The 57,671-nt window shown below is 31.2% G+C and carries 58 protein-coding genes (1 of these 58 cut by a window edge); 12 read left to right on the forward strand and 46 right to left on the reverse strand.

The genetic code is table 11. From position 1 onward, the window contains the following. The 5 genes from QBK95_RS04820 to QBK95_RS04840 form a co-directional block, all read left to right on the forward strand. The coding region (locus QBK95_RS04820) for a response regulator transcription factor (protein WP_280931138.1) at positions 1-404 on the forward strand (404 nt) is incomplete at its 5' end. Between the two features lie 280 nt (positions 405-684). Then, positions 685-1,107 (forward strand): hypothetical protein, encoded by a 423-nt coding sequence (locus QBK95_RS04825; protein ID WP_280931140.1) that lies wholly within the window; start codon positions 685-687, stop codon positions 1,105-1,107. Between the two features lie 116 nt (positions 1,108-1,223). Continuing rightward, positions 1,224-1,568 carry a zinc-ribbon domain-containing protein gene (locus QBK95_RS04830; protein WP_280931141.1) on the forward strand — a complete coding sequence of 115 codons (345 nt, stop codon included), beginning with the start codon at positions 1,224-1,226 and terminating at the stop codon, positions 1,566-1,568. Between the two features lie 29 nt (positions 1,569-1,597). Then, the gene (locus QBK95_RS04835) at positions 1,598-2,281 is read left to right on the forward strand and encodes a LipL32 family surface lipoprotein (protein ID WP_280931143.1); all 684 of its coding nucleotides are present in this window, start codon (positions 1,598-1,600) and stop codon (positions 2,279-2,281) included. A 129-nt stretch (positions 2,282-2,410) separates the two neighbouring features. Beyond that, positions 2,411-3,061 (forward strand): hypothetical protein, encoded by a 651-nt coding sequence (locus tag QBK95_RS04840; protein WP_280931145.1) that lies wholly within the window; start codon positions 2,411-2,413, stop codon positions 3,059-3,061. Between the two features lie 6 nt (positions 3,062-3,067). On the opposite strand, the gene QBK95_RS04845 is transcribed toward QBK95_RS04840, so the two are convergent. Beyond that, positions 3,068-3,586: a YkgJ family cysteine cluster protein gene (locus QBK95_RS04845; RefSeq protein ID WP_280931147.1), complete on the reverse strand. Its 519-nt coding sequence runs from the start codon at positions 3,584-3,586 to the stop codon at positions 3,068-3,070. Between the two features lie 49 nt (positions 3,587-3,635). On the opposite strand from QBK95_RS04845, the gene QBK95_RS04850 reads away from it, so the two are divergent. Next, positions 3,636-4,346, forward strand: a complete 711-nt coding sequence (locus tag QBK95_RS04850) for a class I SAM-dependent methyltransferase (RefSeq protein WP_280931149.1) — start codon at positions 3,636-3,638, stop codon at positions 4,344-4,346. A 118-nt stretch (positions 4,347-4,464) separates the two neighbouring features. Then, positions 4,465-5,235: a hypothetical protein gene (locus QBK95_RS04855; protein WP_280931151.1), complete on the forward strand. Its 771-nt coding sequence runs from the start codon at positions 4,465-4,467 to the stop codon at positions 5,233-5,235. Between the two features lie 90 nt (positions 5,236-5,325). On the opposite strand, the gene QBK95_RS04860 is transcribed toward QBK95_RS04855, so the two are convergent. The 39 genes from QBK95_RS04860 to QBK95_RS05045 all read right to left on the reverse strand — a co-directional run bounded on the left by QBK95_RS04860 (position 5,326) and on the right by QBK95_RS05045 (position 46,761). Beyond that, complete coding sequence (locus QBK95_RS04860) at positions 5,326-6,951, reverse strand: amidohydrolase (RefSeq protein ID WP_280931153.1); 1,626 nt, start codon at positions 6,949-6,951, stop codon at positions 5,326-5,328. A 270-nt stretch (positions 6,952-7,221) separates the two neighbouring features. Beyond that, positions 7,222-7,701 carry a hypothetical protein gene (locus QBK95_RS04865; protein ID WP_280931155.1) on the reverse strand — a complete coding sequence of 160 codons (480 nt, stop codon included), beginning with the start codon at positions 7,699-7,701 and terminating at the stop codon, positions 7,222-7,224. Positions 7,702-7,870: 169 nt separating this feature from the next. Continuing rightward, positions 7,871-8,431 carry a hypothetical protein gene (locus QBK95_RS04870; protein WP_280931157.1) on the reverse strand — a complete coding sequence of 187 codons (561 nt, stop codon included), beginning with the start codon at positions 8,429-8,431 and terminating at the stop codon, positions 7,871-7,873. 269 nt (positions 8,432-8,700) lie between these two features. Continuing rightward, a complete protein-coding gene (locus tag QBK95_RS04875) occupies positions 8,701-9,192 on the reverse strand; it encodes a hypothetical protein (RefSeq protein WP_280931159.1) in 492 nt (163 codons plus the stop codon). Positions 9,193-9,194: 2 nt separating this feature from the next. Continuing rightward, positions 9,195-10,727 (reverse strand): hypothetical protein, encoded by a 1,533-nt coding sequence (locus QBK95_RS04880; protein WP_280931161.1) that lies wholly within the window; start codon positions 10,725-10,727, stop codon positions 9,195-9,197. A gap of 466 nt (positions 10,728-11,193) precedes the next feature. Further along, positions 11,194-11,859, reverse strand: coding sequence for a hypothetical protein (locus QBK95_RS04885; protein WP_280931163.1), 666 nt, complete (start codon positions 11,857-11,859; stop codon positions 11,194-11,196). A gap of 268 nt (positions 11,860-12,127) precedes the next feature. Next, positions 12,128-13,207, reverse strand: coding sequence for an HpaII family restriction endonuclease (locus QBK95_RS04890; RefSeq protein WP_280931165.1), 1,080 nt, complete (start codon positions 13,205-13,207; stop codon positions 12,128-12,130). Beyond that, the gene (locus QBK95_RS04895) at positions 13,204-14,466 is read right to left on the reverse strand and encodes a DNA cytosine methyltransferase (protein WP_280931167.1); all 1,263 of its coding nucleotides are present in this window, start codon (positions 14,464-14,466) and stop codon (positions 13,204-13,206) included. The genes QBK95_RS04890 and QBK95_RS04895 overlap by 4 nt, the downstream gene beginning before the upstream one ends. A gap of 248 nt (positions 14,467-14,714) precedes the next feature. Next, positions 14,715-15,629 (reverse strand): leucine-rich repeat domain-containing protein, encoded by a 915-nt coding sequence (locus QBK95_RS04900; protein WP_280931169.1) that lies wholly within the window; start codon positions 15,627-15,629, stop codon positions 14,715-14,717. Positions 15,630-15,823: 194 nt separating this feature from the next. Then, positions 15,824-16,957, reverse strand: coding sequence for a serine hydrolase domain-containing protein (locus QBK95_RS04905; protein WP_280931172.1), 1,134 nt, complete (start codon positions 16,955-16,957; stop codon positions 15,824-15,826). 41 nt (positions 16,958-16,998) lie between these two features. Next, positions 16,999-17,355, reverse strand: a complete 357-nt coding sequence (locus tag QBK95_RS04910) for a hypothetical protein (protein ID WP_280931174.1) — start codon at positions 17,353-17,355, stop codon at positions 16,999-17,001. A 59-nt stretch (positions 17,356-17,414) separates the two neighbouring features. Then, positions 17,415-17,717 (reverse strand): antibiotic biosynthesis monooxygenase family protein, encoded by a 303-nt coding sequence (locus tag QBK95_RS04915; RefSeq protein WP_280931176.1) that lies wholly within the window; start codon positions 17,715-17,717, stop codon positions 17,415-17,417. A gap of 56 nt (positions 17,718-17,773) precedes the next feature. Beyond that, the gene (locus QBK95_RS04920) at positions 17,774-18,382 is read right to left on the reverse strand and encodes an SMI1/KNR4 family protein (protein WP_280931178.1); all 609 of its coding nucleotides are present in this window, start codon (positions 18,380-18,382) and stop codon (positions 17,774-17,776) included. Between the two features lie 48 nt (positions 18,383-18,430). Further along, a complete protein-coding gene (locus QBK95_RS04925; RefSeq protein WP_280931180.1) occupies positions 18,431-18,961 on the reverse strand; it encodes an imm68 putative immunity domain-containing protein in 531 nt (176 codons plus the stop codon). A 140-nt stretch (positions 18,962-19,101) separates the two neighbouring features. Continuing rightward, the gene (locus QBK95_RS04930; RefSeq protein ID WP_280931181.1) at positions 19,102-19,746 is read right to left on the reverse strand and encodes an alpha/beta hydrolase; all 645 of its coding nucleotides are present in this window, start codon (positions 19,744-19,746) and stop codon (positions 19,102-19,104) included. 78 nt (positions 19,747-19,824) lie between these two features. Then, complete coding sequence (locus tag QBK95_RS22940) at positions 19,825-20,061, reverse strand: HNH endonuclease (RefSeq protein ID WP_445012619.1); 237 nt, start codon at positions 20,059-20,061, stop codon at positions 19,825-19,827. A 109-nt stretch (positions 20,062-20,170) separates the two neighbouring features. Continuing rightward, positions 20,171-20,629 carry a GNAT family N-acetyltransferase gene (locus QBK95_RS04935; protein WP_280931183.1) on the reverse strand — a complete coding sequence of 153 codons (459 nt, stop codon included), beginning with the start codon at positions 20,627-20,629 and terminating at the stop codon, positions 20,171-20,173. Positions 20,630-20,859: 230 nt separating this feature from the next. Further along, complete coding sequence (locus QBK95_RS04940) at positions 20,860-22,149, reverse strand: sulfatase-like hydrolase/transferase (RefSeq protein WP_280931185.1); 1,290 nt, start codon at positions 22,147-22,149, stop codon at positions 20,860-20,862. Between the two features lie 18 nt (positions 22,150-22,167). Then, entirely contained in the window at positions 22,168-23,388 is a 1,221-nt protein-coding gene (locus tag QBK95_RS04945) for a cytochrome-c peroxidase (RefSeq protein ID WP_280931187.1), read from the reverse strand. Positions 23,389-23,570: 182 nt separating this feature from the next. Continuing rightward, positions 23,571-24,416 carry a carboxypeptidase-like regulatory domain-containing protein gene (locus tag QBK95_RS04950; RefSeq protein ID WP_280931189.1) on the reverse strand — a complete coding sequence of 282 codons (846 nt, stop codon included), beginning with the start codon at positions 24,414-24,416 and terminating at the stop codon, positions 23,571-23,573. A gap of 264 nt (positions 24,417-24,680) precedes the next feature. After that, on the reverse strand, positions 24,681-25,298 hold the full coding sequence (locus QBK95_RS04955) for a hypothetical protein (RefSeq protein ID WP_280931190.1): 618 nt from the start codon (positions 25,296-25,298) through the stop codon (positions 24,681-24,683). A 169-nt stretch (positions 25,299-25,467) separates the two neighbouring features. Next, complete coding sequence (locus QBK95_RS04960; RefSeq protein WP_280931192.1) at positions 25,468-25,926, reverse strand: hypothetical protein; 459 nt, start codon at positions 25,924-25,926, stop codon at positions 25,468-25,470. Between the two features lie 117 nt (positions 25,927-26,043). Next, entirely contained in the window at positions 26,044-26,592 is a 549-nt protein-coding gene (locus QBK95_RS04965; protein ID WP_280931194.1) for a Swt1 family HEPN domain-containing protein, read from the reverse strand. A gap of 25 nt (positions 26,593-26,617) precedes the next feature. Further along, complete coding sequence (locus QBK95_RS04970) at positions 26,618-27,250, reverse strand: DUF5343 domain-containing protein (protein WP_280931196.1); 633 nt, start codon at positions 27,248-27,250, stop codon at positions 26,618-26,620. A gap of 201 nt (positions 27,251-27,451) precedes the next feature. After that, positions 27,452-27,793 (reverse strand): hypothetical protein, encoded by a 342-nt coding sequence (locus QBK95_RS04975; protein ID WP_280931198.1) that lies wholly within the window; start codon positions 27,791-27,793, stop codon positions 27,452-27,454. A 445-nt stretch (positions 27,794-28,238) separates the two neighbouring features. Further along, positions 28,239-29,459 carry an alpha/beta hydrolase-fold protein gene (locus QBK95_RS04980; protein ID WP_280931199.1) on the reverse strand — a complete coding sequence of 407 codons (1,221 nt, stop codon included), beginning with the start codon at positions 29,457-29,459 and terminating at the stop codon, positions 28,239-28,241. Then, positions 29,460-29,897, reverse strand: a complete 438-nt coding sequence (locus tag QBK95_RS04985) for a MarR family winged helix-turn-helix transcriptional regulator (RefSeq protein WP_280931201.1) — start codon at positions 29,895-29,897, stop codon at positions 29,460-29,462. A 164-nt stretch (positions 29,898-30,061) separates the two neighbouring features. After that, positions 30,062-30,769 (reverse strand): hypothetical protein, encoded by a 708-nt coding sequence (locus tag QBK95_RS04990; RefSeq protein ID WP_280931203.1) that lies wholly within the window; start codon positions 30,767-30,769, stop codon positions 30,062-30,064. Positions 30,770-31,082: 313 nt separating this feature from the next. Then, positions 31,083-31,952, reverse strand: coding sequence for an RluA family pseudouridine synthase (locus QBK95_RS04995; RefSeq protein WP_445012621.1), 870 nt, complete (start codon positions 31,950-31,952; stop codon positions 31,083-31,085). Between the two features lie 183 nt (positions 31,953-32,135). Beyond that, positions 32,136-33,857 (reverse strand): serine hydrolase domain-containing protein, encoded by a 1,722-nt coding sequence (locus tag QBK95_RS05000; protein WP_280931207.1) that lies wholly within the window; start codon positions 33,855-33,857, stop codon positions 32,136-32,138. A 70-nt stretch (positions 33,858-33,927) separates the two neighbouring features. Next, the gene (locus QBK95_RS05005) at positions 33,928-34,740 is read right to left on the reverse strand and encodes an AraC family transcriptional regulator (protein ID WP_280931209.1); all 813 of its coding nucleotides are present in this window, start codon (positions 34,738-34,740) and stop codon (positions 33,928-33,930) included. 235 nt (positions 34,741-34,975) lie between these two features. Beyond that, positions 34,976-35,548, reverse strand: a complete 573-nt coding sequence (locus QBK95_RS05010) for an SRPBCC family protein (protein WP_280931211.1) — start codon at positions 35,546-35,548, stop codon at positions 34,976-34,978. Between the two features lie 178 nt (positions 35,549-35,726). Then, complete coding sequence (locus QBK95_RS05015; protein ID WP_280931213.1) at positions 35,727-37,523, reverse strand: DUF885 domain-containing protein; 1,797 nt, start codon at positions 37,521-37,523, stop codon at positions 35,727-35,729. Between the two features lie 131 nt (positions 37,524-37,654). Next, the gene (locus QBK95_RS05020) at positions 37,655-38,467 is read right to left on the reverse strand and encodes a M23 family metallopeptidase (protein WP_280931215.1); all 813 of its coding nucleotides are present in this window, start codon (positions 38,465-38,467) and stop codon (positions 37,655-37,657) included. A 142-nt stretch (positions 38,468-38,609) separates the two neighbouring features. Then, complete coding sequence (locus QBK95_RS05025; RefSeq protein ID WP_280931216.1) at positions 38,610-39,413, reverse strand: thioredoxin family protein; 804 nt, start codon at positions 39,411-39,413, stop codon at positions 38,610-38,612. 192 nt (positions 39,414-39,605) lie between these two features. Continuing rightward, the gene (locus QBK95_RS05030) at positions 39,606-41,351 is read right to left on the reverse strand and encodes a TonB-dependent receptor (RefSeq protein WP_280931217.1); all 1,746 of its coding nucleotides are present in this window, start codon (positions 41,349-41,351) and stop codon (positions 39,606-39,608) included. Positions 41,352-41,377: 26 nt separating this feature from the next. Continuing rightward, the gene (locus QBK95_RS05035) at positions 41,378-44,395 is read right to left on the reverse strand and encodes a tetratricopeptide repeat protein (protein ID WP_280931218.1); all 3,018 of its coding nucleotides are present in this window, start codon (positions 44,393-44,395) and stop codon (positions 41,378-41,380) included. Positions 44,396-44,575: 180 nt separating this feature from the next. Further along, positions 44,576-45,508 (reverse strand): hypothetical protein, encoded by a 933-nt coding sequence (locus QBK95_RS05040; protein WP_280931219.1) that lies wholly within the window; start codon positions 45,506-45,508, stop codon positions 44,576-44,578. A gap of 2 nt (positions 45,509-45,510) precedes the next feature. After that, on the reverse strand, positions 45,511-46,761 hold the full coding sequence (locus QBK95_RS05045; RefSeq protein ID WP_348637321.1) for an MBOAT family O-acyltransferase: 1,251 nt from the start codon (positions 46,759-46,761) through the stop codon (positions 45,511-45,513). 302 nt (positions 46,762-47,063) lie between these two features. Here QBK95_RS05045 and QBK95_RS05050 point away from each other — a divergent pair, with 302 nt between their 5' ends. Further along, positions 47,064-47,747: a cell division ATP-binding protein FtsE gene (locus QBK95_RS05050; RefSeq protein WP_280931221.1), complete on the forward strand. Its 684-nt coding sequence runs from the start codon at positions 47,064-47,066 to the stop codon at positions 47,745-47,747. A 22-nt stretch (positions 47,748-47,769) separates the two neighbouring features. Continuing rightward, complete coding sequence (locus tag QBK95_RS05055) at positions 47,770-48,738, forward strand: class I SAM-dependent methyltransferase (RefSeq protein WP_280931223.1); 969 nt, start codon at positions 47,770-47,772, stop codon at positions 48,736-48,738. Here QBK95_RS05055 and QBK95_RS05060 read toward each other — a convergent pair. Next, entirely contained in the window at positions 48,735-50,033 is a 1,299-nt protein-coding gene (locus QBK95_RS05060) for a hypothetical protein (protein WP_280931225.1), read from the reverse strand. The genes QBK95_RS05055 and QBK95_RS05060 overlap by 4 nt on opposite strands. Positions 50,034-50,052: 19 nt before the next feature. Then, complete coding sequence (locus tag QBK95_RS05065) at positions 50,053-50,883, reverse strand: 2OG-Fe(II) oxygenase (protein WP_280931227.1); 831 nt, start codon at positions 50,881-50,883, stop codon at positions 50,053-50,055. 59 nt (positions 50,884-50,942) lie between these two features. Here QBK95_RS05065 and QBK95_RS05070 point away from each other — a divergent pair, with 59 nt between their 5' ends. Beyond that, positions 50,943-51,839 carry a glycosyltransferase family 2 protein gene (locus tag QBK95_RS05070; protein WP_280931229.1) on the forward strand — a complete coding sequence of 299 codons (897 nt, stop codon included), beginning with the start codon at positions 50,943-50,945 and terminating at the stop codon, positions 51,837-51,839. Further along, positions 51,829-52,788, forward strand: a complete 960-nt coding sequence (locus QBK95_RS05075; RefSeq protein WP_280931231.1) for a glycosyltransferase family 2 protein — start codon at positions 51,829-51,831, stop codon at positions 52,786-52,788. The genes QBK95_RS05070 and QBK95_RS05075 overlap by 11 nt, the downstream gene beginning before the upstream one ends. On the opposite strand, the gene QBK95_RS05080 is transcribed toward QBK95_RS05075, so the two are convergent. Genes QBK95_RS05080 through QBK95_RS05095 form a run of 4 tightly spaced genes read right to left on the reverse strand, consistent with a single transcriptional unit; the run spans position 52,771 to position 56,714 of the window. After that, positions 52,771-53,214, reverse strand: coding sequence for a sugar 3,4-ketoisomerase (locus QBK95_RS05080; protein ID WP_280931234.1), 444 nt, complete (start codon positions 53,212-53,214; stop codon positions 52,771-52,773). The genes QBK95_RS05075 and QBK95_RS05080 overlap by 18 nt on opposite strands. Next, the gene (locus QBK95_RS05085) at positions 53,184-54,257 is read right to left on the reverse strand and encodes a glycosyltransferase (protein ID WP_280931237.1); all 1,074 of its coding nucleotides are present in this window, start codon (positions 54,255-54,257) and stop codon (positions 53,184-53,186) included. The genes QBK95_RS05080 and QBK95_RS05085 overlap by 31 nt, the downstream gene beginning before the upstream one ends. 38 nt (positions 54,258-54,295) lie before the next feature. Further along, positions 54,296-55,591 carry an O-antigen translocase gene (locus QBK95_RS05090; protein ID WP_280931239.1) on the reverse strand — a complete coding sequence of 432 codons (1,296 nt, stop codon included), beginning with the start codon at positions 55,589-55,591 and terminating at the stop codon, positions 54,296-54,298. A 4-nt stretch (positions 55,592-55,595) separates the two neighbouring features. Continuing rightward, complete coding sequence (locus QBK95_RS05095) at positions 55,596-56,714, reverse strand: DegT/DnrJ/EryC1/StrS family aminotransferase (RefSeq protein WP_280931240.1); 1,119 nt, start codon at positions 56,712-56,714, stop codon at positions 55,596-55,598. Positions 56,715-56,894: 180 nt separating this feature from the next. On the opposite strand from QBK95_RS05095, the gene QBK95_RS05100 reads away from it, so the two are divergent. Continuing rightward, positions 56,895-57,671, forward strand: partial view of a glycosyltransferase gene (locus QBK95_RS05100; protein ID WP_280931242.1) — the 5' portion only. 369 nt of this gene lie beyond the right edge of the window; only the first 777 of its 1,146 coding nucleotides appear in the window; it begins with the start codon at positions 56,895-56,897; its stop codon lies beyond the right edge, outside the window.

Below are 57,671 nucleotides of genomic sequence, written 5' to 3' on the forward strand. Positions count from 1 at the left end.
AAACCTTGGTTGTAAGTATGCATAATAACCCAGATATGATCGACAACCTTATTGAACATGATGTTGATGGATATGTCCCAAAAAACGCAGAAAAAGAAGAGCTTCTTAGAGCTATCCAAACCATATTAGGAGGAGAAAAATATTTTTCACGAGAGATCAAAGATATTTATATGGAGAATAAATTCTCTAAAAAGCGAGAAGAAGAAATTAAACTTACACAAAGAGAAATAGATGTAATAACACTGATCGCTCAGGAATTTACAACACAAGAAATTGCTGACAAATTATTCTTAAGTAAGCATACTATAGAAAGTTATAGAAAAAACTTAATTGCAAAACTGAACGTAAGAAACCTCGCTGGATTGACCAAATACGCCTTAAAGATGAATTATCTGGAAAATTAATCTTTAAAATTTTTATTAAAAAAACTTGTTTTAGCCGTATACTTCCATTTACTGGTTATCTACCTTATATAACATTAGTTGTTCATTATAACTAATGCACTACTTATAGTATAAAAATTAATTCTTAAGACTTCTCTCCCTGTTTTCAGGGTGGTCATTTTCACCAAAAAGGGTGTTTCCTCCTGCATAGATATCCCTCATCTTTGTACTGTAGTTTTTGATAAACAATAATCAAACCACAGCATTAAACTAATTACTAACCCTTTTAAAACATATAGATATGATCTGGGGAATCTCATTAATTTTATTAAGCATTTTAGCAGTACCATCATTATTACTTTCAAAAAAACCTAATGCCAAAGAACTTTTAGAAAAAATCGAACCATACCAAGGATGGATCGGACTTATATTTTGTTTTTGGGGAGTTTGGGGAATCATTTCGGCAATCTTAAATCTAGGTTGGCTTACTACATATCCAATCTGGTGGGTAACCTTATTAGCAGGCAATATTATTTCTGCGGTCTTAGGATTTATGTTAGGATTCGGACTTATCAATAAATTCTTCTTATCCAAAAATGAAGCAGCAAAAGAAAAAGCAAACGAACTAAGAGCAAAATTAGCTCCGAAACAAGGAAAACTTGGAGTCTTTGGATTGATCGTTGGTGGATGGATGATCGTAGCATCATTCGTATTCTTTACATAATATGTTAGTTAGTTGAAGAATGGAGAGAGAAAAAACCTTCTTAAGAGATTGAATTCTCTCTCCTATTCTAACTATAATAGAATCTAAAAATAATAGTAGCTCTAACAATCAATATCATGATTATTTTCGGAACAAATTCTTCAACAATCCATCCCGAAAAACTTGATGGAGGAAGCTGTCCTTTCTGCAAAACAAAAAATCAGATGTGGATACAAGGCTATCGAAAGTACTTTCACGTATTCTGGATTCCTTGCTTTCCCTTATGGAGAAAAGTATACTCTGTATGTAGTCATTGTAAAGGCGTGTTTGAAAAACAAGAATTCCAAAGCAAGGAACTAATCACAAGTTTTGAATACTTTGAAAACAATAAGATTAAAATTCCGTGGTATCATTTTACTGGTATAATCCTATTCGTTGTACTCATTACTTTCATTTCTTTTTTACCAATATTAACCAAATAAAAATATAAAACCACACAAATCATTATATCATGAAAACAAAACTCTTACTCCTAACCATTCTGATAACCATTGTTAGTATTCATAACATTAAGGCTCAAAAATTAAAAAAGTTCAAAAGTACCATCGTAAAAAAAATCGGGCCTAAAGAAATTAATGTTCCTTATCTGCATATGACCTCATATTTGGAATATGTTGATGGAAGTAATGAAGATGCAGTGGTAGAAGGATTAAAAAATTACTACGTTTATATTTGGATTCCTGCAGCAACCACAGAAATAGGAGTTCGTATGAAATCTCCTGTTGGTAAAACGAAAATTAAAAACGCCATTGCTTCTGCTGATTACCAAAACAATAGCGGGTCAAAAGATCCTATTGATCAGTTCATTTCATTGCAACGTTCTGATATAAAAAACCCAGAAGCTATTGATGAAAATAGTATTCAAAATGCTAACTGGACAGAGATGTACCCTAACGCTATGGACACTAATATTACAGATGATGATGACACCACAGAAGAATCCAGATTTATTAGTAAAACTGATGATCCATTAAATGTACTATCAAGAGGTTTATACAGAATTAGTTTCCAGACGTATAATCACGAAGGTGTAAAAGGAACTTTTCTAGGACAAATCGGATTTCCGATAAAGTTACCAGGAGTAGTCATCTCCAGAAACATTGAAGATTTAAAAAGAGAATTGTTATTAAAATAATACCATGTAATGACCTGAAAGTAATCAATGGATTCCATGACATTTTAGATAACATATGATAAAATCAGGTCATTTACTATCTTTAAGATCATACTAGATGATCTAAGTTTTATATACAATACTAAAAATATGAAATCTATTGTTTTACTACTGCTATTATTTACACATATGACATATTCTCAACATACCGATCAGCAGAAAGAAGTTCAAAAATTAGTAGCACTAGGGCGTGCGCATATTATTAGCGTAGCTTTGGATCAGATACAGGAAGATGCTGGACATACTATAACAAAAGATGATTTCCATTTTATTACCGTAAAAGCAAGCGATAAAAGAATCTTAGTTAATTTTGGATATAACGTAATGTATCTTCCTAAAAACAGTAGTTATTATTCTGATTTTGTTGTAGAATTGCCCTCAAAATCTGTTTCCATGACCAGCGAAAGTAATGAAAGTGATCACACTGTTTTTTATCGCCCTACATCAGTACATCTTTCGGTCATTAATTTTATAATGGATTCTGACGGAAGAACTAGTAGAGATATTTTTAATAGAGGAGTACGATTTTCTCCAACATTTATTTATGAGAAAGAAAAACATTATTTGGTTGATTTTTCGGCAAGAGACCCTTATTTAGGTGGAGGTTTTTCTAAAGAAGAAATTGACAAAGAAACTGGAGAAGTTCTATCTACACTAAGTGGGCATTATGCAGCTGCTCCAAAAATTCCTAGTATCGCAAGCGAAGAGGAAGAAGAGTTTGAAGAAATAACTAACGATTAAACAAAGCTAAGCACGCCTATTGCTTTTATGTTCTAAAGGCATTAATTCTTTCATCTTTTCTACAATATTGTAAGCTGCTGGACAAACGGTTACATTTTGCATTGTTAAACTAGAAATCTGATGAAACTTCTTTCTATCAGTATGCGGAAACTCTTTACAAGCTTTTGGTCGTACATCATAGATCAAACAATAATTATCCGCAGCCAAAAAAGCACAAGGTGTTTCTTTCAGGACAAAATCTCCGTCTTCATCTTTCTTTAAATATTGATCTTCGAATTGAATAGATTTCATTTTTAAATGCTTCGAAATTCTATCTACATCAATATCTGTAAAAAGAGGACCCGTTGTTTTACAGCAATTTGCACACTCTAAACAATCTGTATTCTGAAACTCTTTTTTATGCAAATCCTGCATGAATGTATCCAAATTCTTTGGTGGTTTCTTTTTAAGCTTTACAAAATACTTTTTATTCTCGTTCTGCTTATCTTTGGCCAGTTTTGGTAATTGATCTATGAATTCTTGCATAGCGCAAAATTACGAATTATGAATCACGAATTTCGAATTAAAAACTATAATGATTAACAAAGATATTTTCGGAGAAGCTATTAAAGATTTTTATCACAAAAAGTATAGCGAAGATATAGTAGTACAAGCTCCAGATTTTGATGATGATCGTATACCAATTCCCTATTTATTTAGAAGCTATGCCGAAATGCCCTCAATAGAACAAAAAGCGCTAGACCTTTCTTATGGAAATGTATTGGATGTAGGTTGCGGTGCAGGAAGTCATAGCATATTTCTTCAAGAAGATCGAAAATTAGATGTAACAGCCATTGACATTTCTGAAGGAGCTATAGAAATTTGTAAAAAAAGAGGAATTACCAACGCAACCGTTCAGGATATTTTTGATCTTAGAGAAGTACGGTACGACACACTTTTGTTTTTAATGAATGGAAGTGGAATCATAGGAAAGCTCGACAATATTGATAGATTTTTTTCTCATCTCAAAAATTTATTGAAACCTAACGGTCAAATTCTGATTGATTCATCTGATATTTCATATTTATTCGCAGAGGAAGATGGTAGTTTTTGGGTAGATGCGTCGGCAGGATATTATGGAGAAATGCAGTACAAACTAAAGTATAAGAATTTAGAATCTGATTGGTTTGATTGGTTATATATCGATTACAATACTTTACAAAACGCTGCCAATGCGCACGGCTTTGTTTGTGAATTAGTTACAGAAGGAGAAAACAATGATTTTTTAGCTAAACTAACATTGTAATAAAATAACTGCAATCATAATTTTGATTATCAACTTTCGGTACAATCTTTGATGAATAAAAAAAGTTCCTTTTTTTGAATATTTAGGAACCAACTAACGATGCTAAAAAAATAAATGTATGCAATTCACTAAGCTGTTAAGTATCCTACTATTTACTTCTATATTACTAGTTGGATGTTCTAATGATGATGACAATACACCTATTGAAACGAATCAAAGTCCGAATAAACAACCACTCGGAAATGCAGCAAATGATTTGTTAAGCGATATTAATTTTAAAGGATTGACTATAGAAATTGTTTCCGTTCAGGGATTTGAGCCAACCACCACTGCTGTAAATACATTTAGAAATTTTCTTGAAGATCGTCTTTTTAAACCAGATGGAATTACCATCAATCAACGCTCTGTTTCTTCATCGAACTTAGCGCCATTTAACATTCAGGAAATAAGTCAAATCGAAACTACCACCAGAACTCAATTTAATGAGGGAGATGAGATTACAGTATATGTATATTTTGCAGATGGTAGTAATGAAGAAGATACCAATACCAAAGTTACATTGGGGACAGCTTATTTAAATACCTCTATGGTAATTTACGAAAATACACTTCGTAATCTAAGTAACAACGTGAATGCTCCTATGTTATCCACTATAGAAGCTGCTACTTTAAATCATGAGTTTGCGCACTTATTAGGATTGGTAAATATTGGCACAACATTGCAATCTCAACATGAGGATACAGCATCTAGAGGCCATTGTAATGTACAGAGCTGTTTAATGGAAGCTGCAATAGAGTTTGGATCTGGAATGATGGATATGCTTGGTAACGGAGTTCCAGAACTAGATACACAATGTATTGCCGATTTACAAGCCAACGGAGGTCGTTAGTATTCAGAATACACAGCTTTTCATTTACCACTACTTCTCGATTTATCGATCCTTTAAAGCAGGGATATTGATTGATTTATCTCTTAATATCTAATACACCTTTTCTCCTCCAAGATAGGTTGCACGCACTTTAATATTTGGGATTTTATCCTCTTCTATTTCCATGATATTTTCCTCCAGAATCACAAAATCAGCAAATTTACCCACAGTAATACTTCCTTTTTCGGTTTCTTCAAAGTTACTGTAAGCTGCCCATATTGTCATTCCTTTTAGAGTCTCTTCTCTGGTCAAGGCATTTTCTTTTTGAAAACCACCTGCTGGATATTGTTTCAGATCTTTACGAGCCACTGCAGCATAAAATGTATAAAAAGGACTCACGTTTTCTACTGGATAATCGGTTCCCAATGCTATTTTACCTGTTTTTTCCAGTAACTGCTTATATGCATAAGCACCTTTGATTCTTGCTGGTCCTAATCGCTCATCTGCCCAATACATATCACTTGTCGCATGTGTAGGTTGTACACTCATTACTAAATTATCATTAAGGATATCAAATTCTTTTGGCGCGACCACTTGCGCATGCTCGACACGCCATCTTCTATCAGATTTATTCTTTAACACTTCATAATAGGTATTCATCACTACGGCATTAGCAGAATCTCCAATCGCATGTGTATTCATCTGAAAAGGAGAACTGGCCAATCTTTTTGCCAATACTTTAAGTTCATCAGGTCCAATTACCATAGCACCGTGATGATCGTCTTTATCCGAATATGGTTTCTTTAATACTGCTCCTCTGGAACCTAATGCACCATCTGCGTATACCTTAAAAGAAGAAACATTAAGCTTATCTGTTTTATGTACTCCTTGTTTTAAGTAATAATCCACATATGCTGGTACATTGCTTACCATAGCATACATTCTGATTTTTAATTGATCTGCCTTTTGCAAACTATCTATTAAAGTAATTACTTCTGGACTCAATCCAGCATCGTCTACTGTTGTTAATCCATAACTAAAATTAATAGTTTCTGCATCCCTTAATGCTGCTATTTGCTCTGTAGTTGTAGGCTTTGGAAAAATAGCTTCTATAAGCTCCATAGGATTATCAATCAGTACTCCAGTTAATTTTCCGTTTTTCTGTAAAATTTCTCCACCAGAAACCTTTGTTTCCAAAGTTATTTTAGCAAGATCTAACGCCGTTTGATTAGCGAGCATGGCATGGCCATCTACTCGAGTCACGGCTACTGGAGTTTCTGGGAACAAGCTATCTAGTTTTTCTTTGGTCGGAAATTCTTTGACCTCCCAATCGTTTTGGTCCCAACCACGACCTGTGATAAAAGATACGTTTTTCTTTTTCTGAAAATCAACAATACGCGCCAGCACCTCATCATAACTAGTGGTACCCATCAAGTCTACTTTTTGCTGTTGCAATCCTAATCCATAAAAATGGCAATGTGCATCAATCAATCCAGGTACGATGGTTTTTCCTTCTGCGTTCACAGAATCTGTAAAGGTATATGCGTTGCTTAGTTCTTCTATACTACCTACAGCGATAAACTTATCATCTTTAATAGCAAAAGCTTCTGCTTTGGGTTGAGCATCGTCTACTGTATATACATTGGCATTAAAAACCAACAGGTCTGCTGCTTCTTTGGGTTGTTGGCAAGAAATAAAAAAGAATGTTCCAAAAGTAAGTAAAAGTACTTTTTTCATGATGTGTCGAGTTTGATTTGTGTTACGAGATAAAAATAAAGATAAAAATGATCTTATCTCGTTTTTATCAAATTCTTAACTTTTTATAGATGTTATTTATTACAAGATAACTTAGTTTCATTTTAAACGACATTTTCTTATTATTTTGAGATTTTATAACTCCAAGAAATTTCTCTTAAAGACATGTCCATTACATCAAAGTAATTCTAAAACTTAACAAAAAAAGACTGCCTTTTTCCGACAGTCTTTTTAAAAGTTCTATAAGATGTTTTATTTATTATTGGCTAGTTTTTTTCGTATACTATCATAAAGAAAGTCATCAAATTTAAAACTAATTTCTTTCCAAACAAATTTATCCACTAATGTCCAACCACTTGTTATCTTTTTATGAAAGATAAGGTGAATCGCCATTGCTTTATCCCTATTAATATATTTAATATAAGCTAAATTTGACGATATATCGATTAGACTAAAATCTATATAATCTTTTATTAGATTAGAATATATTGCTTTATCTCTAAGAATTTTGATATTAATATCTGGAGTTTCCAAAACTTTTGGGGAAATTGGGAAAGAACTTGTAACCGCATTCATTCTTATTACAATACTATCTTTCTTTATTTCTTCAATTGATAATGATTTCACTATAATTTCTTTTAAATCTCCTTTATTTAGTTGAAAATTATATTGTGAAAAAGTCAACGCTGAAATAAAGAAAAAGAAAATAACGATTATTTTATTAGTATGCATAAGTTTTAATTTTGGCCGATTCGCAAAAATCACCCTGACAATAAATGCACAAATCTACTGATAACATTAATAAAAATAATTTCTTAGTATTATAACAACTGTAGTTCAATATTAAGTAAAAAGCAAGACCAAAAACGGTCCTGCTTTTCTAAAATTATTAAATTTTTATCTAATGTATCAAAAAATCATATTTAACACATTTATTCGATTTACCATATTTAGTATCATTGATTTGTTCGGCTAAACATTGCTCTTTGTCCATTTTAAAATGATAAATAGCTTTTGATTTAGATGAAATATTTGGAGTTATCGAAACCCAATTTTTACCACTCCTTATGAATTTCACTATAACAGCAAAGCGTCTACTTCTTATTCCATACGTTATATGAATGGTGTCATTTTTTTTAAAAGGTTTTAGAATATCAACAAATTTCTTGTCCTTATCAATAAATATTGCTTTATGATTTTTAAAATACACTTTTTTATCAAACTTTCTTAAAGACAAGTTTTTATAGTAAGGTTCTATAAATTCGTTAATGACAATAGTTAGGCCATCATTTTTTTCTTTTTCATCAAAAAAATAATCAATATGATTTATATCTATTGCCGCTTGTAATATTTCTTCAAATTCTTTTTGTTCTAGTCGTATCTCTTCTTTCCCTGCTATTTCAATAGTTTGAGAATTACAACCAAAAACAATAGTTAATAATAATAAAAGTGTTTTATTCATAATCACTTCTTTTGTAATAAATATTGCTGAGCTATTCCAACATCTTCTGGATAATCTAATATAGTTCCAAATACTTCTGTTTCAAAATCAAATCCTGGTTCTCCGTTTGAATTTATCATGTTTCCATTTAATGAAAAATCATGTTTGGCATACTTAATAGGTTTACTACACTCTGAATTTTTTATTTGCTTAACCAAAAATTTTTATAATACAAAAACGAATAATCTCTTTTAAACATTACTTTAAATCGATCGCCCGGTAGAAAATTACTATTGCTTCTTTTCACTTAGTTTTTGTTTGATTAATTTCCATAAAAAATCATTGTTTTTTAGCTTCATGCCGCTAGCGCTTTTCTTTATTAAACTCCACTGCCCAATGTTATTTCTATGAAAAATCAACTCAATCACCTTACTTTTAGATCGTTGCATATATCCAACTCTAGCAATATTATAATCAATATCCAAATAAAAGAAATCATAATAATTATCAATTAGTTCATTGTAAAGTTCTTCTTCTTTTTTAAATATTATGTTCTTATTTATTTTGAATTTAGATTCTGTAGCATACTGCAGAGGGCTACTTATATAACTCAACTTAATATAAATAGTATCTTCCTTGTTTTCCTCAATTATAATCGATTTTGTAAGTATCTCCCCTAAATTACCATATTCTGTATTACCTTCTGTAAAAAAATTTTGAGAATAAAATTTGATATTAATTAAAAGGAATAAAATGATTAAGAGTTCTATTCTAATCTTCATTGTTATTGTTTTTTTCTTAATAAATATGTCTGATATAATCTTTCGGAGTCACTCGGGTCATCTTGTGTTGACCCAACAACTTCCATATCAAAGTCATAACCTTCATTTTCCCAATCATCCTCGCTTGATAAATACATGTTTCCATTATACAAATAATCTCCCAAATGAGTTAATTCATGCAGAACTACTAAGGAAACAAAAAAATTGATTGCATCAATATCAATATTTGGGTTATTTGTTAATTCCTGCTCTAAATCCCAATTTAATGTAATAGTATTAATATCTCCATCAAAAAGCCCTTCATATCTAGCCCATCCTAAATTTCCAAGTCCTCCAAATTGTGCTATCACACTACTTTCATCACCCCAAGTCAAGGCTTCCTTGATTTGTGTATCATTAAGACTACCAAATTTCTTCAAAGCACCAACAAGAAAAGCATCATCTGCCATTTTTGGTAATTCTTCTTTGAGGATTTGAGTCACTAATGGATATTCAGTAGCATAATCCGTGCCAGGAGGATATTTCACAAAAGGTTTTAAGCTTATTGCAGTACCATCCATAAGAGATTCCAACATTTCTTCTATTATATTCCTTGTTTCATCATCCCATCCACGTTCTGATCCATAACTATGTAGTTCCTCTACTTTATCAGCATTTTCTAAATTATATATCCAATTATATTCTAATGTACCATTAGGGATATTTAATTGACTTTTCAGTATAGCTGGTTCAAACGATGTGTTTAAAGTACTTGTAGTTGGGCTTGTTAATCCACCACCACTAGTAGGATTACCAGGAGGAGTTACGTCTCCTGATGGAGGTATACTAATATCTATAGGACCTGTGCCAACAGGAATTCCTCCCGAACCACCATTACTTCCTCCACTGCTACCTCCATTATCTGTAAAAGTCTCTGGACAAGGTACCTGTTCAAATATTAATATATATCCTGGTTCATCTCTTGGTGCAACTGCTCGGGCATTATGACAGTTACCCGTTTCATCATCATAATAAATAAAATCAAAATCTTTTTGTAAAAGAGTATCATAATCATAATTCTCCAACGCTGTATAAGAAACCTTTGTTTCTTCACTAACAAAAGGTAATTGATTGACTAAGTTATCCCAATCTTGATTGGATAAGTAGTAAGTAACAATATATGAATCATACTTTCCATTATCAATAGAGTTTAGCAATAAATTCTCCAACACTCCAGTAGTTTCTTGTCTATAAATCGGAAATGTGTAAGAGTGATAAGAACCATACTCTATATATTTGGCAACAGAAGTATCTACAAAAAAGTCTTCTATAGAGTTATTCGATTTCTTGGTCAATTGAAATTTGTTATTAATCTTTTGCACTTCATTAAGCACATTCTCTTTAGCAATTAAATCTTCTTTGGTTAACGTTTTTAAAATTAGTTCTTGCTGGTTTTCTTCAATCATTAATTGGTCATCCTTTTGGCAACTAGAAAACAACACCAGATTTAAAGCCATACAGGCCCAAAAGACATACTTTTTAATTTGTTTCTTCATTTAATTACAATTTTAAAATTACTTACTTTTTTTCAAGGTGCTAAAATAACACAAACCCCTCATTATAATTTACGGTTTTCCCTTATAAATGATAGTTCACACAAGATACGATTAAGGAATTTTCAACTCAATTTTAATCAACTATTTATTATTAAAAATGTGTTGTTTTAAATTATTTTTCAATACATTGATGTTAACAAAAACTATAAGTTTTTGTTATTTTTTCCCTTAATCAGCAAATTACATTCAATATTCCATTATTAAATGATATTCTGATTCACCTTCTTATTAATTGTGTCACGAAGAATAATAATGTTACCCAAAATCTTCCAATATCTTTTAGTACTAAAGTAATTTTTGTAAAAATAGAATGAATGATAGGTTAGGCCTAATATGTTGTACGCCTATTTCTGTAGTTGCAGTAACTTGTAATTTTTATAAATAAACAAGAGTAATAATGATAAACTTAACTTTTGGGTAGTGACACTACGGCTTTTGTTTTTAATTTTCGTCTCCAATATATAATATAAATTGTACCTAAAACTGAAGGGACAATCCATGCGATAAGATTTCCTATCCCTAATCCCGCAACTATAAATGCAGTAATAGAAGCGATAAAAGCTCCAACCATTTTTCCTATATGATTTGACAACCACCCATTGTTTGTTTTCGTGAAGTTTTTATAAAATACAAAATCCCTTATGGTTAATGAAAGCCCAAATCCACCAAAAAATATAAATAACATATACCCCATATTTCCTGAACTGATACCATATGCACCATACAAAGTCATCAGTGCCGAAATCAATAACATACTCCCAGATATTATTTTATCCACTGGTTTTGCTTGTAATTTACTTTTTGATTTAAAAGTTAATATCTGATTTCCTGAAATCACTAAATAAACTGTAAACAATCCGATAAGAAAAAGAAAAATATTTTCGTGATTAGGTAACCAGGAAATCGGTATTGAGATTAAAGAACTTGTGATCATTCCTATAGAAAAAAGTTTCCCCATCTTCTTATGTGGTTTACTTCCTTTTTTAACCATAATACTTCCCATACCTGTGATGAGTCCCAATCCACCAAAAAACGCGTGAATGTAAATAAAGATCTTAATTGTTTCTTCCATGTGTGTTTGTAATTTAATTTGAAAGTCCAAAACTCAGGTTTTCATTTCCTTAATTAAAGTTTATCATTCTGAACTGTTGTTTGATTGTGACAAATTGTACTTTTTGTCTAAACATTATTAGCTAGTTACATCGAAACCTAAAATGTTACCATGTACTATATGGAAGAAGTTATTTGTATATATGCTTTATAGTATAGATATTTTAATACACTATGATTTCATTTTCATTTAAGGTAACATCACTCTTTTTTATATTAAGCGATCCCTATTATGCTTTTATTTGAAAATTCAATTTGATAAATGAACCATTATAATTTTTGTATACGGTACCATATCCCATTTTAGAGCCCGAAGGATTATCGAGTCTTGAAGAATTTTTTAAATATTGTTTAAACTTGTTAAAATCTATTAAGTGATAACAAAGCATTTCACTATTTGGTTTGATAATGATTATTCCTCCAACAATATCATATTTACCAGACCATACTGATTTAGAGGTCATGCCTAAAGCAGCTTCAACTAAAAAATTTACCAAGCGATATTCATAAAATTTATGTCCCTGACTTAGGTCATAATTCATTGGATTATCTTCTCTAATTTTTACAATTACTTCATTAATTTTTACGATGCTACTGACATATTTATCTTTCACAATATGAGCTATAATCTCTGGTAGGTCACTATCAATTACTTGAAGGTTTAACTTAAAAGTATTGTCATCATAGGAATCAAAAACAACCTTATAACCTAATTCAGTTAATTTTGAAATACGCTTAATATATTTATGACCAGTAGTAATACCATTAACCTCTTTTAAATCTTCATCAGAAATTGGCAAGTTATTAGCATCAATAATCCTATACGTAATATTGGTCGTTTTATTGGCATTGAATAATGTCGGATCACTACCTAAAAATGATTTAATGCTAAATTCTTGATCAGAACTTATTGCATGAATAGGATCATAAACACGAACGTTAATATCTCCCTTACCTAATGACTTATCTGCAACTTGCGTAATAAACAACTCTTTAATTGATGCTATCAATTCCTTCGAAATACCTGTCTTACCCGTTATTTGGCTAACAAGATTATTCGCAATTAGTTTTGCTTTTGACTGGGGAAACGATAATAGTATCTGCTCAGTGTTTGCATCAATAATATGTATATGTTGGTCAGAAGCAATTTTAAAGTTTAAGTTTTTTCCTGCATCCTTTCTGTAAATTGAAAGTAACTGAACAAAAGATTCGGTTTTTTCTAAATTTTCATCTGCAGAAAATAGTTTGCCTTCTGCTAGTAATTTGAAAAATACATAGAGTTCACTCCATTCGCCTCTATTTCCTTTCATAAATTCAACTTCTTGATTATCTCTTGCGCTGTAGCTTGAATAGCAGGAACTGCCACAGAATTTCCGAATTGTTTATATGCTTGTGCATCTGATACTATAATTTTAAAATCATCTGGAAAACCTTGAAGTCTTGCCCATTCTCTAGGTGTCATTTTTCTAATTCCTTCGCGATTTACTTCGCCCGAAATATTTGTTATTGGTTTAAAGTTCGTTAACCTATCATCCAACACTAAATTTCGTTCTCTACCCATTCCTCCACAAACAACTGCATTGGCTGTTCCATCGTTTGGGATGATTTCATAACCAAATCCATTCCCTTTGCTTTCATGACGAGCTCTATGATTCTTTAATGTCTGCACATAGGTTGTCGATAGATAGTATTTTACAGAGACTTCTTCTTTTTCTAAAATATCTTCTAACGCCACATCCTTATTGGTTGGTTCTGGATATTGAAAATCTGTAATTCCTAAATCTTTTCTAAATCCTACTATAAAAATTCGTTCACGATTTTGAGGCACACCAAATTCTTTTGCATTTAAAATTTGAGGTTCAGGAACGTAATAGTTTAAATCTTCTCGAAGAACATTTAATATTGTTGCTAATGTTTTTCCTTTGTCGTGATTACGAAGCCCTTTTACATTTTCCAGGAAAATTGCTTTAGGTTGTTTCTTTTTAATAATCTCGGCAACATCAAAAAATAGTGTTCCTCTAGTGTCTTCAAATCCGCCACGTCTTCCTGCAATAGAAAAAGCTTGACAAGGAAAACCAGCGCATAACACATCAAAATTATCTGGAATATAACTTTTGGTTTCGGATTTGGTGATATCTCCAAATGGTATTTCTCCAAAATTAGCTTTGTATGTCTGTTTTGAATATTTGTCCCATTCGCTGGTAAAAACACATTTACCTTCTAGGTTTTGAAATGCCATTCTAAATCCACCAATTCCTGCAAAAAGGTCAATGAATTTAAACTTGGGGTTTTCTGGTGCAGGAAACGGAATTGTTTTATGCAGGTCATAAATCAAGTGCTGAAGTGTCTCTTCTGCAATCTTATTTGTTATTTCGTTTGTAGGATATTCTTTTGCAAGGATTTCTTTTACAAATGCAAGTGCATCTTTTTTATAAAATTGAGAAACTCCGTTTTTATGATTATGCAAATAATGCGTAAAAGAAGCTGGTTTAGGGTTATCTGGCTCAACCACTTTAACCTCAAACAGCTGACCATCAATATCTTCTACTTTAATCCTTCCTTTTATCATTCTTCGTTAAATTCAACTCCACAAGTTAAAAAAAGATACGTCTGTTTTATTTGGTTTCGTAGTTTTTTGTTCACATTTTTTTGTAAATAAAATTGCCAAAATACAAAGGTAGAAACAGTAATGTATTTTTTAACATTGGCCGATGAAATTTGCAAAAACAAATGCATTGTTTTAGTAGTGATATTTAGTTTATAGTGATTCGTATAAACTGCCATTTTAATGCCGTTTATACATTGTTTTAGATTTTTTCAGAATATTACTTTTGTCTCTTTTAATAGGTTTCTTATGCGTGTTTTTTCTTTTTCTGAAAACTCATTTTTACTTAATTCTAACAACTTGAGAGATGAAAATCCACTCAAATCATCTGGTAAACGTTTTAAATTATTATTCCTATATAAAATGACTTTGATATTTGATAGGTTTTGAATCTGATCAGCTAAATCTTCTATTGAAATATTAGGATTATTATCAAGCACTAAACCTTCAATCTGCTTAAGAGATTCCATGTTTGGAACTACGCTTAGATTATTATTCGACATCACAAGAATTCTCAATGATTCTATTTGTGATATTATTCGAATTGCTTGTTCTAGGTCAAGATCAGGATTATTATTTAGATGAAGTTCATTTAGTTTTTTCAAATTTGATAGTCCAACTGGGAGTTTTTTAAGTTTATTTCCGCTTAAATAAAGAAAGTCTAAATTTTTGACCTCTGATAAAACACTGAGAGCTTGTTCAAAATCGAGCATATCATTTTCGGCCAAATCTATTTCTCTAAGATTTGTTAAACTGCTAAGCAATGGTGGTAATTTGTAGAAGTTGTTACCTCTTACATTTATTACAGAAATCATATTTAGTTTGTATAATTCCTCTGGCAACTCTGATAAGCTATTACCTTGAATATTTAAAAGTGTTAGTTTTTGCAAGTGTTTTAATCCCTTCGGTACTTCTTTCAGGTCACAGTTAGTTAAATACAAGGAACTAACGTTAGGTAATTCTTTGATCTTTTCGGAAAAATCTGACAATTCTTTACAATCTAAATCCAACCATTTTACTTTTTCAGGCTCTGTAAGTGCGGTCGAAAAAGATGAGAATTTTTTATTCTGACAAATGGAGGTTAATGGAACAAATAAAATCAGAATTAATATTTGAATGGACTTCATATGGTTTCAAATTGTATGTAATGTTATAACTATGTATCGTAGTCAGATAAAGTGTTATTCGTTTTCTTCTTTTGTAAATAAAATTCTAATTTCAATATTTTTTGCATTTTATAATCCTTAACAGCATGTCCGTTTGGGAAAGAGTTTGTAATCACTTAAATCACTATTACCAATACAAAATGTGGTGGTAGTTACTATTTTGAAAGGCTGCTATTTAAAACTATCTTTCTTATTTCATTTTCAAAATGATATACTATATCACCTGCCATCCAATCATTATCTCTAGCATAAATATTCTCCCAAATTATGACATCAACATCTTTTTCTGGGATATAAAACTTAATGGATGCAAACCCAAATCCTCTTCCTCCATGCCCTAAATGTTGTACTGGATGACGATTGTGAATCCGCAAACCGTATGCATAACCAATCGTATCATTATCAAAAGCAGCGTGCGGCCCTGAATTACTTGGAGTAACCATTTCCTTATGAGAAACTGAATTTAAAATTTCACCATTGTGAAGTTTAGTGTCCCAAATATTTAAGTCATGAGCATTTGAAATAATACCTCCTGCTGGGATAAAGTCTTTCCAACTTTCTTTAGTGAATCCCATACTATCAAACTCTACAAGATTAAGTTTTCCATTCTCTAACCAATAACCATTTATTAACCCCTCATTAGATGTATCTAGCTCATAGCAGTAACTATCATTCATGCCCAATTCTTTAAACATGTGGTTGGCTAATTGAATATATTCTTTCCCTGTAACCTTTTCTAAGATTCTTCCTAATAGCCCATAGCCTGGATTACTATATCTATATCCTTTACCTGGTTCAAAAAGAAGAGGTTTTTCTAAACTTATTATCCCAGAAGACATATTTAGAAGTTGATGAATAGTTATTGTATCTGCCCAATTTGGTTCGAAGTTTGGCAAATATTCACTAATTGGATTCTGTAAGTCTATTCTCCCCTTTTCAACTTCTTTTAAAATTAAAACAGCAGTAATTTGTTTGCTGTTAGACATGATTCTAAACTTATCGTTTATCGAAATTGGAATTTTATTTTCAAAATCCGAATAGCCAAATTCTTTTAAATACTTTGTTTTGCCATTCTTGGTTATTTGTATGATACCATTAAAAAAGCGAGGATGAGTAACCGCTATCAAACTATCAATTTTTTCAGAATAGTCATCTATTGGTTCTTTATGATCAGTGACTTTGTTTTTATCACTCTTACAACCGATTGTAGAAAGAATGACTATCAACATTGAAATTTTGAAAATATATTTCATAAACAATTTGTTTTGTGTTTTTCTAATTACTGCCATGATTTTTTATAAAATGAGTGGTAATGCATTTTCGCTCAATGTTAGCTTTCGTTTTTTGTTTTTAAGAATTCAGGATCTTTATTAAGTACAATTACTTCAATAATCTTATTTAATATAGTAGAACAGGAATCAACTCCTTGTTGATTAGAAAAATCTTCCTCAACAAATGCTTTTTCTACAATCAATTGATTATCCTTATGAAGAAATTCAATTTTGAAGATCCCTCTTCCAGTCCAACTTCGATAAAAACTAAGGGTATTTTGGTCAAAAATAATATCCCACTTTTCATCCATATTCATTGCTCTAATTCCTTTTTTTAAAATCTCAGAATCAGAATCATTGTAACTTTTTTCAAAGTCTATTGGTATTAAATCACCATTGAATTTATAGTCTTTCATAAGTAAAGCTAATGTTTAGTGTAAAATACATTTTCACACCTTGTTGTCTACATCTTATTTTATTCTGAGAAGACTTCAAAATGCATAACCTTTCCAGGGAAGTCGACCAAGTATTTCTCATCTTCCTTGTAAGATACTGCTTTTTCAAAATTTGGCCCTGTAAAGTTTTTTATAGCATCTAAACCTTCCCAAAAGGTTAATAACTTAAAGTAATTAAATTCATTATCAGCACGTTTAAGAAAAGTGAGCTTTACAAATCCTAACGTTTTTTTGTAATCAGGTATATCTCGTTCCTCAATAATTTTTTCATATACATCTGAATGCTCTATCTTAGTTTTGCCTTCCCAAATTCTTACTATCATAATAATTGTTTAATGTTGATCCACCTTATACATCCACATTGGTTTCGTATTAGTTTTTAGAATTTCCACTTTTCAACAATATGCTTTCCAAACATTTCATTCAAAATCTCATTACACCATTCTTCAACCTGTTCCTGTCCGATTTCCTTATTAAATAAATCTGCTTGGCAAGAAATAAGGCAACCTTTTATATAGTCACTTACATTATCAAATAGTTTTATGAGATATGGTTGTGTATCGTGGTCATAATAGTAAATTTCTTTAGTTTCACTATGGAAACAGAACATATTACCATTTCCTAAATAGTCGCTAAAAGAAATTAAAAAAGGTAAATGCTTCTTATCTTCATAAGAAAAATCTGGTCCATATTCAGGATTATCTTTCCAAATATTTTTAATCCAATCAATTTCGTCAAGGTTTTGTAGTTGCTCTCCAATATTGGAAATTCCAAACTTCTTGTAAAACAGTTTTAAGTTATCAGGTATAGTAGCACCTAATCTTTTTTCTAATTCAGCTATTATTTCTGTCGAAATTGGGTTTGGCAATTCATCTCCCCAATTATCAGCAAGTTCTGTTATAATATGTTCTGCTTCATCCGACCAGTTCTCATCTCCTATATTTTCAAAAGGAATTATGATTTCTGATTTTGACTTGATATCTATCATTTTTCAATTCACGCTAATGTTTAGTATAAAGTGTCGTTTTATTGCAGTTTACTCCTTGTTATGCCAAGTTTTATTTAATATTTTTTCTAATTCTTTTTTAATTTCTATAATAGCAACTTTAGCCTCTTTTGTTTCATTATCATCCTCTTCATAGAAATTAAATCCAAAGAATTTCATGAGATACGTATTTAAAAGACCTAAACTATCAATCAGGGTTTCAATACTATCTTTATCATATTCAATTGTAATCGTTTTTTCAGCTCCAGTAAATACAGTTAAGTCAGAAGAACCTCCATTATTATTACAATCAATTATTATTAATGATAACGTTAGTATTGCATCAGCAAATAAGGAACTATCCTCTATTTTATCATTTTTCCAAGTGTAATTTATTGCTAATTTTTCGCACGTTTCAGATGTTGTTATAGAATTCCTAATTTTCAACTTCTCCTGTAAGTCACAATATTTGTAGATATCACTAAAAGAAACATGTGCTCCTAAACGTTCTATGAAATATACAAACTCTAAAGCCGAATCATTACCAACAATCCAAATCCATTTCTCTATATATGATTCCATCTATTTTATGTCTTGTTATGAATAGTAGCTTTGAGATTACACACAATGGTTTGTATATGAAACATAGTTTGTAAAAAGATACTACATTTTGGGTTTATCACAGAGCCAATTTTTTATATTTTGATTTAACTTCTAAGTTTTTATTCCAGATTGTAATTCCCATTAGCCCATTTTACTGTTGGGTTGATCCATTCTTTTAAAGGTTTGAACAAAAAACCGTGTCCCATTCCTGTATTCAATTCAATTTCTTTAAAGTGCTTTATTTCACAACTAGAAGTTTTCTTTCTTTCCAATGCTGAAACTCCGAAAGGATCTGATTTTTCATAAATTGTCAAAATATTACCGCAATAATTGATTTCAGAAATATTAGTAATATCGCTGTTTCTAAAACTAGCTATAAAAACAAAATTCAGATCAGGATTGTGTGCTAACGTTGAAACGTATTGAGAGATATAGCCGCCTTTAGAAGTTCCAACCACAGTTATTTTTCTAGGTTTAACACCTTTTTCTAGTAAACTGTCTATTTGATTTACAATTCCGATTGCATATGCTCTCGCATTTACATTCCCGTCTCTTTTTTCACTAATAACTTTAAATCCGCTTTTTTCAAATTCGGCAATAATCTCTTTATATTCAGTTCGTCCAAATTCTGGGTGAGAATCATTCAAATCGTGAGTTTCTAAAAATCGATTGTGAAGGAAGAAAATAAATTGGTCATCATTTTTAGTTTCGCACGCAAATAAAGTCGAACAAAAAAGAATTCCTATTAGTAGTTTTATTTTCATTGATTTTCTAGGTTTCTAAAATTACTGGTAATGTGATTGTATAACAGACGTAGCCTGCCGATAGACGGCTATGATTTGTTATATAGTGTTATGTGTTTTTTTCTTTTTGTTTATTAGATTAATCAGTGTCTGAACTGGAATTGTATCTCTTCTTCTATGAATCATAGAATGACAATTTGGGCATAATGGAATTAAATCTTTTATTGGGTCGCATTGATATGTTGATTTTATTTGATAGAGAGGAATAATGTGATGGACATGAATGTAGTTTTTCCCCAATTCACCGTATGTTTCTTCAAAATCAAATTGGCACACCTGACATGTAAATCCATAATATTCTAAACACTTTTTTCTTGCTTCTGGGTTTCGCTCGTATGCATTTATTGTAATTTGATACTTTTTCTCAAATTCAACTTTATTTGTTCTAATCTAAACTCATTCTCATCTCTAACGAACTAGTTTTAAATCCAGTTTTGGTATAGGCTTCTTTTGCAACCTTATTCTCTTTATAAACATTTAGACGAACTTCTAACACTCCTCTTCTTCTTAACCATTCAATTAATTGATTAACAATTTCTTTATTAATTCCTTTTCTTCTCCAATTTGGACTTACATACATGAATCCTAAATATCCAAATTCTTTGATTTTTTCATACGGTTGTGATAATATTATTTTTGCATAACCTGATCCTACTACTTCTTTTTCTATCTCTGCTACTAACACTTCTACATCCGATGATTTTATAAATTCTTTTAAATCATAGTAATGAATTTTTCCTTTTTTTAATGATTCATCAAAATTCCTTTCATAAGTTGCTATCTCTTGTTCGAATTCTAGCAATTTTGGTAAATCTTCTAATCTTGCGGATCTTATTTCCATCATCTTATTAGCTTTTTATCTTTTTGAACATAACGATTTGTGTATGAAACGTAGTCTGTAAAAAGATACTACATTTTGGGTTTATCACGGAGTTAATTTTTTTATATTTTGATTTAACTTCTCAGTTTTAAAGCCAAAATAAAAACTTGCCAGTCTCAGCAAGTACAACGCAAATCTTTCAATTTAGTACTTAATTAGTTATGTTTTATAAACGTTGTTGTAGCTAGTTATTTTTAGTTCCGAATGTTATTTAATTCAGTTTCCAATTCTGTTTTTATTATATTTTCGGTTGTCGTTAAAGTTTCGTTTAATAAATTATTCTGTTCGTAAGGATCGTTATTAAGGTCGTAAAATTCATCGTTTCCATTTTCATTTTTAAAAAGTTTGTAATCACCATTACTTATTGTCCATAGATTATTAGTTCCATCATTTTTTTCACAATATTGAAAATTTCTAACTCTTTCAGATTGCGATAATAAAGATTTAAAACTTTTATTGTCGTGAATTTCACGAGATGAAACTCCAGCAATTTGAGCAATTGTGGAAAATAAGTCAGTACTCGTAATTAAATTTTCATCATTTCCTGTTCTTAAAACTCCGTTTCCAGAAATAAACATAGGAACATTTATTCCTCCTTGATTCAAAGAACCTTTTGCTGTAAAAAAAGTGTATGGTGATTGTGCAACTTCATTTGGCGTTCCATTATCACCAATAAATATAATAACAGTATTATTTCTTTCCTCTTCTGATATATTTTCTAATAATTTTCCTATTTGAAAATCCATTGCTTCTATTGATGCCATATAATAAGGTGTTTCATCCATTCCGTTAGAAAATTCGGGCAAAAAACCTTGAGAGTGCATATCATTAGGTGGAGTGTGAAAAGGCGCATGAGGTGCATTGTAAGCTAACCATAAAAACCAAGGTTTTTCTTGTTGATTTATCCAATCTGTCGCTAAATCTGTAAATTTGGTTGTGGCATAATCTGTTTCAATATTACTTGTACCATCTTCTGTGAGTAGCCAATTGTAATAATTTTGTGGCTCGCCTCTTATTAGACCAGCATAATAGTCAATTCCTAAAATTTCTGGATTGAAAGTACTACTATTGCCAGACAAATGCCATTTGCCTATTATTGCAGTTGAGTACTTGTTATTTGTTTGTTCATTTATATATTTCTGCAGACTTGTTTCAGATAAACTGATTTCATCTCCTGCCCATTTTACGCCTGTTCTATATCCATATTTTCCAGTTAGGATTGATGCTCTAGTAGGCGAACAAGTTGGATAAGACCAAAAATTTGTAAAAGATAAACCTGAATTACGAATTGCATCAATATTTGGTGTATTGGGTTTTATAGTTCCTTCAGAAAATCCATTAATGGCATCTTTTCCTAAATCGTCAGCGATTATAAAAAGTATGTTTGGTGTATTTTTAATAGGATTTGTAATTGTTGATGTTTCATCATTTGAACTACAACCAAAAAGAAATAAAGAAGTTAAGCTTAAAATAATAAATTTCATAAAATAAAAAGGTGGTTTTTATTTAAAAGGATCACTATACTTTTCATCGTTAATCATCTGTTCATCTGTAAGTGTCTTTAGAAAAGCGATTATCGCATCTTTTTCAGTTTGTGTAAAATTAAATTGTCCAACTTCTCCATTATCATTGACTAATGGTGTTATAAGATTAGAATGATTTTGAATACCACTACTATAATGATTAATTACTTCTTCTAAAGTTGTAAACCTACCATCGTGCATATAAGGTGGACGAATCGCAATGTTTTTTAATGACGGGACTTTAAATTTTCCAATATCGTTTGGATTACCAGTTGCTTCATTAACACCTAAATCGGTGGTTGAGGTTGCATCTAAACCATTGGTTGTAGCAAAAGTTGTAAGAGGAATATTGGTTGTTGGAAAAGGTCCTACAAAAGCTTCTGTTTGGTGGCAACCGACACAATTTCCCATCACTCCATTTGTAAGTTGTCGCGGTGCATAAAAAAGTTGTTTTCCTTGATTTTCTTGTGTAGTAAAACTTGGAAAATCTACAACAGGTGATGTAACTTCAGTTCTTGCTTGGTCATATCTTGATGTTGTACTTACCATACTTCTTATAAATTGAGCTAATGCTTTAGATATTCTATCACTAGTAATAGTTTCATCCCCAAAAGCGTCATTAAATAAGGTTGGATAATATGTTTGGTCGTTTGCAATTTGAACTAATTGAGATAATGTTAATCCCATTTCAACTTCATCTTGAAAAGGCATTAAAACCTGATCTTCAAGGGTTTCTGCTCTTTCATCCCAAAAGAATTGTCCACCAGCATAAAATCGAGCATTAACAATTCCCATAGAATGTCTTCTTGTTAGTTCATTATTAAAGCCTTCGCTCAAAACATTTGGGTCTGAAAAACCGTGTTGAGCTTGATGACAAGATGCACAGGATACTGTGCCATTGGCACTCAATTTTTTGTCATAAAATAGTACTCTACCTAATGTTGCTCCTGCATCGGTTATTTGGTTATCAATTGGTGTATTATCATACGCCGTAACTGCTTGAAATTGAAATTGTATAGGAAACTCATTTGTTGTATAATAACCAGGAAGAGGTATGTTGGCGTAATTAAAATAGTTTTCTGGTAGATTTAATTCTGCAAGCGGATTTTCTTCTATTGGGATGTATTCTCCATTATCTGTTTTGCTACAAGAAGAAAATAATACTATAATTATTAATAATAAATAGATTGTGTTTTTCATAAATTTAGAGTCAATTGGTTATAAACTTTTGACTTTAATTAAGGAAAAAGGTTTAATTTAAGGACGATTTAATTGGCTACAATGTTACGGGTATGTGTTGTGACATTTTAAAGGATGGCATAGTCATATACCAATTGTTATGCCCTGTTTTTATTTCAATTTTTCTGATTCATTTATAGATATCAGTACTTCACCTTTACATGATATCCCAGCGTTATTGGGAATTTCATAGTATATCCAAATGACTTTAGTATGGTTTTTGAAAGTCCAGGTAATTTACTAGATACCTTAAAGTCTCCGCTGCCTGTATAATCCACCCATTGTAAGGTTATTATAATATTTTCGCTTACTACAATATTGTATGGTTCTAAATCAATCTCAAGAAAACCACTGGTATCTTTAAAATCCACATATATATTTTCGGTATTTATTTTCTCTCCCAAACCACCATCTCGAAGCGCATAAATATTTAACCTCAACTTAATGGATTCATAGGTGTTTGTGACAACATGAGCTCCAAACTTTAGCAAATGAGTATTCTTTTTTTGAATTTTAATTTTTCTTCCTAATTCACTACCCACATCAGCAGAGAAACCGTAACCAAGAGAAGAAGTAGTTTGACTTCCAAGTGTCTTGATTTTCCATCTGGTTTTGCTGATGATTACCGTTTCATCAAGTTCTTCAATGTTCTCCTGAAGACCAATCGCAGTATTTGAATTAAGAAATTTCTTCAAGGATTTTAAAGTAAATGATTTCGATTCATAACCAATATAACTAAAGACAATACTATCATTTTCTTGTGCATTTTTGGGATCTAACACAAAACTACCATCTGCTTTGGTAATGCAACCAATATTTTTGTTGGGAACATTAATATTGGCATAGGAAAAAGGTTGGTTTGTGTTCGCATCCACAACGAGTCCTTTCAAAGGCGATGTCTGAGAAAAAGAAAAGGAGGAAGCACATAAGATCGCTAGTATATAAAAGATGGTATTTCTTTTTTTGAATAGTAATCTTTTCAAAATCATAATCAGTTCGTTTTAGTTCGTGTTTTGTATAATTTCAATGTAGCAGCAAAGGTCATACCAACTTGTAATTTATCTTTGTTTAAGACCTTCCTCGTATTGAGTTGTGTACCAAAACGGGGAATCAGAATCAAGTTTATAATCTGCAAAAACAATTAAAATAGTCTATAAATTATGAATGTTTAAAAAACTTTAATCGAGTAGTTTATATGTTTGTTGACGTCTTGGTTATAGATAATATGAGAGCTAATTGAAGTGGATTTTCGGTTAAGTACTAGAGCTATTGTTGGTTATAGTATTTTCTTTTTGATAAAGCTTATTCACTTTTGGTTGGATAATCCAAATTCCGATAAAATAAAACCACAATAAGAAAAACTCTCCAGCAAAATCTCCAAATCCCACTTTTCTTTGTAGTTCGGCAGTTTTAATTGTTTTTGCCACAAAATACATTGAATAAAAAATACAAAACATCGAAAAAAGATGAAGTGGTAAAATAATTCCAGTTATTCTACCGCTATTTGCAAATGCATTATTTCCTATTCCAGAAAAAAGATTACCCATATAAATCATGAAAAAAATGATGTAGATTAAAGGAATAAAGAATAAAATCTTAAATTTTTTCACCTTCATTTTAATTTCTTGTGGAATATTTTTCTGAAGTCCAATTGCAATTGACCAAAACCAACCAAAAAACACTAGGGTAAAAAGAATCATAATTATAGGAAACATTCGAAAAGTATTCATAACATTTTCGGGGTTTGAATTCGATTCAATTTCAAATTCTGAGAACATATTAAACATTGTATAAAATTGAAAAAGCAATGGAATTCCGAGCATTACTATAAACAATTGCCAATGTTTTGCTTTTAAAAAAATATCTGTCATTTATTCTATTGGTTTTGGTAATGGTGTTGTAGCTAATGTGTTTGTGTAAGAATAGTGCGATTTTGTGTGCGAGGATTTTACGCAGGAAAATCAGACGTAACAAAAGTTCACGTACTCTTGATTAGGTACCAAACTAAGCATTATTTTTATACTGTGTCGTGGTGCATTTTTAGTCGAGATCTATGATTCCTCTATAGTAATTTATTTGAGCAATTCCTAAGTGACCATTTTCAGTACATTTTTCAATCATTATGTTTCTTCCTTTGGATAATTCAAGTAAAAAATAATTCTCATATCCATTTATTGTGATCTTTACTTTATAATCTTTACTGTTAAGATATTGTGTAACTTGCTTTCTTTTGTCTTTCGTTTGGATTATAATCTTTCCTTCGTTTTTATATTCGAAATACGAAAAGTAATATCCTGTACTTCCGATAATTTTGTCAGACGTTATAATTTCGTTTTGAAATATTTTTGCTCCATTTAATTCAATTGAAATTTCGTCATTTTTGAAGCAGCTTCCAAGGGAAATCGAAAAGTCATTTTTATTTTTTGATACTTTTTCTTGAAGAGTAGTTTTACAACCAATCAACAGTATTAAAATCAGTATTGATGTTATTTTTTTCATACTCACAATGTTCTTCTTCAAATGTGCCACAACGTCTCGGCTATGAGTAGTTGCGTGGATTAAAACTTAACTTGGTGTGTACTTGCAATTACTTATAGCCATTGTTGTGCATAGTTTTTATTCCATTAGTCTAAACCAATCTTTAACAGTCAATTCCAATCTCACAACTTCATCTTCTGCTAATGGACTACAATGTGCTATTGGTCCTCTTAATTGATTTAAATTGGTCATTATTCGTTGAAATGACCTTTGACCTCTTTTAAATAAGACTTCAAATGCCTCCCAATTCCCGCTAACAATTTGACTTAATTCTCCAAAGGTTGTGTAGTCAATTTTGTTTTCTGAACGAATTGTAAATCCTGAATCCTCATCTCGTTTGATATTCGAATCCACATTATTTCGAATAGCCTCTTTTACTTGTTCGTCCCACCAATTTTCTCCATATTTTTCTTCCATCAATTCTGAAATCAGTTTACGTATAGATTTCTCAAGACAATAAAAAACTTCATAATGTTCTGCCATTGCATTGGCTTCTTTTCTAAATTCAGAGTCGAATTGCAGATAATATTCTTTCTTTTGAACTTCCTCTTTGGGACTTCTCCCTAAATTGACATCATAGTCTTTCTCAACCTTATCTAGATGGTGCTCCGTTAAAGAGTTAGCCATACTAAAGAGCTTTATTTTATCTAATTTACTCATCAAGTAAGTTGTCTTTTAGTGACTTGAAAATAGCATCATAAATTGCAGGGTCATCTGTTTTTGGAAGCACCAAATTGATGGTATAATTTAAACCGAGTTTTGGTTTTACTGTATTTGGGATATTCGGTACTTGACTGTTTGATTGAGTATTTTCTTTTTGCTTTGGTTTTGCCTCTATTTTAGCTGCTGGTTTTTTAGCCTCAAAATCAGCAAAGTCCTTAGCATTGTTAAAAGACCGAACAATAACTTTTACAGTATGGTTGTCGTGAGGTTTACCCGTGATTTCACAAACTAATTTAGTTAGTTCTTTTGTAGCTAAATCTTGTGCATAAGCGTTTCGAGTAAATAATTCTTCATATCCAGATTTTAGGGCATTTGCCATTGCTGCTCCTCTATAGTCTGGATTTCTAAAATTTTTGTAAATCTGTGTTGGTGTCCCATCAGCATTCAATAGTCCACACTTTTTTGCCCAAGAAATAAAAGTTCTTTGATTCCCTCCAGGAAAACCAAGTTTAGTGCCTAAAAAATCTCCATTGAAATTTTCTGGAACACTTGCCTCAATTATTTTATTCAAAATTTTTGGGATTGAGCCTGGTGAACTCATATAAGGTAAATCTTTACTCATATTTCTTTGTTTTTAAATTATGCACAACGTTTAATATATGTGTCGTGGCGAAGCAAATTGTTACCTAACCATCGACATTTCTGCGCAGATTTTATACTTTAATTTAGCTTTAAAATCACTGCGCCATCCTAAATATACAAGAACCCTTCGATTAACCCCAAATTAGCCATGATCACATCATATAGTGTTGTATAACGTAACTTATTTCTTAATAATTTTTAATAATTTCAATTCATCTATTAGTTTTTCAAAAGACCCCTCCGTCATTTCATTTTTATTAATTTTCATAGGTAAATTTTTTTGATTCTTTTCTACAAGAAATATAATGTCTGATTTTAATATACACTTAGCTATTTGAGACTTAAAAACAATTCTTTTTCTACCATTCTGATTAAATTCGAGAGATGTTGGTTCAAGTATTAAATTCATTTTTCCAAGAGTAATTTTCGAAAGACTTTTATTTAAGCTTTTAGTTATTACTAGTATGTCCAATATTTTAAAAAAAACAAAGCTCGAAATGAGAATGATTAATCCAAATCCCATACTAGTCATAATTTTCCAATTCGTATATGATTGTAGACATAAAAACAAAATAATAGAGAACACTAATCCAATAACAAGTATTTTTAACGAGTTCTTATACTTATCTGTTAAGTAAAGTTTATAATCACTTATGAAATTCGATTTTTTGTAATCAATTAAGAAATTTATCTTTTTTTTCAAGTTCTCTTTTTTATGTTATACAACTACTAAATAATAACAATTGCTGTTATTTCCTTTTGTAACTATTTACAATCCTTTGTACACGGATAAATTCGTACATTATCCACTATTATTTGCGACAAACGTTTTCTAAAGAAACGTAAATTCCTGTAAATAAAAAAACCAGTAAAATGAGTTTTACTGGTTTTTGGGGTGTTGTGAAAGTATAATTTGGCTAATATCTACGTATACTTCTTTATTTGATTACCATTTTAGAGTATTTCATCTATTTCAATTTTTCTAATGCATTTTTGGCTTCTTTGTTTCCATCAATCTCGATAGCTTTTGTAAAGTATTCCATCGCCTTAGTTTTGTCTTTTTTTGCATTATAAAATTTACCTAATGCCAGATAGCTATTAGAATTGTTAGGATAAAAATCCAGATTCATCTCATAATATGCTAATGCTTTTTTAGGAAGATTATGACCATCGAGCATATAAGAACCAATATCGTTTACCAGCGCCCAATCGGGTTTTACTTCACGGTTCATATGATCGCTTAATTTTTTATAATGTGAATAAAACGGATCTATTAATTGCTTCACAGAATATATTTTTGGTGTATTAAAGCGCCACAATTCTGGAAAAGGAAACCAAGAAAAAATAGCCCGTAATCCATTATATTGGGCTGGTACAACAATACTTCCGTGATCTTCGTTTTTAAAATATTCCCAGGTAAAATTAAGTTCTTTACTGTTTTTTACTAGTATATCATGAAACTTTAAATTAGCTCTAATCTGCTCAGTAGGAACAGATTTGTCTTTTCTTACTTTTACGGTATCCATTGCCTTACCGATACTATTGGCAACTGCGATATACAATGATTTCTCTTTTCGGTTTCCTTTTTTAAGTAGGTCTTGTGTCTTTTTTACCAGATCTTCTTTATCCCACCAAAGACTGGGATCTATTGCCAAATAATTATCAAAAATACTCTGGTGATATAAGAAAGAGTAAAGTACAAATAGACCACCTGTTGAATGACCAATAATAGTACTGTTATTTTCTGTTGGGTATTTATTATTGATAAATGGTTTTAACTCTTTGTCTATAAATTTTATAAAATTACCAGCACCTCCAGAGGTCTCTGATTTGCGTCCTCGCTGAAATTTTACATTCGTAGGTGTAAAATCTCTTGTTCTATCTATATTTGTAACTCCAACAATAATAGATTTAGGAATTTTTAACCGTGTTAATTGTTTTAGCATTCCAGTAACTGCATAAAACTGGTTAGAGGCATCTAACACATATATCACGGGATACTTTTTTGTAGCGTCAAAATCTTTGGGTGTATGTATCCAAATTTCTCTTTGTTCTTGCAGTATTTCAGAATACAAACTATCTACGTTCCCTATTACCAGTTGTTTTTTATCATTCTGAGAGAATTGTCCATGGCTTTTAAAGCAAATGATTAATAGCATTAATACAAGTAGTGATTTGTGTGCTTTCATTTAATTAATTTTACAGTTTTGAGTAATTTTATTTAAAATGGTTTTTAGTTGCATTAATTCATTTGGAGTGATACCATCGATAGCAATTTGTCTGTTTGTATTGATTATAGGGCTTAACTTTTTTAAAGAGATTTCTCCTTTATTAGTGATTTTTAATACAGCTGCTCGTTTATCTTGTTCATTGACCGTTTTTATGATATATTCTTTTTTAATCATTAAACCAATGATACGTGTCATCGAAGCATAATCTTTAAATATTAAATCTGCAATTTCGGTTTGAGTAATTTGATTTTCACTAATGATCTGAAGTATTAAAGCCTGATCTACGGTAATATCTGAGATTACTTTTTTAATTTCTCTTGCACTCAATTTCCTATATGCTTTTATAGCTTCTTCTATAGCATAAAATATAGTTGATGAGGGATTATTGACGTTCATAAGCATTTACTTGATATATCAAACATACACATATATTTGATATATCAAGTAAATTCATTGTTAAATTTTAAAAGTAAACTTAACACAAGCGTATAAGAAGTAATTATAAGGATGTTGGTGGCGTATGTTTGTAGTGCTTAAAGGATTCAAACTTCTGATGAGTCTTATTTAAACTCATCTCCAAGCCATATCTCAAAATGTCGCGGTCTTATATTTGCATTAGGGTAGCGTTTACTCAAATCAACTACTTGGATTGAAGCTCCAAAATCTCTTACTACATTTACTATTTTTCTAGCTAATTTTAGTTCTTCTTTTTTAAATACTCTCAATTGAGATTCTTGAAAAGAATATTCCTTTAGCTCAATACCTGGAACACTAATACCATTTTCGAATTCACCTTCTTTTGATTCCAAAAAAGACTTTAATTCTTTAGCTCTGTTTCTTTGGTTTTTTTGATTAATATGAAAATAAACTCTAGAGAATAAATCTGTATCTAAATCTTTTAGCTGAGCGTTACTTTTTGAGTTTGATTTAATAGTTTCGAAAATTTCACCTGTCTTTATGGCTGTTTCAGAATCTTTTTCATCAGCCTGAACTCTTGATAAGATAGGAATTAAACCATCGTCCAAAAGGTTTTTCCCTTGTAAATACACAGCATAATCAAAACCAGCTAACCTTAATTCGTCATTTTCGTTATTGCAAAGTTTTAAAAGTTCAATTGTATTTTGAAAATCTCTCTGATTTTTATTTGCAAGTTCTTTTTCTTGATTGAACTTTTGACCTACTAAAAAAATCGTTAGCGGAATTAAAATGGCTCCAATTATTTTACTAATTACTTCAAGTTTTGACCAAAAATCTTTATTGTCTGACATAATCTCCTAGATGTTTGCTATCGTTATGGTATATATTGTTACATCTGTTAGGATCGTATCATCATATACCAGTTATTGTCATTTACATTTGCAACTATTTACAATCCTTTGTGCACGGATAAATTCATATATCATCAATTATTACTTTTTACAAACGCATTCTAAAGAAACGTAAATTTCCCTAAATAAAAAAACCAGCAAGATGTATCGTGTTAGTTTTTTGATGTATATTTTGGTTGCATTATTGATCTTTTAGTTACCGCTTTGACAAGCTAATTGTGGCGACGAAGGGCTTGAGGGATTCGATAAAGTCCTACTCTATTTTAGTAGTAAATATTTTCTCAAATCTTTGAATAAACTCATCTTTAAAACAGACCTTTTTATTAGTATACGGATGTATAAAACCCAACGAATACGCATGCAAATACAAGCCCTTGCCTTTTAAAATTAAATGCTCCATTCCATATACTGCATCTCCTAGTATTGGATTCAATATACTGAGCAGATGTTTACGTAATTGATGCCTTCTTCCTGTTTGGGGTTTCAATTTTACCAGGTTTAATGTTCCGAATCTCTTGGAGAAAACGGATTCGAGAACTTTATAATTGGATTGAGATTGCTTACCATCAATTTCTGAAGTGATGTTGCCTCCATCGTTCATTTCACCAATCGTAATCGCATAATATATTTTCTCAATCTTTTTATCCTCAAACATTTTATTTAAAACCCGAATACTACTAGTTGTTTTCCCAACCAATAAAATACCTGTTGTTGCATAATCTAATCGATGAACGGGTTGAGGTTTTGTAGCATCAGGAAGATTACTTTGTTGAATATTTTGAGCTAAGGCATTGGCAATGGTTTTAAAACTATTACCGCTTACCAAAATACCAGCAGGTTTATGAATCACCGCTAAATGATCATCTTCAAATAAAACCGTAAGTGGAAAAATCAACCTGTTATGAGCACTAACTTCTTCTGGAATACACAACTGTATGCATTCACCTCCTTGTAGCATAGTTCCCGAAGTTGCAATAACATCATTAACCTTAATGAACCCTTTCTTTATTGCTTTTTTTAGTGCTGACTTTGTTAACGCTGCAACAAAAATACCAACACCATATTCTTGTAGTCGAATTGGAGTGAGTGTGGTAGGAACAATATGAATTTTGGTTGGATGAATTATATTTTATTTTTTAAACGTTGATATGTAAAGATATAACTAAATGTACCCTTTATCTTTATTCTAAAATATATTCTGAAAAAAAGCTAAATTTCTAAGTATCAAAACCAGCAAAGTATGAACTGCTGGTTTTGATGTGTAATTTACCCTTTGAGTGCTTCAGGGTTTAAGTAGGTAGCTGATTTATTCAATGATTGCTGGAAGTACGTATTGTTCCAGAATGTTTTCTGGTTGCTGTAATAGTTTTCGGCTTCGATAATTTCCAGAAGTAATTACCACTACAGCTTGTAGTTCTGGAATCACGCAAATATATTGTCCGCCAGCACCTCTTGCTTCGATAGATGCCACCTTCTTATCTCCTACTGTATAGGTTTTATGCCACCATAGATATCCATATTCGTTTTTGTCTCTTACATCCTGTAATCGTCTGTATTTTTTAAAAGATGCATCTACCCAATTTTCAGAAATGATTTGCGTTCCTTTCCACTTCCCTCTATTCAAATATAATTGTCCAAACTTTAGCATATCTCTTGGTGTTAAATACATACCACCACCAAAATAAGGTGTAGTTGCTGTATTCTCTGTCTGAATGATATAATTGGTAATCCCTAATGGAGATAACAATTTTTGATCCATATACAATTCTAAGGGTGTTGATAATTGCCCATCTAAAATTACACCTAATAAAAATGGATTGGCTGAGCCATAATTAGCGCCAGTTCCTGGTTCTTGCACCATTTTTGCTTCTAGCGTTGTTTTTAACCAATTATCAGAACTCTGATAGCTATTTTCTGATGCTGCGCCATCTACATCCAATCCAGAACTCATCGTCAATAAATCTTCAAAATTGATCCTCGCTTTTAAAGAGTCTTTGGTATACTGAAATTCTTTAGGTATAAAATCATATAGTTTTTGATCGATACTTCTTAGAATTTTATCTTCAATAGCAATCCCAATCATTGCAGAAGAAATACTCTTGGATGCGGATCTTTGATCGTGAGAAATATCAGGATTATGTCCATCAAAATACGCTTCGAATACTAGTTTCCCTTCTTTGGCGATTAGTACACTGTGTGTATTAGGCAACTCTTTTTTATTCACCTCATCAATCAATTTCTCTAAAGAAGTGTTTGTAGCTCCAACATCAGTGGTACTTGCTGTGATCCAACCATCATTCAACGTTGCAGGTTTGTTAACTTTTTGACTGTTAAGACCGCTTGGCTTTAAAGAAGATAAGTCAATATCAGAACGCTTAAAATTGACGGCTGTTACGATTCGTTTTCCTAATAAAATTTCTAAAGCAATGCTATCTTTTATGAGTTTAACTCTAAATCTAAGACCCGTTTTATAATCTCTAGATACTAAAGCATCTCCTTCTTTTTTACTACTATTCACCCAAGTTCCTGTAAATCGTTGGTCCCCAAAAAATGGATACGTAACAAGGCTACCACCTTCATTCTTTTCTACACCTAGATACATGGTTTGTGATTGCAAGCTATCCACCATAAAAATATTCCAAACACCGCTATAAGTACTATCATTTGTCTTTTGTAAAGTAACGTGATACATTAAAATTCCAGACTTTACAAATCCAGTAATTCCTGTTTTATCTTGGGTAAAAGAAAGATCAAAATGAATGTCATCATCAATACTTCCCTGAAGGCGTCTTGCGTTGGTTACTACTAGTTTTTCCTTTATGGTAGTTTCAGGATTAGTAATTGTTAGTTCATACGAACCAGCTTGTGATTCCTTTATAGTGAGGTTAAAATTTAAAGTATTTTTATTTGCTAATTTCCCTTCCCAGTTTCCTTCCCAATTTCTTTCGGAGGAGTTTGTTCTCTGCTGCGAACAACCTGTTAGAACAGATACAAAAAGAAGTACTACTGTTATTACATTTTTACACATGGTCTTTTATACTTTTTATGAAAGTCAAAAGTACTTTCTTACTGCTTCAAAAAATTGTATCAGATTAACATTATAGGTTTTTATAAAGATTTTTTCTATAAAAACTAGGATTCATTTCAAAATAGGACTTAAACACTCGATTAAAATGACTCTGATCAGAAAACCCTGTTTGATAGGCAATCTCAGTTAATGAATTTGAAGAATCTAAGATCAGAGGGATTGCTTTTTTTATTTTATGTTGTCTGATATACTCACCAAGACTAGCTGAAAGATATTTTGGTGCGGATCTGGATATATGCACTGGATGCACATCTAATTGATCAGAAAGATATTGAAGACTCAATTTCGAGGTATCGTAATGTAACAGTTCTTGTAATTTAATAATCCAATTAGGAATATTTTTGGAGTCATTTTCTTTAATCTCTCCCAATGCTTCGCTAATCTGAATTAATAAAAGTTCTACAGAGACTTCACTATATTGATCTGACAGCACAAATTCATGATATAATTTTGCAAAAAGGAAATGTATTTTAGGATTTTCTATTAGCTGACTTCCTTCTAGCAGATTGATACTCATTCCGTTATTTTCGAACCAGTCTTGCTGAAATTCTAAATGAAATCCACTTGCGTTTTCAGAATGCTTAGAACCATAATGTGCTTCTTGCCAATTATTAAACATAATGCTTCCTGATGGACATAAAGTTTTTATTTTGGTATTACAATCCATCATATTGCCTTGTAGCACAAACATGAAATACGGATTTTCATGATAATGCCAAGCTGTTTTCTCTACAGTATATTTATATTGAGATAGTAAAATACCATTAAAGGAAATCTCTGAGTTTTGTTTTCCAAAATACGTTCCTTCTCTTAATATTTTCATTGGTATTTAAGCTTGCTAATATTATTATCTCACAGAATATCACCGCAAAAATTCTGCGAATTTCTAAGATAGCCAATTACATTGGATTCTATGTTTAATAGAAAAGAAGAATATATATTAATATAGTCTTCTTTCTTGTTATCTTTCCTTTAAACTATTACTTCGATTAACACTTCGACAAGCTCAGCTTGACAATTCAGAGTTTGTAATATTAGAGCGGATAGTTCTTTCAGATTTACTCTTCTACAGAAACTGCAGATGTATCCACTACTTTTTTAGGAAAATAGTCTTTGGTATTTTCTTCAATTAATCGCTTTAAGCTATTTAAATTTTCATCTTCCTGCGCCTTCATAGCACCAGGCATAAATGAAATCAAAGATTTAGATAATATGCCATTCCCCATAGCTATGGATTTCGTAGTAATGGTAGTTTTACCATCATCTTCTTTAAAAAACATTTCATAATCCATATCCATAAAATCCATAGTGAAGGTCATCGCCATATGTTCGTTTAGTGTTAATGCGGTTACCGTCTCTTCCATCACCATTTCCTCTCCTCTATCCTCTACATAAACTTTAGAAACTGCTCCAACCTCGTTGGCAGTACCACTCACCAATTCTGTTTTTGTAAATCCTTTGATCCATTTTGGCAAATTTGACTCATCCGACATTACTGCCCAGGATTCATTCGCTGGTTTATTGACTACTACTTCATTTTCGTATGACACTGATGGTGTTAACATTCCTTTTCCAAAAAATATCAATGCGAGTATGATAATTAGAAACAATAGATATTTTAGATATTTCATAATTAAGAAGTTTTGTGTTTCTATAAATTTATTAAATTAAATTTAATTATTTGCTTAGATAATAAGTATCCCGTTCATTCTATTTATAGATATAAACTCTTCTAAATAAAAAACCAGAAGACTAAAGCTTCTGGTTTTTAAGGTATGTTTTATAAAAATATATGGTTTTACGGCATTTTTATTTGTTAGCAGCAATCCATGTATTAATCTTATCTTCTAGTAACGCTAAAGGCACACAACCTGTTTCTAAAACTTCATTATGAAACTTACGGATATCGAATTTGTTTCCTAATGTCTCTTCAGCTTTGGCACGTAATTCTCTGATTTTTAATTGCCCTATTTTATATGACAATGCTTGTCCTGGATTGGCCATATAACGTTCGATTTCAGAAATAATTCCAGCTTCGGATTCTGCTTCATTATCCAGTGAATATTGTATGGCTTGCTCTCGTGTCCAACTTTTGGCATGTAAACCTGTGTCTACAACCAATCGAATTGCGCGATGCATCTCTGCTCCTAGCATCCCAAAATATTGGTATGGATCTGTATATAAGCCCAATTCTTTTCCTAAAGATTCTGAGTATAACGCCCAACCTTCACCATAACCACTATACCACAATGTTTTTCGGAATTTTGGTAATTCTTCACTTTCTTGAGTTAAAGAGATCTGATAATGATGTCCAGGAATTGCTTCATGTAAAAACAAGGATTCATCACTATAGGTGTTATACTTGGTTGCATCTGGAATTGGTGTATAAAAAATACCTGGTCTAGTTCCATCCAGTGATCCTGGATTATATTCTGCACTTGCAGAATTCTCTCTAAATGCTTCAGTACGTCTTACCTCGAAAGGTGTTTTTGGTTTTACGTCAAATAATTTTTCTATCTGTGGTTTCATACGATCATGAATCGCATTAAAATTAGCAATGACTTGCTGAGGTTCTTTAAAAGGCATCAATTCCTTTTTGTTACGTACATAATCAAAGAATGATTTTAGATCTCCTTTATAACCAACTTGTTCTTTAATTTTTTCCATTTCGGCAGAAATACGGCCTACTTCAGATAATCCCAATGCATGAATTTCGTCAGCGGTCATATTGGTCGTTGTATACAATTTAATCTGATGTTTGTAAAAATCTTTTCCATTTGGGATTTCTGATATTCCAGAGCTATCTCTTCCTGCATCCATATAAGTTGTACTCATAAATTGGTGTAAGCTTTTATAGGCAGGTATGATCTTTTCTGAAACCATGTTGTGATATGCTTCTGTCAACTGTTTTTTATCTTCTTCAGAAAAGCTTTCTGGAAAATTCTTTACTGGCGAATAGAATAAATGTTTATCCATATCTTCTACAGTCAGTGCTTCTAATTGCGGCAATACTTTGGTGATTAATGATTTTGGGAGTACGTATCCTTCTTTCATTCCTTCCTTCATCTTTGCTTCTGCAGAAGCCATCCAAGCTAAATATCCATCTAAACGTTTTAGCCAATTATTATAATCTTCTACCGTCTTAAAAGGTTGTGCACTGGCTCCACTTGCCAATTGACCTGCTACCAAATTAATTGACCACATCTGATCAATAGGAAAATAATCCTGACGATACTCAAACCCAGCCAGATTCATATCACATTCCCATTGCAGTATAGCTTTGGTCATTTGCTCACTACTAGATAGATCAGCATTATCAAATTCATTTAATTTTTCTTTATATGAAGTATAATATGCTTTTAGTTTTGCTACGGTTTCATCTGCCAATGGATTGGGAAACTGATCGTTAAAACGATTATCACCAGCAAAGGTAGCTTGCACTGGATTAAGTTGTAATCCTTCTTCGTAATACGCATCAAGCATGGTATTAAATGTTGCACTTATATCATTACTTGTTTCCTCCTTAGTTGGTGAAGTAGTTTTTTCGTTTTTACAGGCAATCAAAACGACAGCAAAACAAGTTACTGTTAGTATTCTCTTAATCATAATGGTGTATTTATATGAAGTATAAAAGACAAAAAAACTGTCTTTTACGTATTGTTCTAGATGCTAAATGTAAGCATATCCCATTCCACGAGTGGTTAAGATTTTCTTAATATAAAGCAGTGTAATTTCAATCAATACGCGCGTGTATATCTCTTCTTTTCTTCAAGTTGAGTTACTTCGTTCCCGTTACCTATTAAAAACTTTGTTGGAAGTGTTTCGCGATCATTAAATCGCTGTAGAAATACAATAAAATGCAAATGAGGGCCTGTAGACCATCCTACATTACCGCTATACCCAATATGTTGTCCTACTTTTATCTGATCACCTGGTTGTACAATAGCGCCATCTTTTTTGATGTGGGTATACTCTGCAAAGGTTCCATCAGAGTGATATACTAATATATAATTGTTGTATTTCGCACAATCCTGATCTGTACAGGTTCTATTAAAACTCTGTTCTACTAATACAACCACTCCATCTCTAGCCGCATAAATTTCAGTTCCGATTGGCATTCTAAAATCTAGCGCGTACTCATTTTTATGAGAAACTGATCCATCATATCCTTGTGTTACCATAAGCGTAGTACCTTTTTTAAAAGGTAAATGATATTGATGATCTTTGTCATAATTCGTCTGTAGATGATTGCCATGATTGTACCGAACACTATACCCTAATTTAATGGCTTTGCTTCTTTCTACAACAGTGAGATCAGCAATATAATGTTTACTAGTCTGTGCAGGCACTTCTATGACTTTAATATCTCCAATATTGGAAGATAAGTTTTCGATCTTGAAATCAATTTCTACCGAAACTGGGCTAAACTCACCGTTATCCGCCAGAATTTTATATCCGTTTTCTGTTTCTTGATAATATACCTTAAAATTTTCTTGGGCAACTGTGGGTACCGATAGCAGACAAAGCACCCATAACATAACTCTTTTCATATTCAACTCATTTCCAATTACCTGGAAAAAATACCATTTTTAATTTATAATTACTAATTCTATTTGGTTTTCATTCTAAATAGAAAAAGCAATGCCAAAAGAATGACATTGCTTTTCTATTAATTTTTCTTTTCCTTATTGGTTATAGCATACTTAACAAATTAGGGTTTTTAATCTCTTTCTTAAGCTCTGCTAATGCATCTTTATCTTTTTGATTTTTATAACAGTATGCTTTTACAAAACATTTCAGTTCTTTTAATTCATCATTCTGTTCGTTGACCTCCAATTTTTCCAGCTTTTTTAATACTTTTTTGGATTTCCCAACAAATACTCTATTCAATAGTGTATACAACTCCGCTTTTTGAACCAAATCCTCATTTTTACTTTTATCAATGATCATATCAAAATAATCATTACTCACTCCTAAAAGAGAATATTTAATATTGTTATTATCCAAAGGTCTGGCAATTTCCTGATACGCCACTCCAAGGTTAAAAAATGCTACGCTACTATTTCTTTTCTGTAACACAGGAATAAGATTTTCGGACAGATTTCCTGTATTACCAGGGATTTTCTTAAAATCGTTTAAATAATGTGAAGCGTTAGCGAAACCACTTTTACTCCATATTTTCTTTTGCGATGCATCTATTAATACCACTAAAGGGATCGACATGGCATTAAAATTCTTTGCTAAATCCACCTCTTGATCGATATCAACTTTTAGGAACACAAAATTATTAGACATGGCACTCATTTCTTCAGTACCCCAAAGTTTTTTATCCATTTGTTTACAAGGACCGCACCAAGTAGCCCAGAAATCTACAATTATTAATTTGTTCTGCTCCAATGCCATGGCTTGCGCCATTTTCATATCATACACCCAATTTACCTGGGAAAATCCATATCCCGAAATCATCAAGAATAATAGTAAGATGTTACGTTTCATAGTTATATTACGTGTTAGTTAGTTAACACACAATATAATAATTTACATAATTTTCTGGCTACGGTTGATCCATACAAAATCACTTGTTCAACCTTAAAAAAACTCTTTTTCTGAAGATTTCAAAAACAAGGATACTAAGTCAATATCTACAAATTATCTCTTAAGACATTGTACAATGTTTAAACCTTTTTTTTAGTAGTTAAACTTATAGGTTATTCCTCCTAACACCTGTATTCCTTGAACTGGGAAGTTAGACCAACGTTCATAATTTTCGCCTGCCAGGTTATTTCCTTTTACAAAAACAGATAATTTATCATTAAATCGATATCCTAGATTTACATTGGCATCAAAATAACTATCTAGTGTTACGATAGCTTCTGGAGTTGATGCTACAAACGGTACTGCAGTATTAATATCTTTTCGTTCTCCTACATAAAACAATTGTGCTCCTGCAAACCACTGATCAGTAATCTGATAATCCATAAGTACTGAAGCTTTTACCTCTGGTAAATTCCATGCCTCTTGTTCATCTTCTGTATTATAATTAAAATATTCTGCAGAAGCTCCAAGTTTAAACTTTTTATTAATATTAAAGTTTATTTCTCCGTATCCGCTTAGTGTAAGAATATCATCATATCGATATGCAAAAGAATTACCAAAATCATATCCTTCTAATTGTAAGGTTTCTGGTCTATTATTTACAAATAGCGCTTTATCATCTTCTGATATATAACCACCTCTAAAATTATAGCTCACAACATCGGATATTTTTCCTTTTAAGCCTACATAAGCATCAAACTGATTATGTGTTGTAGTCAACCTAAGTGTCGGAGATACATATGGATTTGCTTGCACAGCGTCTCTGTATGTATTTTGCCTTAATCCTCCTTCTAATCCACCATAAGCAATTACTGCTTCTTCTAACAATCTGTAAGATGCTGTGACTTTAGGGTATATAAAAAAATCATTGTCATTATTTTCACTATCAATACTAAAGAAAACCGAAGCTCCAAGATTTAATGTTAAGTTATCTCTTAATACGACTAAATTAGGCTGAACACCCAAATTAAGAATGCTATAATTATTAGGTCTTTGTAAGATGAAATCTAATGGTCTATCAAAACTTCCATTTAGATAATCAATTATAAAATCGGTAGTGATCAATTCGTCGGCAATTTCGAACTCAAATGTTGGAGTAAATACTGCATGATGCTCTGTAGTGCTCAAAGCATCTCCAAAAAATCTATAATTCAAGGATGCTCTTTTAAAATACAAATCATCAAACTGCAGTTTACCTCCCAATTTGGCTCCATAATAATTTTGTTGAGGGTCAATTGCATCTATTTGTGCCTGTGTCAATGCAGGAATCTCTGGCAATCCATACCAATTATATAACTGATGCTCTACACCCAATTCTATACCATATGTAAAATCCTTAGTACGTGATGTATAATTAAGGTCTAAAAAGGTATTATAGAATTTATCATCCAATAGTACATCCTCAATTCCTCCTTGCGATGAATTATGATGTAGATACAATCCTATATTATCTGTACGGTTTATTTGAAAATTACTATAAAACTCTGCCAGTACTGAAGTGAAATTACCAAAACCCAAGGTTGCATAATTATCATATAATGGTATTTTTTTTGGTCTATCGATATTAGCTGCCCTTCCTTTTGCAGGTTTAAACGTAGAAGCAACAGGGACAGAAAAAATACTGTATCGTATTTGTTTTTTCTTTTGAGTAACTGAGTCATTTAATACTGGAGTAGATTTTACTTTAAAAGCATCACTAATTGTAGGAGTATATGCTTTCACAATTACTACACGTTCTGTTTCTATAGTTTCATCGTCTTTGTCTTGGGCAAATATTGTGGTAATACTGCAGGCAAAAACCCATGAAAAATGTATTAATTTCTTAATATGTCTAGACATAAATATCTCGAGTTTATAACTGATTATTATTGTTCGGTTTGGATGGATGAATTCGTTTTTGCCTCTTCGGCTTTAATTTTTTTGAGTTCGGATCTTGCTTCATCAACTACGTCCTTATAATCGGTGAAGTTTTTGATTACACTTTCTAAAATATATGTGGCCTGGTATGCATCTTCTAATCCATAGAAATTTTTGGCCATTAGCACCAATCCTTTGGCTCCGTATAATTTATATCCTGAGTAGTCTTTAGCCAGTTTTTGAACAGCCGTATTCGAAGCTTTATAACTACCTTCTTTGTTTTTAAAATATGCATCATAATACAAAGCTTCTGCTGCTAACTCTCCTGTCGCAATCTTGCTAACTTCTGCATATGCTCTTTTAGCTCTGGTATCATCTGCAGTTTGTAACGCTGCACGCGCAATAAATATCTGTGCATCACTCTTTACGTCATTTTGAATTTTAGGATTGCCTAAAACGCTCTCTGCATATTGTATCGTTTCTTGATAATGTACCAACTGATAATGTGATTTCATCAAGTTAGATTGCGCAAATATGATATTCTGCGGAAAATCAGCATCTTTTTCTAAACGTTCTAATACAGGAATTGCTTTTTCGTAATCACGATTTTCCAGATATACTTGTGACAGTCTCGCCAAAGCTTGCTCTGTAAACTCTGTACGCTCTTTTTCTAATACATATTCATAATGAGGTATGGTCGCTTGTTTATCTCCTTCTTTAAAGAGTAATTGCGCTACATAAAAGTGGCTTTTTAAAGCGTGAATTCCATTAGGGAATTCATTGAGGTATTTCTGGAAGCCAATCAAGGCGGCGTTTTCATTATTCTCTAAAAATTGTTTCTCGGCAGCCTCATAAGAAGTATTATCCAGATCTGCATCTGTAACATCTACAAAACTTAATCCTTTTACCCAATTTGCATACTCTTCTGTTCTTCCTAAATCGACATAAATCAATCTAGCTGTATTTACAGCCTGAACCGCTTCATCAGTTCCTGGATAATCTGCAACTACTCTTTTAAATTTTAACAAGGCTCTATTACCTTGATCTCCATTATAATAGATTAAACCTTGTTTTAATAAAGCTTTTGGTACATAAGAACTTCTTGGCACATCTTTAATCAATCGATCATATGCTTCAATACCACGTTGTATTTTATTTTCTGAAATATAGGTATCACCTAATGCAAACATCGCATCATCACGATAGGTTGATCGGGTATATTTTTTTATAAAAATTTCAAGATCACTTATTTTTTTATCGTTCTTTTTGACAAAACCATAACTAATCGCTTTTTGATAATGTGCATAATCCGAATCTGGACCGCCATTTTTAATTGCTTTATTATAGGCTTCCATCGCTGGCCAATACTTACTAGAGATAAAATGACTATCTCCTAATCTAAGATAAGTATCTGTTAATCGAACCTCATCTATATCATTTCTTTTACTGTATTTTCCAAAGAAATCTGCAGCTTGAGGGTATTGTTTCAATTTAAAATAGGTGTATCCTAAATTATAATCTATCGTGGTATATTCTATCGTAGTGGAGGCTCCAGTACTGCCTTTAAATTCTTTAAATCCAATTAAAGCTTCATCATAGTTATTTTGCAGATAATCACTTTCTGATTTCCAGTATATTGCTTTTGCAGCAAATTTTGGATCTGTTTGCTGAGCAATTGATTTATCAAAATAAACCTTGGCTTCAGGATAATTACCTTCATTATATAATTCTATTCCACGGAAATAAGCTACTTTTTGATACACGACCTTATCTTCAAAATTCCGACTTCCTTCTAATAAATCCATAGCTTCTTTATAGTTCTTAGAAGTGATATAAGAACTAATCAATAATTCCTGAACCTCTTCCTTAAATTCAGAATTAGGGTATTTTTCAATATAGGATAGTAATACTTTTGGAGTACTCTCGTATGAGTTCCCTATTTCATAACTCAATTTTGCATAATTATAGGTGGCGTCTTCCTTTATTTTAGCTTCAAAATCCATTTCTGAAGCATTCTTAAAAGCATTAAGTGCTTGTTGTTTTTGATCTGTTTTTAAGTATGATTCTGCCAAGTGGTAATATGCATTTTGGGCAGTTGCATTACGACCATCTACTATTTTATTAAACTCTGATATGGCGCTAGCATAATCTCCTCCTTTATAATATGCATATCCCAGTTGATAATAATCCGTATTATTCCATTTTCCTTTTCTTCCTCTATACGCTTTAAGATGAGGAATAGCTTTATCATATTTCTCTAGATTAAAATAACTTTCGCCAATAATCTTATTCAATTCTGATTTTTCTGATGGTTTTGATTTAGGAAGCTGACCTAATCCATCTCTTATGGCTTCTTGAAACTTTCCAGATTTAAAGTTCATATCACTCTGGAAATATGATAAATTCTTATTGTATTTATCTAGATCTTTTACCTCATCAAAAAGCTTATCTGCTTCTTGATAGTTATCGCCTTCATACGCTATAAAACCAAGGTAATATTTAGCTTGAGCTCCATATTTATCCGTTTCTTCAACCTTATTTAAAAATTTTTTCGCTTCGTTAAAACGTTGAATTTTAAAGTATGCGTATCCATTATTAAAGTTAAATTTTTCTTTTTCAGAACGACTCATATTACCCTCATCCACTTTATCATACCATTTACGAGCATATGCGTATTTTCCATTATCAAAATAGTAATTAGCTACATCCAGATATGCTGCATTACGTTTTATGCTTGTGGGATATTGCGTAACAAACTCCTCCATCAATGCATCCGCACCTTTTTGATTAAGCCATACAGCACAATTGGCAATATAATAGGTGCATTCTGCATCGATATTCTCATCATCTATCATATCGCGCACCTTATCAAACAAATTCTGAGCCGCCAGAAATTGTTTGTTATTATACAACTCTAATGCTTGATTATAGAGTACTAGTTCATTTGTATAAATAGCTGATTGTTGCGCAGAAATCTTAGAAGATAGGATCGCCACAAAAAGCATCAAAGTGATGTATTTGTTCATGTAAATATTCCTTTTCAAAGTTTAGATTCTGGATGGTACCAGAATAACTGTTTAATAGAAATTTCAAGGTTACCCTTGACCAATTTTTCGTAAAGTAAATATCGCTTCCCGTGAATAAATTTTGTGTTAAAGATACCCTAATCTTCATCTTAATAACGAAATATTATGGAGATAATTACATCAGTAGTCATTTTTTGAAGCCGATATGATCTCGTTTATGATTTTTGTGTATTTTTTTGCTCCTATATGATTCAAATGATCACCATCATAAAAATCAGAATCTTCTACTCTAAAATCTTCTCTAAGGTTTATATAAGAAACATTAGAATTATTTGATTCAAGAGTTTTACAGGATGCCGTAATTTTACTTAATTTATTCTTATCTAATTCTTTGATATAACACGTGTGTACTGGTAAATCGATCAAGTAGACCTTACAATTTATCTTCTTACAATATGCTATTATCGACTGAATTCTGTTCAAATTTCTGGTAAAATCCTGCAATCCATCTTTATGTAATTTTGCTCTACGTACGGCATTTTTACACAAATCAATATCCTGAATTTTACTATAACGTGTTCCCCATCCATCCGAATTACATCCTACCAGTGATAATCCATTATCCAAATAGTAATTAATTAGTTCCACTGAGCCCTTAAATCTTTTAGTAAGCGCTAAACTATATTCTTTAATGTCAAAATTAGAAACAATAGGAACTTCTAGGTCCATCTGGTTGCTATAAAAATATTTACGCCAGGTATCTCCTTTAGTATTTTCTCGTTGACTTAAATTAAAATAACTAATACTAATGATCAGTTGTTTTAGATTTTTAAGGCTATCAATATGCTTCTTAAAAAGCAACTCATCAAAATATATAGACTGACTAGAATTAGCAAGGTTAAACGCCTTAGCATCCATATATTCTGGATTAACACCATACAAGGCATGAGAATCTCCCAAGATTAAAGTTTCTATATCCTCATAATTCTCGGTAATCATTTTATGTTTGTAAGTATAGTTGGATGCTGCTGTTCTATAGAAATACTCTATACCCATCCAAACCAGTAGGAATGGTATAAGAAATACAACTATTTTTTTTATAAATACTTTCATAATTAGAACTGAAAATAAATAAAGGTTTGCAAATCTCCTCCATAATAAAACACTAAAAACGCGGTAACATAATAAATTAAATATCTAATCGGCCTAACAGTAATATAATTAATATCTAGCAGGTGTTCTCTTTGTTTTTGCAACCATTCGACAATCAGAAACCCTATCAAGAATAACAAAAACCACTTATGCCCACGCGGAATAGAAAATAATGATGCAGAAAAGATTGTATCGATATATCCTAAAGCATCTGTTATTGTTTCAGCTCTAAAAAACACCCAAGCAATAGTAACTATAAAAAAAGTTACTCCTATTCTAAAAATATCGACAACTATGTGCTTTCTATTTTCAAAAAATGATGTTGCCCCTATATACTTATTAATAAAAATGGTAAGTATTAATGCAATTCCATGAATCAATCCCCAAAATACATAGGTCAAATTAGCTCCATGCCATAATCCACTCAACAAAAAGACGATAAGAATATTGATGATTAATCTAAAATTCGATACACGATTACCTCCTAAAGCAATATAAACATAATCCCTAAACCAGGTAGAAAGTGAAATATGCCAACGTCTCCAAAACTCTACAAGATTTTTTGACAGATACGGAAAATTAAAGTTTTTCATAAGATCAAACCCTAACAATCTAGATGTACCAATAGCAATATCAGAATAACCAGAAAAATCCCCATAAATCTGAAAACCAAAAAATATAGCACCACAAAATAATGCGCTTCCAGAATACTCAGTATAATTTTCGAATAACTTATTGACAATGATTGCACAGTTATCCGCAATCACCATTTTTTTAAACAAACCACCTAGTATTAGTTGTAATCCTTCTACACTTTTTGAATAATTAAAAACTCTTTTTTTCTGAAACTGAGGTAGTAAATTAGACGCTCTCTCAATAGGACCTGCAACTAATTGCGGAAAAAAAGATACAAATGCAAAAAACGAAATAACATCATTTGTAGGATGAATTCTTTTACGATACACATCAATCGTATAACTCAACGTCTGAAATGTATAAAAACTAATTCCTACAGGTAAAATAAATTGCAAGGAGTTATAAGATATTGGGTTTCCAAATAACAAAAAGGCTTCTGCAAACGTTTCTATAAAAAAATTAAAGTATTTAAAGACAAAAAGCACACCCAGATTAAAGAACAAACTAATTCCCAGCAATACCTTTCTATTAATATTCGAAGAAGTGTTCAATTGTTTAGCAACCAAAAAATCTATCATCGAACTTAAAAAAATTAATGATAAAAACCTCCAATCCCAAAAAGAGTAAAACAGATAGCTAACTACTACAAGAAAAACATTTTGAACCTTTAAAGATCTATTAAACACAAACCAATACAGTGCAAAAACAATGGGAAAGAATAACGCAAAATCAACAGTATTAAATTGCAAAATGTATTGTGGTATGAATTCTTTGGAAAAATACTTAAAATCAACGTGGATAAAAAAACATTTTTAATAAATACATTATTGTATAAACTTTTTACTTTTACTAAAATTAATAAATTTCAGAATCTCACAATATGTCCGATCCGGTATTACGTCTTAAAAATGCTTCTATCTATCAACGAGAAAGCTTAATTTTATCTGATGTCAATGTAGAAGTTAGCAAAGGTGATTTTGTATATCTTATAGGAAAAACAGGTACTGGTAAGAGTAGTTTTATGAAAACTCTTTATGGAGATATTCCTCTAATCGAAGGAGAAGGAAGCATTGTAGACTTTGACCTTGGTACACTAAAAGAAAATCAGATTCCTTTTTTAAGAAGAAAATTAGGAATCGTATTTCAGGATTTTAAGCTCCTCAATGACAGAACTGTAAAAGATAATTTGTTATTTGTACTTAAAGCAACAGGATGGAACGATCAAAAAGCGATGGACAGTAAGATCGATGATGTATTAGACAAAGTAGGTATGAAAACAAAAGATTTTAAGTACCCATATCAATTGTCTGGAGGCGAGCAACAGCGTATTGCAATTGCCAGAGCATTACTTAATGACCCAGAACTTATCCTTGCAGATGAACCAACAGGAAATTTAGATCCGCAGACTTCGGTAGAAGTAATGGAAGTATTGCAGGATATTAATAAAAATGGCAATACTATTTTAATGGCAACTCACGATTATGCATTACTTCTTAAATATCCTTCTAAAACATTAAAGTGTGAAGGAAATAAGGTTTTTGAAGTAGTACAACGAAAAGGGTAATTCTCCAATAAAGTTATAAATAATGCGATTGATTACACTCGATGATATTATAGAGACCTATACTAAATTTAGACAACGAGGACTCCCATTTATAACTTCCAAACTAAGTTTAAACACCCTTAAAAGAACCAAAAGCGCATTTAATGAGTTAGACATTCAATCGGCCAATTGGTGGATTATTCCAAAAGTCAATCAACGTTGGAACAAATTAATTAGCGGAGATCCTACATTAGAATATGAAGACTTTGTAATGAAAAAGTTTTTGGCTGATTCCAAAAACCTAAAAATGCTTTCTTTAGGTAGTGGAATATCTAGTCATGAACTTAAATTTGCTAGATACAACAACTTTGAAGAGATCATATGTCTTGATATAAATGAAGTACTTTTTGATGCTGCCAAACAGGAGGCAACAACACAAAAACTAGATAACATTCATTTCAAAATCCAAAACCTTTACAACTACGAATTTCCTGAAAATTATTTTGATGTTGTGTTCTTTCATGCCTCACTTCATCATTTTAAAAATATCGAAGAACTAGTAGGTCAAAAGATAAAAAAGACCTTAAAAAGTAAAGGTAAATTAATCATTAATGAATTTGTAGGAGCAAATAGACTACAATTTCCAAAACATCAAATTGTAGCTACAAACAAATTACTGAAACATATCCCTAAACCCTACAGAAAGAGGTTTAAACTACATATGTTCAAAAATAGATTTTACGGTTCGGGAATTATTCGAATGATATTAGCAGATCCTTCAGAATGTATCGAATCTTCGCAAATTATGCCTGCTATTCATAATAATTACAACACAATTTATGAAGCTTCATATGGAGGTAATCTTTTAGCAAATGCGCTAAAAGATCTTTCTCATCATTTTATGGAGTTGGATGAAGAAAAAGAAAAAGTATTGGATCATTTATTTGAATTAGAAGACAAATATTTAGAACAACATCCTAGTGATTTTGTATTTGGGATATATGAATCTTAAGTATCTTCTTTAGAAATTGTTTTAAAATATCGATCTAACAACAAGAATAGTATCACAAATAAAACCCAATCATTGTAAAACATGTAACGTTTTTCTGAATGTGTCGCAATGGCGACAAGTGCCATATTAGAAAAAGTACATAACAGAACAAAAACAATAAATTTTCCAACAAAAACATCTTTTCTTTTCAATACTAAAAAAATCCCTATCCCCAAAAGAATCAAATGTAATATGAGGTATTTACTATTCCCTAATGAAGCCTTTATATTCTGAATATACAATTTTAGCCATTCCTTAAAATTATCAAGTAATAAGGGTTTGTACATACCAAGCGTCAATTTATCTGTTTCGATATATTGTACATCAGAAGGCAACCCCTTTTTCTCAAAATATCTCAAGCCATATTCATGAATCGTCTGATTGCATATATTTGAATAGTTTTGTCTAAAATGACCAAATGAACCGATAGAGTCATAAGCGTTTGCATATGTATTTGTCCATTTTTTAGCATCTAACCTTTCTTTCACTAATCTGAAATATTCTTTCTCCTCTTTTTTATGGAACAAATCAACATCTTCTTTATCAGCGACGTAAAAAACAGCTGCTCCAATACTAGGACCTGTAAAAGGTGTTGAAACAAAGTGTCCATATTGAAAATAATGAAAACTTTTATCCAACAAACCAGAAACAAATGGTAGCAAAACAAACAATAACCCTACTATTAAATAATTCTTTTTACCTTTTATATTGGCCAAATACACAGAAATTAAACCAATAGGTACCAATGATAAGAACTGTCCTCTTATATATATTAACAGCAGCAGTACAATTGCTCCATATATTAGATTCTTCTTTCGTTGTTCTGCGATCGCCGATACACAATTCGCAATAAAAATTAAGTACAGAGGATAAGCTAATGCTTCAGTTAATATCTTATTGGCTGTGAGATACAAGTATAATAAAGGTGCTATAAGTATTAGTAAACTCAGTATCGAAAACAACTGTTTTAGTTTTAACAATCGTTCTAAGCATGTATGAAGCACATACACTCCATAAATATTGAGTATTAATTGAGTGATTAACAATGGATATTCAAAATAAGTCCCAAATACACTTTTAAAAAAAGAAAGAAATATAATATACCCAGAAGATCTATTGATCTCCATAGATAAAAAAGCATAGCTATCTAATTCATATATAATTCCTCTATATAAGACAAAGAAACAAGTGAAAAAATAAATTAAAAATTCTGGTCGAATAAACTTTTTTATATCCTTACGTGAAATACCTAACATTGGTTTTTTATTTTTTAAGTTAGGATTTATCCTTTTTATATACATGAGGATTTTCTCTTATCCCTTTCTTAAATAACTTCCTTACTCCCATTCGAATTGAGGAATCCAACTTGAGGATTTTATCTTTAAAATATTGGCCTGGTCTTCCTCTAAAAGTTGTTACGTGAAATGATCCTTCAGCATCAATAGGTTCTGAAGAAAAGTAATAGTTGGAGATACAACAACGGATTTGATCTACTTTCACCTTGCTAACAGAATGCCACGATTTTTTATGTGTCCCCATCACAACCAATCTATTAAATTTCGCATCTATGGATATCGGCTCATTCTTTAACCCTTTTGGCCATACTTCTAGATTCCCTCCATTTTCCAGTTTCCAATTAGGAGTAACATAATATAAAAGATTAAGGACTCGCCAATGCTTAACATCTTTATCATGAGAATTATCCAAATGTGGGTTTAAGTAGTTTCCCTTTCCCATCATTGAAATCCCACCTGCATATAAGTGCTCATCAGGTTTAATATCTTTACAACTACATATTTCAGCAATCAAATCTACTATTCTTTGATCCTGAAAAGCATAAATAATCTCTTCTAATAAAGGATGGTATTTATTCATTTGCGCTGCTACATACTTATATTCTCTTATACTTTTCTTTACCTGTATATCTTTTGTATGAGGAAACTTATCAAAAATATCTTTTGCCAACTCCTCTGGAAGCAAATCATCCACATAGAAATATCCAATATCCTGACGTGTTTTGTCAAAGTGTTTTTTTAAAACTTCTTCAGTATCTTTGAGCTTTAAAAAAATAATATCAGCGATTTTATCTCTGGTAAGGTAATTCATGTATTCAATTACAAATTTGTCTTAAAAATAATTATAAACTTTTAGTAAAACATCTATAAATGTTATCAATTTTGATCCCAGTTTATAATTATAAGGTAATTCCTCTAGTTGAAGAGATACATACGCAGGTTTCTTCTTGTAATATTACTTTCGAAATAATAGTATTTGACGATGGTTCTCATCAATATCTAGAAGAGAACTTATCGATTAATTCGATAAGCTCTAGTCGATTTAAGAAATTATCAAAAAACGTAGGACGAAGTGTTATCAGAAATGCATTAGCTGCCGAAGCAAAATATGAGTTCCTTCTTTTTTTGGATGCAGATATAGAACCTGTAAGTGAATTATTTATTAAAAAATATTTAGACAGTATTAATTCGGATACTGAAATTATATCTGGAGGTCTTTTGTATAAGAATACGAAACCGACGAAAGAACAAATATTGCGATGGAAATATGGCCATTTAAAAGAATCCGTTCCCGTTGAAAAACGAAAAAAGAAACCATACTTATCGTTTTTAAGTTCTAATTTTTTGATTCGAAAATCTATTTTTGATAAAAACCGTTTTAATGAAGAAATACTGAATCTTGCTTGTGAAGATACTATTTTTGCATTGGATGCTAAATCAAAAAAAATACGCATTGAGCATATTGATAATCCAGTATTTCATCTGGGATTAGAAACAAGTAGTGTATTTTTAAAAAAATCACTGGATTCTGTAGAAGTACGAAGATCACTAATACACAAGAACTTGTTAAAACCTAAAGACACAAGAATTACTCATTTAGCACATATAGTCAAAAAAATTAGACTTCAAGGTTTAATAATTATTATACATACCCTTACAAAAAAGATATTCGTAAAAAACTTGATCTCTAATAACCCTTCATTACTAATATTTGATTTATTTAGATTAGGCCATTACTTCTACAGACCAAAAGAAAATGAAAGTTAACCCATTATTTTCGATCATAATACCTGTATTCAATAAAGAGGATACCATCTATAATACACTTACATCTGTATTAGAGCAAGATTTTAATGATTATGAAATCATTGTTATTAATGATGGTTCTACAGATAATTGTGAAAACATTATTTTGGGTTTTAAAGATCATAGAATACAATACATTTCTACCGAAAACAATGGTGTTTCTAAAGCTCGAAACCTGGGAATAAAAAAAGCCAACGGAAAGCTAATAGCTTTTCTTGATGCAGATGATTATTGGTATCCTAATCATCTGGAAGTTTTATCTAAATCGTTTCAAAAATTTCCAGATGCAGGTTTATATACAACGTCATACGAGAAAAGGTTTAATCATAAATCAACATTTACTGCCAATTTCAACAATATCAATGCTGAAAGTAATATCATTATGATCGTAGAAGATTTTTTTGAATCTAGCACTATAGATGCCATTGCCTGGACATCTGCTTGTGCTGTTTCTAAAAAAGTTTTTGATACTATTGGAGTTTTTGACACCTCTATTACACATGGCGCTGGAGAAGATACTGACCTTTGGATTAGAATTGCTCTTAAATATAATGTTATCCTTGCAACTTTTATTACAGCCACCTATCATCTAGATGCTAATAATAGAATTTCAAATACAAATACATTAGAAAGGAGTTTTATGGATTTTGGTAAATTCGCAGAAGAAGAAGAAACGAATCAAAGTTTAAAAAAGTACTTAGATCAAAACCGATATGCTATTTCTCTTCTATACAAATCAGCTGGAGATTATGAAACAGCAAAAAAGTACAAAAACGAAATTGATTACAAGAACTTAAACACAAAACAACGAATATTATTACTGGTTCCCAGATCAATACTTAATTTTCTTAAAATGATACGGTATAAATTTATTGTGACAGCCAATTTTAAGTTATCTGCTTTTGAATAATTTAAAAGCGTCAAAACTTCGAATATAATCTTCTTCGTTAAAAACATTTGAAGCCAATACCAGACAAACAGAGCCAGATGAAAAGTTTTCTAACTCTCTCCAAATCCCTGATTTGATCAACAAACCTTTGTTTGGTTTATTAAGCGTAACCTTTTTTTGTTTTTCTCCATCGTTAAGTATTACATCAAAACTTCCGCTTAAGGCTATCAAAAATTGGCACAAATGAATATGTGCATGTCCTCCTCTACTCGCATCACTAGGAACATCATACAAATAGTATACACGTTTAGTTTCAAAAGGAATAACATCTTTTTCAATTACAGCAATATTTCCTCTTGGATCCTTTATTTTTGGGATTTCTATTATTTTACAATCCTCTACGGTTGTCACACTTATTATCTTTTGGGCGGAAGAGTTGCTTGCCATTGGGGTATTATATTTTCTATTTTAAACTTTGATACACTTGAGATCGTACCTTCCCTACATCTTTTATAAAAACTCTGATCTTCGATCATCGTATTCAAAGCTTCAATATATGCATTTTCATCTTTGAATGGTACTAAGATACCATTCTTACCCGTAACAATTACTTCTGATGGGCCTGATTTACAATCTACAGAAACAACAGGTGTTCCCATAGCCAAAGATTCAATCAAAACCATAGGGAATCCTTCATAATTACTAGTTAATGTTGTAAACAAGGCTCTTTTGACATATGGAAATGGATTTTCTGAAAATGCTTTAAAAACAACCGAATCCATAATATCATATTCCTTAGCCAAATTTTGCATTTTAATTTTATCTGGACCATCGCCAATGATATAAAGCTTTATCCCTTGATCAGGTAATATTGATTGTGCATATGTCTTAATTAAAAAGCTATAGTTTTTTGATTCATCCACAATTCTGCCATACGATAGTATATATTTATTTTTAGGAAGATCAATTTTCACATCAGATAACCGATTCCAATAAGATTCATCAAAAGCATTATAAATACAGATTCCTCGTTGTAATCTGTATTTTTTCTTAAAATGATCTACAGAATCCTTAGAAACACCAACTAGTTGATACGCCTTTTTGTATAAACTGTTACCTAATAATGGTTTATCAGGAAAATAACTATTCAAATTATAATTATGCACTACAAAAACCACATCAGTTTTTTGATACACAAAAGTATTGATAAACCATTGCCTAAACCACCAAGGTCTTGGTGCCGCATCAATAATGTAATCGAATCGTTCATTTTTTAAAAGTTTTCTTGTAATAATGAACTTACGCCAACGTTTATACAAACCTTTATGCATAGATGTAAGTGATTCTAGATTCACTAAACCACCTTTATACTCATACACTATATCATCTAGAATACTTACAGTTGTTACCAAATATCCTGCATCCACTAACATTCTTGATAGAATTGCACTTGATCTTTCTGCTCCACCTACTCCTAAGGAGGAAACCATGATACAAACCTTTATGTTACTTTTTCGTGTCAATTCAATTAAATGCTTCTATCTGGTCCAAAAAACGATTTCCTAAATACTAGTATCAATAATAGAAAATAAAATACATAATTAAAAAAATATGCCATAGAAGCCCCAACGAAGCCATATTTACCTACTAAATACATACTAATAATATACAAAAAACCAAATGAGATAATCTCTGTAATAATATAATACCAGAACATTCTTTTGGCTAAAAATTGATATGCAATTACTAAAGACGCGATTTTAAAAAGGTCTCCAGCTAGTTGCCATACAAACAAGGGCTCCATTGACACAAAATCAGCAGAAAAAAGCAATCTAATAATTACATTTCTTAAAAAATAGATAACTAAAAACCCAAAAATAAAAACAGGCAAAATGATTTTATAAAAATTTAAAACTTCCCATTTAAAATCCTTACTCCTTTTTATCTCTGCTAATTTAGGCAACAGATAAAGTGTCAATAGTGTGGTTATAAAAATCATATATTGACTACTGATACTCTGAATACCTTCCCAATACCCCGCTTTATCCACACCTTCTGAAGCGATAATAAAATTTCTAATCTTAATCAAAATTGCAGGTAATACAGTAGCCGATATCAATGCCATAATTGCATAAGAACTTAGCCATTTTATATATCGTAATGAGATCCTATTCGCCCATAAAAGTTTAGCAAAGTTCTTTTGATTCATAATAACTACTATAGTAATCAATAATGAAATTGCTGGATTTATTATGATTGCAAAAAATGCTCCTTCCAACCTGAACTCCCAAACTAATAAAACTGTAATAAATAGACCTAAAATGCTACTTACTATATTAAGAAGTATGTATATTTTATATTTAGAAAAGCCATTAATAATGGCCAAACACAATGCATTAGCTGAATAAAAAGGTAATGCAATAGCTATTGCTTCAAAAACAAAATTAAAATCAAATTGCTCACCAAAAACTAAGTCATTCCAAAAACCTGAATCAAAATACAACCAACCTGCTAAAGCCATAGTAACCACAAAACAGATATAATATGAGGTAGACAACACATCTATCAACTCCTCTTTATTTATCTTGTGCTCAGCTATGTACTTTACAACACCATTATATAAACCTAATGTCCCAACAGATTGAATAGAGGTTAACACATTACGCAAATTTCCTATTAATGCTAATCCTTCAGGCCCTAGAAATATTGCAACTACCTTAAGGCTTATTACACCTGTGATCATTTTTACAAAAACACCAATAGCATTAAAAGAGCTAACTTTAACTAAAACATTATTTTTTAATTTATCAAAGTATGAATTCACACTATTAATACTTATTTAGGGTTTTTATTATTTGCTCGATTTCGTGATTTTCTAACCCAACGTTTAGAGGAATACTGACAACTTCTCTATGTATTCTTTCGGTTATTGGTAACTTGAGGTCGGATAATTCTTTTAATCCAGTCTGATGATGAGGAGGAATCGGGTAATGTATTAAATACCCTATCCCAAATTTCTCTAAATGATTGCAAAATTTCTGACGATTCTCTACTCGAACTACAAAAAGGTGAAATACATGATTTTCAGAGCCATCCCAAAATGGCAATTGGATCTTATCATTTTTAATTTCTGATAAGTAACGTTTTGCGATATTCCTACGTTGTATATTATCTTTTTCCAGGTTTTTTAGTTTTTCCAATAAAAACACTGCTTGCAACTCATCTAATCTAGAGTTTACTCCTAAATAGTCACTCTTATATTTTACAGCAGCACCATAATTACCTAGACTTCTAATAACATTGGCCAAATCTTTATCATTAGTTGTCACTGCTCCAGCATCTCCAAAAGCCCCGAGATTTTTAACAGGATAAAAACTAAAAGAAGAAGCATCACAAAGATTTCCTGCTACATTGTGAATACCATTCTTTGCTCCATGAGCTTGGGCTGCATCACTGATTACTAATAAATTATTATCCTTGGCTATTTGACAAATATCATGCATTGATGCCAATTGTCCATAGAGGTGCGTAGGGAGAATTACTTTGGTTCTACTAGAAATATTTTCTTTAATCTGGTCTACATCTATATTAAAGGATTTTTCATCAGGTTCTACAAGTACTGGTTTAAGTCCTGCATATTTAATTGATAATATCGTAGCTATAAAAGTATTTGCAGCGACAATTACCTCATCACCTTGATTTATTTTACCCAATGCTACATATCCTTTTAGAATCAGCGTTAATGCATCCAAACCATTACCAACTCCCACGCAATACTTAGCGCCACATAATGCAGCAAAAGCATTTTCAAATTTTTCTCCATTTTTACCTCTGATATAAACACCAGAATCAAGAAAATCTAAAAAACGACTCTTAAGTATCTGATGATATGGACTATTAATTTTATGAATATCTAAAAAAGGAATCAACGGTATTTGGTTTTCCATTATCAAAAATATCTAACTACCATTTTACTCCTTTTATAAGTATAGAATTCGGTAGGATTCTGTTTTTATTATTAAAGTATTAAAAATACCTTTACAACAAAGATATTTTTTTTTGTGTAAGCCCATAAAAAGGTATCACAATTTTTACTGTCTTTAATTCAAAGATTTTATATTGCTTTAATGAAAATATTACTTGTAGGAGAATATAGTCGGTTACATAATTCACTTAAAGAAGGATTACTTAAAAATGGTCATCAGGTTACTCTTATAGGAAATGGTGACGTTTTTAAAAAATACCCTGTAGATATTAATATTGATGGAAGTTTCATAAAAGGTAATTTTTTTTTAAATAAAATCAGACACCTGATCTTCAAAATTACAACTATAGATCTTGCTTCTATAGAAACATTCATCAGGTTCAAAAAAAACAAAAAACACTTGGTTGATTATGATTTTGTACAGTTAATTAATGAAGCTCCATTTAATATAGGTTCTTATTTCGAAAAAAAACTCTTATCGTTTCTTTTTCAGTACAATAAAAATGTATTTGTACTAGCTTGCGGCGATGATTATAGATATATTACATATCTTCTTTCTGGAAAATTTCCTTATAGCACTGTAAGTCCATTACTTGATAATCCCTCCTTAAAAAAAGAGTACAAAGACACTTTAAAATTTGTTACCAAAAAGCAAAAAACAATTCATGATTTTGTTTTCAATCGTATTCAAGGAGTCATTCCAGCAAGTGTAGAATATAGTATTGCCTACAAAGACACTAGTAAAACATTACCTCTAATTCCTAATCCCGTAAACGTTGATCAAATTAATCCTATTCTAACAGCTACTGATAAGAAAATAAAAATATTACACGGAATTAATAGCGCTAACTATATTAAGAAAGGGAATCGTTATTTTGAAGAAGCCTTAGCAATCATTTCTCAAAAATACCCAGATAAA

This window comes from Aquimarina mycalae, assembly GCF_029906345.1.
Taxonomy (GTDB): Bacteria; Bacteroidota; Bacteroidia; order Flavobacteriales; family Flavobacteriaceae; genus Aquimarina.

Coding starts and splice junctions, on each gene's coding strand:
- QBK95_RS04825 (WP_280931140.1), top strand. CDS start 685: ATGATCTGGGGAATCTCATTAATTTTATTAAGCATTTTAGCAGTACCA.
- QBK95_RS04830 (WP_280931141.1), top strand. CDS start 1,224: ATGATTATTTTCGGAACAAATTCTTCAACAATCCATCCCGAAAAACTT.
- QBK95_RS04835 (WP_280931143.1), top strand. CDS start 1,598: ATGAAAACAAAACTCTTACTCCTAACCATTCTGATAACCATTGTTAGT.
- QBK95_RS04840 (WP_280931145.1), top strand. CDS start 2,411: ATGAAATCTATTGTTTTACTACTGCTATTATTTACACATATGACATAT.
- QBK95_RS04845 (WP_280931147.1), bottom strand. CDS start 3,586: ATGCAAGAATTCATAGATCAATTACCAAAACTGGCCAAAGATAAGCAG.
- QBK95_RS04850 (WP_280931149.1), top strand. CDS start 3,636: ATGATTAACAAAGATATTTTCGGAGAAGCTATTAAAGATTTTTATCAC.
- QBK95_RS04855 (WP_280931151.1), top strand. CDS start 4,465: ATGCAATTCACTAAGCTGTTAAGTATCCTACTATTTACTTCTATATTA.
- QBK95_RS04860 (WP_280931153.1), bottom strand. CDS start 6,951: ATGAAAAAAGTACTTTTACTTACTTTTGGAACATTCTTTTTTATTTCT.
- QBK95_RS04865 (WP_280931155.1), bottom strand. CDS start 7,701: ATGCATACTAATAAAATAATCGTTATTTTCTTTTTCTTTATTTCAGCG.
- QBK95_RS04870 (WP_280931157.1), bottom strand. CDS start 8,431: ATGAATAAAACACTTTTATTATTATTAACTATTGTTTTTGGTTGTAAT.
- QBK95_RS04875 (WP_280931159.1), bottom strand. CDS start 9,192: ATGAAGATTAGAATAGAACTCTTAATCATTTTATTCCTTTTAATTAAT.
- QBK95_RS04880 (WP_280931161.1), bottom strand. CDS start 10,727: ATGAAGAAACAAATTAAAAAGTATGTCTTTTGGGCCTGTATGGCTTTA.
- QBK95_RS04885 (WP_280931163.1), bottom strand. CDS start 11,859: ATGGAAGAAACAATTAAGATCTTTATTTACATTCACGCGTTTTTTGGT.
- QBK95_RS04890 (WP_280931165.1), bottom strand. CDS start 13,207: ATGAAAGGAAATAGAGGCGAATGGAGTGAACTCTATGTATTTTTCAAA.
- QBK95_RS04895 (WP_280931167.1), bottom strand. CDS start 14,466: ATGATAAAAGGAAGGATTAAAGTAGAAGATATTGATGGTCAGCTGTTT.
- QBK95_RS04900 (WP_280931169.1), bottom strand. CDS start 15,629: ATGAAGTCCATTCAAATATTAATTCTGATTTTATTTGTTCCATTAACC.
- QBK95_RS04905 (WP_280931172.1), bottom strand. CDS start 16,957: ATGGCAGTAATTAGAAAAACACAAAACAAATTGTTTATGAAATATATT.
- QBK95_RS04910 (WP_280931174.1), bottom strand. CDS start 17,355: ATGAAAGACTATAAATTCAATGGTGATTTAATACCAATAGACTTTGAA.
- QBK95_RS04915 (WP_280931176.1), bottom strand. CDS start 17,717: ATGATAGTAAGAATTTGGGAAGGCAAAACTAAGATAGAGCATTCAGAT.
- QBK95_RS04920 (WP_280931178.1), bottom strand. CDS start 18,382: ATGATAGATATCAAGTCAAAATCAGAAATCATAATTCCTTTTGAAAAT.
- QBK95_RS04925 (WP_280931180.1), bottom strand. CDS start 18,961: ATGGAATCATATATAGAGAAATGGATTTGGATTGTTGGTAATGATTCG.
- QBK95_RS04930 (WP_280931181.1), bottom strand. CDS start 19,746: ATGAAAATAAAACTACTAATAGGAATTCTTTTTTGTTCGACTTTATTT.
- QBK95_RS04935 (WP_280931183.1), bottom strand. CDS start 20,629: ATGATGGAAATAAGATCCGCAAGATTAGAAGATTTACCAAAATTGCTA.
- QBK95_RS04940 (WP_280931185.1), bottom strand. CDS start 22,149: ATGAAATTTATTATTTTAAGCTTAACTTCTTTATTTCTTTTTGGTTGT.
- QBK95_RS04945 (WP_280931187.1), bottom strand. CDS start 23,388: ATGAAAAACACAATCTATTTATTATTAATAATTATAGTATTATTTTCT.
- QBK95_RS04950 (WP_280931189.1), bottom strand. CDS start 24,416: ATGATTTTGAAAAGATTACTATTCAAAAAAAGAAATACCATCTTTTAT.
- QBK95_RS04955 (WP_280931190.1), bottom strand. CDS start 25,298: ATGACAGATATTTTTTTAAAAGCAAAACATTGGCAATTGTTTATAGTA.
- QBK95_RS04960 (WP_280931192.1), bottom strand. CDS start 25,926: ATGAAAAAAATAACATCAATACTGATTTTAATACTGTTGATTGGTTGT.
- QBK95_RS04965 (WP_280931194.1), bottom strand. CDS start 26,592: ATGGCTAACTCTTTAACGGAGCACCATCTAGATAAGGTTGAGAAAGAC.
- QBK95_RS04970 (WP_280931196.1), bottom strand. CDS start 27,250: ATGAGTAAAGATTTACCTTATATGAGTTCACCAGGCTCAATCCCAAAA.
- QBK95_RS04975 (WP_280931198.1), bottom strand. CDS start 27,793: ATGGGATTTGGATTAATCATTCTCATTTCGAGCTTTGTTTTTTTTAAA.
- QBK95_RS04980 (WP_280931199.1), bottom strand. CDS start 29,459: ATGAAAGCACACAAATCACTACTTGTATTAATGCTATTAATCATTTGC.
- QBK95_RS04985 (WP_280931201.1), bottom strand. CDS start 29,897: ATGAACGTCAATAATCCCTCATCAACTATATTTTATGCTATAGAAGAA.
- QBK95_RS04990 (WP_280931203.1), bottom strand. CDS start 30,769: ATGTCAGACAATAAAGATTTTTGGTCAAAACTTGAAGTAATTAGTAAA.
- QBK95_RS05000 (WP_280931207.1), bottom strand. CDS start 33,857: ATGTGTAAAAATGTAATAACAGTAGTACTTCTTTTTGTATCTGTTCTA.
- QBK95_RS05005 (WP_280931209.1), bottom strand. CDS start 34,740: ATGAAAATATTAAGAGAAGGAACGTATTTTGGAAAACAAAACTCAGAG.
- QBK95_RS05010 (WP_280931211.1), bottom strand. CDS start 35,548: ATGAAATATCTAAAATATCTATTGTTTCTAATTATCATACTCGCATTG.
- QBK95_RS05015 (WP_280931213.1), bottom strand. CDS start 37,523: ATGATTAAGAGAATACTAACAGTAACTTGTTTTGCTGTCGTTTTGATT.
- QBK95_RS05020 (WP_280931215.1), bottom strand. CDS start 38,467: ATGAAAAGAGTTATGTTATGGGTGCTTTGTCTGCTATCGGTACCCACA.
- QBK95_RS05025 (WP_280931216.1), bottom strand. CDS start 39,413: ATGAAACGTAACATCTTACTATTATTCTTGATGATTTCGGGATATGGA.
- QBK95_RS05030 (WP_280931217.1), bottom strand. CDS start 41,351: ATGTCTAGACATATTAAGAAATTAATACATTTTTCATGGGTTTTTGCC.
- QBK95_RS05035 (WP_280931218.1), bottom strand. CDS start 44,395: ATGAACAAATACATCACTTTGATGCTTTTTGTGGCGATCCTATCTTCT.
- QBK95_RS05040 (WP_280931219.1), bottom strand. CDS start 45,508: ATGAAAGTATTTATAAAAAAAATAGTTGTATTTCTTATACCATTCCTA.
- QBK95_RS05045 (WP_348637321.1), bottom strand. CDS start 46,761: ATGATAGATTTTTTGGTTGCTAAACAATTGAACACTTCTTCGAATATT.
- QBK95_RS05050 (WP_280931221.1), top strand. CDS start 47,064: ATGTCCGATCCGGTATTACGTCTTAAAAATGCTTCTATCTATCAACGA.
- QBK95_RS05055 (WP_280931223.1), top strand. CDS start 47,770: ATGCGATTGATTACACTCGATGATATTATAGAGACCTATACTAAATTT.
- QBK95_RS05060 (WP_280931225.1), bottom strand. CDS start 50,033: ATGTTAGGTATTTCACGTAAGGATATAAAAAAGTTTATTCGACCAGAA.
- QBK95_RS05065 (WP_280931227.1), bottom strand. CDS start 50,883: ATGAATTACCTTACCAGAGATAAAATCGCTGATATTATTTTTTTAAAG.
- QBK95_RS05070 (WP_280931229.1), top strand. CDS start 50,943: ATGTTATCAATTTTGATCCCAGTTTATAATTATAAGGTAATTCCTCTA.
- QBK95_RS05075 (WP_280931231.1), top strand. CDS start 51,829: ATGAAAGTTAACCCATTATTTTCGATCATAATACCTGTATTCAATAAA.
- QBK95_RS05080 (WP_280931234.1), bottom strand. CDS start 53,214: ATGGCAAGCAACTCTTCCGCCCAAAAGATAATAAGTGTGACAACCGTA.
- QBK95_RS05085 (WP_280931237.1), bottom strand. CDS start 54,257: ATGGTTTCCTCCTTAGGAGTAGGTGGAGCAGAAAGATCAAGTGCAATT.
- QBK95_RS05095 (WP_280931240.1), bottom strand. CDS start 56,714: ATGGAAAACCAAATACCGTTGATTCCTTTTTTAGATATTCATAAAATT.